The organism is Bacillus cereus group sp. BfR-BA-01380 (assembly GCF_022663535.1).
Lineage (GTDB): Bacteria > Bacillota > Bacilli > Bacillales > Bacillaceae_G > Bacillus_A > Bacillus_A cereus_BB.
Genome location: NZ_JAKUFS010000008.1, coordinates 57,672 through 115,342, shown reverse-complemented (window position 1 = coordinate 115,342; position 57,671 = coordinate 57,672). Strand labels below are relative to the sequence as shown.

Here is a 57,671-nt window from a genome sequence, read left to right as displayed (position 1 = left end):
GGTGATTTTGGATAAGAAATACTAAGTTTAATTGTATATTCTTAAAATGAAATGATATTTGAAAGGGGAGATTCTCATTGGAAACTACTATGATTCAGAAAGTCGGACAAATTGGGGTACCAGTTAAAGATTTAGATACGGCAATTCATTTTTATAAAGAAAAACTTGGGTTATCGCTTCTATTTCATACTGACAATATGGCATTCTTTGAATGCAACGGGTTGCGTCTCTTTTTAAGCCTTCCAGAAAAAGAGGGATTTGCTCAATCTAGTTCAGTCATTTATTTTCAAGTTGAAAAAATGAAAGAGACTTATGAAAACTTATTAAGCAAAGAAATTATTTTTATCGATGAACCACATATTGTAGCAAAAATGGGACAATTAGAAACATGGATGGCATTCTTTAAAGACACGGAAGGTAATACCCATGCTTTAATGAGCGAAGTACAAGCTCAATGAAAAACTGTATTTAGTAACAGCTGCTTATCAAACAAATGATATAAGAGAAAGTATATAGATAAGTCTGAGTCTATTGATATTCAGTTTGTTAGCCTTGATAAATTACCCTAAGGTTTAACAGAAGGATACCGAAGTTATATAAATCCTTATATTAAGGAACTGAATAAATAATTTCTTCATATATAGATGCAGAATAAAAATGGAGGAAATAAACCATGGCAATGTTCGGGTTTTAAGTGGATATCTTCCGATTAGTATAGACCTATTACATGATGAGATTTTTGAATCCCGATTTGAAGGGGGGCAAAATTAATGCTATGACTGCTCATAAAAAACGATGCAAAGAAGATTTTGACATTTTCCAGATGAGAACTTATATCGTAATAAATTAATTAGAAAGGAAATTAATAATATGGGAGTATGTGTAGACTTATTTAAAGAATATGAAAATAAAGAGGAGGTTGTTTATCGTTTTTTTTCTTGTGAAGATGAAGAAAAAGCAGGAAAAATTCAATTTAATAAACTAGAAAAAAAGTCCATAGAGTTAGAAGCAGCTAAAGGTGAAGGTGCAAATTACTATTTTCTTAAAGCTGTTGGTGCTGTGCAAAAATATGTTAGAAACGCATCAAACTTAGATGAATTTCCTGAATTCCTATTTTCACAGTCATAAAATTTTTAATTAAGGAGTGTTTAGAACAATGGGAAGATACCCACTGATTGTAATAATCAAAGAGAATGAGGATAAAGAAAATGTAATTTACAGTTTTGGTCCAAATATTCATTCTTGTGAGAGATATCCACAGCTTTATAGGAGATGGAGTTTTAAAGTTTTAAAGAATGAAACTAACCCCGATAAAGCATTTGTTTTACCGAATGATATGCCTGAAAAACATATTTACTTATTATATAAATGTATTCATAAAGTATATGTTCACGTAAAAGAAAATGGTGGCATGGAAAATATGACTAATATAGAATTTCCAGAATACCTTGAGTTTATCGTGTAAACTTTATAAACATAAGCTACTCAAAGGACTGGCGATGAATGCAAGTAGTGAATACTTAGTAGAAATATTAAATGACCGTGGAATCGCAGATGTATGAAATAGTAATAGAGAGAATATCGGCAAGTAAGTATAGGAAATAGGAAAATCGACTTCTGATATTAAAGCTATAGCTAAAAATACTGGAATACATGAAAGACATATAAGGAGGCCTTTATATATGGCGGTATGTTTAATAATGAATAAAGAATTTGAAGATGAAGAGATAGTTGTTTATCAATACTATCCTTCTGAATTACCCGATAAAGTCGGAAAAATGTATTTTAATAAAAAGGAAAGAATGTTTTATGATTTAGAGCGAGCTCCAGTGAACTCAGAAACAATGAGACAACATTATTTTGATTGTGCATGTACTAGAATTGTACGATGTCTGAAAAGGAATGAAGACTTTCCTTATCGCATGGCATATGAAGCATAATAAAGTGAACAAATATAAAGGTTGGGTGCACCTGATAAATATTTTAAAATCTCTTTAGATAAAGCGTTTGATTAATTAAGGAGTGAATTGAATTGGGAAGATATCCAACGATTATAATAACGAAAGAATTAGACAATAGTGAATATGCAATTTATCCCGCATTAACGGGCAGTAATACTCCCGCCTCAAAATTCAGCGGAAGCATCGTCCAGCTCTAGCGGCTAGAATCTCCGGTCGTTTCGCCCCCTCGGACGAGGCAGAAAGCGCCTCTCTGTCGGGTGCTCCAACGTCCTGCGATTCTGAGCGAGCCGCTTCCGCCTTTCTTAAGAAGTTAGGTGGGAGATAAACTGCCCGTAAAAGCCCGATTGGTGAGGGCTGATAATCAGTGGGGGATGAAGAAAATCCCCACTGATTAAAGTTTCACTTTATAGTTTTGGTCCTAGTATGGATATATGTGATCAATTCCCAGAAATGTACGAAAGATGGCGTTTTAAGATTTTGAAAGATAAGTTAACTATTGAAGAAGGTTATGTTTTACTTGATGATATGCCTAAAAAACACTTCCCATTATTTTATAAGTGTATTTTCAAAGTATATAAGCAAGTTGAAGAATGTGGTGGAATGGAGAATTTAAAAAATATTAATCTACCAAATCAAATTGCATTTATTATTTAAAATTGATAAGGATAGATTGTATTAGAAGTTGTTTATCGTTTTTAAAGAAGCGCCATAGACTTCACTTTTTTTGTCCCAAATATTGATTCAAATCCATAAAGACCCTAAATACATATTGATAAATTATCAAGACCTAAAAGTTAAAAATCCTCAAAAAATAAAGGTAAGTACATATTAGTCATGTTTAATATGTACTTACCTCTTATTTCTTCTTAAACTGATGCTCCACATTAGCTTACATATTTCAATGTGCTTCTAATGGTATTTTCCCAATATGTGCACCTCCACATCGCCATCAAGTTAAGAAATTCATTGTTCCCCAAAACAAAAAAATAGACAACTGCGGAGGGATAAAATTTTTTATTTTAGAGGTACTTCAAAATATTAGCTTGATGGGCAGGGGGTATTTAATTACTTTACCTTGATGGAGATGTGTTTCCTACCCTAAAAAACACCTTTGTGTAGGAAGTAAAATTCAACTTAATCATAAGGAATGTTGCAAATAAAGAAGGTGTTTTTATCCGTATATTTCATGCATGTATATGCGATTTTTTTATCAGAAACAAAATGCAATAACCAATAGAAGCTCTGTAATTTTCAATATGAAACTATCAAAAATAAGTCCGTTTTTCTCACTCCTTTTGCCCAGATTCTTCTTCCTCAAATCGAACCAGCGCTGCTTTCGCACGGTCCCTGAGGGAGACTAAATCTTCTTCGACCTTTAAGAGGTTTTTCTTTCTTTGTTCGATCAAGTCCAGCTGCTCTTCGATAGTATGTACTACCTTTCTTAACTTTTCTGTTTGTTCACTTGTACCTTTTACTTGCCTGTAATCCGCTTTGCGAAGCTCTAACGTGTCGCTGAGCGCGATGAATTGCTGAAGCTCTTGAAGGGAAAAGCCCATTACTTCCTTGGCATTTGTGATTTTTTTCAGGAAGTCAATATGTTCCTGGGAATATAATCTTATGCCTCCTTCACTTCGCGGGGGAGCAGGCAGCAGTCCGATTTGTTCGTAATATCTGATGGTTCGTTTCGTTAAACCGCTTTGTTTCGCTACGTCATCTATTTTTATTCCGTCCATCATTTCGCTCCTATATTTCTTTATTTTTATTATTACACTAACAGGATGGAGCTTTTTAGCTCAAGAATATTATACTACAACCAAAGCTTTTGCAGAAAAAACAAGCGGTTTACGCTAACGATGAAGAGGGAGTTATGAATGAAATCATTTTTTTGTCTATTTAAATTAACGTTGACGTCAAGGTTATAAAGTTTTATACTACTATTTGTAACGAAATTGCAATCATAGCTTTTCCAATGTAAAGGGGATGTATAAGGGATATCAATCATGGAACTGTAAACAGTAGGTTGAACTCGCCCCAAAACCATATATAAAGGAGTTTGTAATGGATGAATTCAAATCAAGAATATTCACTTAGTGCCCAAAACGAATCGGCCAAACAGCCGCTTGTCGTTTGGGTTATCTTTTTTGCCGCAATTATTTCTTTCATGGGCTTAGGGCTTGTCGATCCTATTTTACCTGCGATTGCAGAAAAACTTCATGCCACTCCAAGCCAGGTTTCCTTACTATTTTCAAGTTATAACTTGATCACTGGGATTGCGATGCTAATCACCGGCGTTGTCTCCAGCAGGATTGGCATTAAATGGACTTTATTGACCGGTATTCTATTTATCATCGTCTTTTCGGCACTGGCGGGTTCTTCAAACGGAATATGGCAAATTGTCGCTTTCCGCGGTGGATGGGGACTTGGCAACTCATTATTTATTGCCACAGCGTTGTCTGCGATAGTAAGTTTATCTGTAGGCGGAACCACCAAAGCAATCATTTTGTATGAAGCAGCCATCGGGCTTGGTATTTCCGTAGGCCCGCTACTTGGCGGAGAATTAGGATCTATTTCTTGGCGCGGCCCATTCTACGGGGTGAGCGTGCTAATGATCATCGCTTTTTTTGCTCTTTTATTAAAAATGCCTCAGGTTGCAAAGCCGAAAGTAAAAAGCTCTATCCTTGATCCGATCAAAGCATTGAAATTCCCTGGATTATTAAGACTTGGGATTACAGCATTCCTTTATAACATCGGATTTTTCACGTTAATGGCATACGCTCCATTTGTCATGGGATTGGATGAGCATGGATTGGGATATGTGTTCCTTGGATGGGGAATTTGTCTCGCTATCACATCCGTCTTTGTTGCTCCGAAGCTTCAAGCCAGATTTGGAACGGTTAAATCAATGTGCGCGATGTTAACCTTGTTTGCATTAACTCTTTTGGCAATGGGAATTTGGACAGAATCAAGAACAGTTATTATTGTTTCCGTTATCGTCGCAGGCCTATTCTTGGGAACGAATAATACATTGATCACTACAGCGGTTATGCAGGTTGCGCCAGTAGAGCGCGCTACGGCCTCCGCGGCATATAGCTTCGTTCGTTTCATCGGCGGAGCGATTGGACCTTGGCTGGCAAATAAGCTTGCTGAAACGTATACTCCACATGTTCCTTTCGTAATTGGAGCTGTATTTGTATTCTTGGCTATGCTGGTCGTTGCTTTTGGACAGAAACACATTGCACATGTAGATCAAGTTAGCGGTCACTAAAAAAAGCACGTGCTCTCAAGCCATGCAGCCGCAGATCAGTGTACACAGGCAACTATATATGAGAGGATGATACGTATGTATAAAAAAATGTTAGTGGCGTTCGACGGCTCGGCACCTTCTGTCCGCGCCCTTCACCATGCAGCTGAGCTGGGGAAAACAATCGGATCTGAAAAGTTGACGATTCTGCATGTGAATAAAGACCTTCCGATGCAGGAGCCTATTCTGAACATCGATCTGGATCAACTATTAGACGAGGAGAATCAGGAGATATTAACCTCTGCAATCCAGTTTCTCTCAGAATCCAATGTGAATTATGAGACCCATACATTTGATGGTGACCCAGCCCACATCATTACTGTATATGCATCAGAGCACGATTACGATATCATTATAATGGGAAACACAGGAAAGGGACTAATCAAGGAAGCGTTGTTAGGAAGTGTAAGTCATAAAGTGGCACAGTCCGCGCATTGTCCAATACTTATTGTAAAATAAGCATAAAACACTTTTGGTAAATAATTAATCGTTTACCAGAAGTGTTTTTTATTATGGAATTTAGTCTGTTGAGCCTGAAGGATATTATGTGAGTACAGGCGGATTAAATGAAGCGACAATTAAAAAATATATTCAAGAACAAGAAAAACACGATATAGCATTAGATAAATTAAGTGTAAAAGAATACACAGAACCTTTTAAAGGGTAGTATAGGCTTATAGCCTTTGTGCAAACCACCATTTGGAAGGGTGGTTATGATTAACCAGATAATTAACTCTAGATATAAGGTTTAAGTTTGCTGAGAAATTCAAAAGCAAATGTTTCTTTTTCTTTGTACTTTTCAATGTTTTCTGGGAGGTAACAACGATGCTTATTTATAATATTATTTTCCATATATATTATAGTCTCTAATAAAGATTGCCCTCTTAGTGAGCCTGTGATTAATGACTTAACTATTAGGAATGTTTCTCCACCTTCAAGTAAATGAGCATCGTGAAGTATTTTTGCTTCCAAACTTAGTGGTTTACCATCCTTTTGCGAACCCTCAGCAACTTCTATAATTTTCATTATCTTTTCATCACTAAACCCAATTTTCTTTAGAAAGTCTTTAACTTCCGTTCTTATATTTTCTTTGTATATTACACCGTGAAGGTATGAACCAAATACAAGTAAATCCTTGTCTACTTTATCCTTATATTTTTTCGACATGTCTAGAGCTAGGTTTAAAATTCTTTTAATATGTTCAAAATTGTGCATTATATCTTTTTTAACATAATGGGGAAGTAGAAATTCTTCAATTAATTGAATAGTTTCCATATTCAACAGCTCCTCTTAATTAACTTTCTTTTAAATATTTTAGCATATATTTTCCATTTCCTTTTCAATAAATAAATCTTCCCTCAATGTTAAACGTGAAGGCTTGCGATTGTTAGCATAATCATGCTTTGCAGCTAAGTAAATTTCGTATCGTTAGGTATGATTACACTAGAAGCTTCCACCTCTAAGCAAAGCGTAGGTGAAGGGGCGTTCGCTATCACCAGCAAGACCTGATTTTTTCGTTGATATGTCTAGAAATTAGTAATGAAGGAGTTTCATGTTTAACTTCTTCTTACAATATACAAAAGCACCTATATTGATAAATTATCAAGACCTAAAAATTAAAAATCCTCAAAAATAAAGGTAAGTACATATTAGTCATGTTTAATATGTACTTACCTCTTATTTCTCCTTAAACTGATGCTCCACATTAGCTTACATATTTCAATGTGCTTCTAATGGTATTTTCCCAATATGTACTATTGGAGGTTATTGTATTATCTCTTCTTTAGATTGAGTAAAAAAGAAGATAAAAATAATTAAAGGAAGAGCTAGAAGAAAGACTCCATTTTTAGATGGATTAATAGAAGGAATATCGGTTAAAGCCATGTTATCATTCCTTTGTAAGTGTTTTTAATAAATTAGGATTAACATCAAAATGTTTGGACACAACCTTTTGAAAGAAAGTATAATCTCTTTTCAAGTAAGGAAGAGAAGGTTCAAGTTTAGGAACACCAAAAATGGGTCCACTAACATTAATGGTAAATCTGCCAGGTGCAATAAAACTACCCGTAACACCAATTTCATCATTGAGTAATAAAACGGCGAGGATAACGTCTATTACATCAATAATGACATTCGTAGTTTGTTTTTCAAATTTACCTTCGATTCGACTTTCCCCTGTTAATGGTCCTCCTAATGAAACGCGAAACCCTCCTGGTGTCACAAAAACTCCTATAATGGTGATTTGTCCAGTTAACAATAGTGCGACTGTCACAATATTGAGATCGCGTTGGATAGACCGTATGACTTGTATATTTTTTGTAATTTCAATATTTTTTTCCAATATTGTCACACCCTCTAGATACATAGTATTCTGAGCGATGTTAAATGTGAGTAAGGATAAGTATGAAATATAGGAATTTATCCCGCTATTCGTGGGCAGTAATACTCCCACCTCAAAATTCGGCGAAAACATTGTCCAGCTCTAGCGGCTAGAATCTCCGGTCGTTTCGCCCCCTCGGACGAGGCAGAAAGCGCCTCTCTGTCGGGTGCTCCAACGTCCTGCAATTCTGAACGAGCCGCTTCCGCTTTTCTTAAGAAGTTAGGTGGGAGATAAACTGCCCGTAAAAGCCCGATTGGTGAGGGCTGATAATCAGTGGGGGATGAAGAAAACCCCCACTGATGGAAGTTTCACTTTATGTAGTAGTGAACCGAATTATCTTCAATAGACACATTAATTATAAAAATACATCATATAACTTTATGAATAAATGTGAATTAGGCCTCTATTTTTTTCGTTTTGTAGGATAAAGAATTTCTTAAGTTGATGACAAGGGGATACCTCCAGCATTTTTGAAAAAACTTATATGTACTTATAAACGTAAAGCACGTGCTTATCTATCATAGAACAAGCACGTGCTTTTTTCGTATTTAAATTGACATGTGAATTTGTGGAATATATGGTAAGTATAGTGCTTAATTATAGCTATTTTAAACATGTAAGGGTAGAATAACCACAATTACAGTCTAAAACAAAGGGGAATAAAAGATGTTAACTAACACAAATGCAGACAAAGTATTCGACAAACTAATGGTAGAAGGTGAGACTTATGTTCATTACTTCTATGTTATGAAAATGGCATCTACCTCTCAATACTTATTTTTTGGTTTGGGGGCACTTGCCTTAAATAAACATTACCTTGTAGGGTTCACAAATAAGAGAATCATACTAATAGAGTTAAGTCCTGCAACTGGTAATCCTACTGAAAATATTGCTCACTTAGACTTATATGAAGTAGAGAAAGTAAGTGTAAAGAGAGGTATGATTAAATCCAATGTCACTATAAAGTTAAAAGAGGACAAAGGGGTACTTGAAATGAAAGCGAACAGTTTTACAGTAGGTTTATCAAACCACAAAAAAGGCTTAGTTGAGTTAGAAAAATTGTATGGTAACTAAAAAGTAATTGATGGCGATACTTGAGGTTTCAGTATAGTTTGTCTAATTAAACGAATAGGTATGAGAGAGGGATTACATTGTTACCAACAGTACTAGATTATGCAGCTAGAATTGTATTCTTTGTTCTTCAAACGTTCATTATATCATTAGTATTAAAATATCTAATTCAAAAGAAAGATGTAAACGATTCAGCGTTAATTTGGATTTCTACGATTGTGACAATGATTGGTGTAATGGTAATTATATCTTTAAACACATCTTTACATTTAACTCAAACAACTTTAGGATTTTTAGGTTGTAGTTCAATGTTAAACTACCTCCTTTTTCTATACTATATAGGATCATGGTCAGTAAAACGATTTAATAAAATATTTAATAAATTACTTAAATTTATAAACGTAGTGAATCTTGGACTAATAAGCATTGTTTATATTGTTATCTTATTGTTCTTTGTTTTAAGTTGGTTTGAGTCTAGTTTGAAGTAAGACTTATATGGTACAGAGTTAATTGCTAACTGGGGTGTAACTCGTGATGGTAAGTTTAACCCGTTATTTATCTTAAAAGGTGGAAGCCCTAAGACATTTGAGGTATATACCGCAGGTGATTATCCAAATAAGACAAACTACATCGAAGGTACATGGGAATATGATAAGTCTAATATGATGTTAAAACTACATATCTCAAAGCAACTGGCAAACGGAGTAGTAGCAGAAGTTGTTCATAAAGACATAGATTACAAAGTACAAAACTATGATACAAAGAATTTACAACTATACAATGAGAATTCAAAAGATACAACTAGATATGTAAAACAACAGTAAACCTAAAAGGGGTATTGTAAAATGATGAAACGAAACAAAGCATTAGCCATAGCAATCCCTATCATGCTATTAGCAGGGTGTGGTGGGGGAGATAAAGCATCAACAGATAATAAGTCAAAAGTTGAAGCAAAACAAGAAAATAAGAAAGTAAAACTTTCAAAAGAAGAGTACCCTAACAAAGTCTATGAACTTTGTTTAGATTTTAATAGGAAGACTACAGAACATGAACTGATACTAAACATATCTGCAGGAGAAAGTACTAAAGATAGTAGTTTAGAAACACTACAAGGTCAACTTGACGACTTAATATCGTTAACTGATAAGTTCTTAAATATCGAACCTCCTAGTGAGTATGAAGATGTACATAAAAACTTATCAGAATCAATGACTCACTATAAAAAATCATTTGAACTGAATAAGAAAATATATAGTGCTAAAGACAAAACTACATCATCACATTTAGCAATGGTAAAAGAGTCTGATGAAGAACTGAAAAAAGCAAAAGAGTGTTGGGGGAAGTTCGAGAACTCTCTTAACGATAAGAGATCAATCGGTACTAGGAAAACAGTAAGTGAAGGTGATGGTACGGTAACTGAACAAGATTTAAAAGATTTAGATAAAAAAGCCGGTATTGACATAGATGCTGTTAAGAAAAACACAACAAAAGAAGGTAAAGAGTTTGAAGGTAGTTGGGGTTTTGAAAAAGACGGTAAATTTATACCTACATTTATCTTTAAAGGTAACACATTTGAAACTTATGCAAGAGCCGAGTATCCTAGTAAAAAGAATTATGTAACAGGGACTTGGGTATACCGTAAAGAATCTTCTGAATTAATGTTAACTATTAAACAAGCGTATGCAGATGGAAAACCTATTGATTCAGAAAGACATATTATAGCATTAAAAGTCCAAAACTTTGGAGATAATAAAATGCAACTGTTTGATGGAGAGAATTTCCAAACATACCGCTTTGTAAAACAAAAATAAACTTCGGCTACTACAACTAATAAAAATCTTTAAATAAGAGAATAGAAGTCTCTTATAGTGTCCAAAACAAGAAAATAAAACAGTAAGAACAAATAGTGTTAGGGACTAGGTTGTAATGAACCTAGTCCTTTATTCATATGGAGGTATATTTTGGACTTTTAGCTTGGAATGGATTTGGTTTTTTAATTTTTATATTAATAAATATATATATAATGTTAATCTTGTTAAAAAATGTTATTATTCTATATGTAATATTGTTATTCATACAAGGGGTACAAAAAAATTGAAGGATGGGATTAAAATGATTAGTGATTTAAAAAGAGCGGCCTTATCTTCATTAAAAGGTAGATGGGGCCTAGGCGTAGGGGCATCGCTTCTGTATAACCTCATTTCCGGTATTGGTATGCTTATTGTAGGAATTCCAATTTTTCTACTGAGTATTGTATTGATGGCTGCAATAATAGGGTCTAGTGCTTCAATTACAGAAGAAGAAACGTTAAATGTGGTAATCTTTTTAATTTATGCATTTACTTTTGTTATTGCATTCTTTGCTTTTATGGCTGTAATAAGCATTATATATTATGGGTATTGTAATGTTACATTGCGTTTAGCGAAAAAAGAATCTACTACAATTGATGATTTATTTGAAGGATTCCGAAAAAAGAATGCATTTAGATCGATGAAGTTAGGGTTGTTAATGGGTGTATACATATTTTTATGGAGTTTATTGTTAGTTGTACCAGGTATTATAAAATGTTTCTCTTATTCTATGGCTTACTATATCATGTTAGATCATCCAGAATATACGGCGAGTGAAGCGCTTAAAAAGAGCCAAGAAATGATGAAAGGACATAAGTTAGATTTATTCATACTAGGGTTAAGTTTTATCGGATGGTTTATTTTGGGATATTTCACCCTTAGTATTGGGTATCTGTGGATTTTTCCATATTACATGATAACAATAACGCATTTCTACTTGAATTTAGCGAATAGAGATACAGTTATGGAGGAAAAAACAGTTATCTAGAAGACATATTGTTTGTTTCATATTTCTGATGACAGTGCAACTTATTCATACAAAAAAAGCTTTCTCCAAAAGATCGTTATTTGGCGACCTTTTGGGAAAGCTTTTTCTATTTCATTTTACGAAGCATCCGCACTCTCAAACTGACTATTATAAAGTGAAGCATAGAAACCATCAGCTTTCAGTAATTCTTCATGATTACCCTGTTCTACAATATCCCCGTCTTTCATGACAAGGATTAAATCTGCATCACGGATTGTTGATAATCTATGAGCAATGATAAAGCTTGTTCTGCCTTCCATGAGGTTTTCCATCGCTTTTTGAATCAGTACTTCTGTACGAGTGTCGATTGAGCTTGTTGCTTCGTCGAGTATGAGTATTTTCGGATCCGCTAGAAGGGCGCGGGCAATTGTTAGTAATTGCTTTTGTCCTTGGGATACGTTGCTTGCTTCTTCATTTAATTCCATGTTGTATCTATTTGGTAATGTTTTGACGAAGCTGTGCACGTGAGCTGCTTTCGCTGCTTCGATTACTTCTTCGTCGGTTGCACCCGGTCTGCCGTAACGGATATTTTCCATAATTGAACCGTTAAATAGCCATGTGTCTTGCAGTACCATGCCGAACATGCTGCGCAGGTCTTCTCGCGTAAAGTCTTTTATGTCGTGACCGTCTATACATATCGCGCCGCTGTTTACGTCATAGAAACGCATTAACAGTTTTACGATCGTTGTTTTCCCTGCTCCGGTTGGTCCGACGATTGCTACTTTTTGTCCAGGTTTAATGTGAGCAGAGAAATTATTGATGATGGTCTTATCTGGGTTGTATCCAAATTGAACATCTTTGAAGGTAACTTCTCCGTTTACTTTTTGCAACTTCACTGGATTTTCTGATTCCGGTACTTCTTCCTCTTCTTCTAAAAATTCGAAGACTCTTTCCGCAGCTGCAGCTGTAGATTGAAGTACGTTCGCGATTTGCGCTACTTGAGCGATTGGCTGCGTAAAGCTTCTTACGTACTGCACAAAGGCTAAAATGTCTCCAACTGCGATCGTTCTTTTTACCGCAAGCCATCCGCCTAAAATCGATACAGCGACGTAACCGATGTTACCGATAAACGTCATAATCGGCATCATCATTCCCGATAAAAATTGCGATTTCCATGCGGAGTGGTAAAGGATGTCATTTACCTCTTCGAATTTTTTCACTTCTTCTTCTTCTTTGTTAAAGGCTTTAACGATATTGTGACCACTATAAATTTCTTCAACTTGCCCGTTCACGTGTCCTAAATATTCTTGCTGGGATTTGAAGTATTTTTGTGATCGTTTTACGACTGCCATAATGAGTATCATGGATACTGGCAAGATTAAGAGCGCGACTAATGTCATTTGCCAGCTGATGGATAACATCATGATGAGTACACCGATGATTGTAATTACCGATGTGATGATTTGCGACATACTTTGATTTAACGTTTGGCTCACTGTATCTACGTCATTTGTAACTCTCGATAATACTTCTCCGTGCGTTGTTTTATCAAAATATTTCAGCGGCATCCGGTTAATTTTTTCATCGATTTCTTTTCTGAAGTTATAAGATACCTTTTGGGCCACTCCAGAAATGATATAGCCTTGGATAATGCCAAACGCAGTGCTCAGTATATATAATCCAAGGAGTAAAATGACAATGTTTCCGATATAGGTAAAATCAATTGCCGCACCTGGTGCTCCTGTTACTTTGCTTACGAGTCCTTCGAAAAGTTTTGTTGTGGCTTTTCCTAAAATTTTTGGACCGACGATTGTAAAGGCGGCACTACCGATTGCGAAAATGATGACGACTATGATTGATAATTTATAGGGTTTCAAGTATTGAAGGAGCTTATTCATCGTTCCTTTGAAGTTTTTTGCTTTCTCAATCTTTTGCATGCCGCCGCCCATATGACCACCGCCGCCAGGACCAGGGCCACCTTGTTTTCTATTTTCTATTTTTCTATCGCTCATGATGACAACTCCTCTCTTGAAAGTTGTGATAAAGCAATTTGCTTATAAACTTCACAGTTTTCCATAAGCTCTTCATGAGTACCTGTTCCGACGATTTTTCCTTCGTCAAGTACAATGATTTTATCTGCATTCATAATCGTACTGATTCTTTGGGCAACAAGTAAAAGAGTACTTCCTGCAATCTCATTGTTTAAAGCTCTGCGTAGTAGCGCGTCTGTCTTAAAGTCAAGAGCGGAGAAGCTATCATCAAATATGAAGATTTCCGATTTTTTCGTAAGAGCACGGGCGATCGAAAGTCTTTGTTTTTGACCACCAGAAACGTTCGTACCACCTTGTGATATTTCTGTACGGAAGCTTTCAGGTTTCGTGTTAATAAACTCCATCGCTTGCGCAATTTCTGACGCTTTTACTAATTCTTCTTCACTTGCTTCTTTCTTACCGTACTTCAAGTTACTTTCAATCGTACCGGAGAATAGAACTCCTTTTTGCGGTACATAACCGATTTTTTCTCTTAATTCCTTCTGAGATACTTCTCTAACATCAGTGCCATCTATTAAGATTTGGCCGTCTGTGACATCATAAAAGCGCGGAATTAAGTTGATTAGTGTGGATTTACCACTACCTGTACTTCCAATGAAAGCTGTCGTTTCACCAGGTTTTGCAGTAAAGGTGATATTGGAAAGCACATCTTCTTCTGCACCTGGATATCTAAAGCTAACATTTTTAAATTCAACGTAACCTTTCTTGTCTGAAGCGAATGTTTTGGGCTCCGCTGCATCATGAATGGAAAGGTCAGTATCTAAAACTTCTGCGATACGTTGTGCGGATACAGAAGCACGTGGAACCATAATCGATACAAAAGAGATCATTAAGAAGGCCATGATGATTTGCATTGTATATTGCATAAATGCCATCATATCACCAACTTGCATATGTCCCATATCTACTTGGTGTGCTCCAACCCAAATAATAAGTACAGTAACGGCATTCATGATAAACATCATCATTGGCATCATAAATGACATTAAACGGCTTACAAATAAATTTGTTTTTGTTAAATCTTGATTTCCTTTTTCAAATTTCTTTTCTTCATGTTTTTGATTGTTAAACGCACGAATGACAAGCATACCTGTCAACGATTCACGCGTGATTAAGTTAATTTTATCAACTAACTTTTGGATCATTTTAAACTTAGGAATGGCAACGCTAAATAAACCAATAACTAAGCTTAAAATTGCGATAACTGCAACTGCGATAATCCATCCCATGGAAAGGTCTGTAGTAAGTACCTTAATAATGCCGCCTATACCTAAAATCGGTGCGTAGAAGACGATTCGAAGCATCATTACCATCAATGTTTGCACTTGCTGGATATCATTTGTGCTTCTTGTGATTAAAGAGGCAGTGGAAAACTTATCAAACTCCGCATTTGAGAAGCTTGTGACCTTCCGAAATACTTTCTTTCGAAGATCTCTGCCGAGTCCTGCTGCTACTTTTGCAGCGAGTAAACTCACGATAACGGTCGCTGCCATACTCACTAATGATAAAAGGAGCATTTTCCCGCCAGAAGTAAGAATATAATTGGATTGAAGCTTATCCGTATTGATGCCAATCGTTTTATACTCATTCTCAATAAATGAAACGGATGCCTGTGTCACCATGCTGCCTGGCATATCTTTAAACTTCTCATCTGCCTTTTCTTTCATGGCATCGATTTGATCTTGAGGCAGTTTTGCAATGACTGTGAAAGGATCTGTATTTGGCGGAAGCTTCATCGTTGTTTTACTGTCAGTGCCGCCTTTTTCAATTCCTTGTGTAATTAACATTGGTTTCCCAAAGATATCATTCAGTTCACTGATTGTATTTTTATCCGTTGTATGTAGCTTATAAAGTGGTTCTTTATCAAGCTTTGGATAATCTTTTAAGTCATTTTTTAGCTCACTTTGAGAAAGATTGTTCTTATCTAACAGAACATAGTTGTCAGCTACTTTTTTCTTCTCTTTTTCATTCATAAAGAGCGTAAGTTTATCCATCTCACTTTTACGAATAACTTCAGGTACTGCGTTTTCGACACCTTTTTGTTGAATCCCTACATTGACAATGTTAGACATGTAGTCTGGCAGTGATAGGTCACATATTGCCTGCACAGTTAAAAGACATACAACCGCAATGATGGAAGCAACAAATGGTTTTAAATGTTTGATGATCTTTAACATTTAATGCATCTCTCCATTTTCCGTTTCTAATTTTTTTAGCTTTTACTTTATTCTTCATAGTAATTCATTTTACCCGCTTGTTACGTGCTTTTGACTACAAATTAATTATAATTCTATGACTATATTAAGAGGTAATGCAACTTTTAGGGCTTAGAGCATATATACAAATTAAAAACCTCTTTCTTTTTAGAGAGGCAAGAGGATCTGGCCATGTGTAGAAGCGGTCAGCGCCAGTTGTTGCTCCATTAAGTTAACAACTAAGTCAATAAAGCAAGTAATCCACCACCAAACGTTTTTTCATATTCATTTCCCTTTTTTTAATATGAAATGATGAACAAAGACCTATATTTGCATTGTAAGATGTTTAAAAGAGGGGGGGATGAAGAAAACCCCCACTGATTAAAGTTTCACTTTATCACATCTTTTGGATGGTTCATAAATTTAAACAATTTGTTTGTCCAGCTATGCGTAAACAGAAAAACCCCCGCCTAAAGTAAAGAAGTTAGGTGGGGGAGTCTATAAAAGTCCAATTTGTGAGGGCTGATAAAGGTTTCACTTTTATGAGAGAATGCGTTTTTCTCCTTGGATTTCTTGAATTGGATTGATATTTTGTGTGAATTCAAGGGTGCCCATGTATTCTCCATCTTCACTCCGTATAGCGAAATAGCGAATGTATACATATTTATCTTTGAACTTAATCCAGAAATCTTCACAATCTTTGTTTCCAGATTTAAAGTCTTCCAAGAGCTTTTCAACGACATGAACGCTTTTTGGAGGATGGCAGTTTTGAACGGTTCTGCCGATTATCGCTTTTGTACGAGCAAAGATTCGCTCTTTTCCATGAGAGAAGTAGCGTACAACATCATTCTGATCAATGTACGTAATATCCACAGGCAAGTGGTTCAACATCAGCTCTAGTTGTTTTAAAGATAGTATACCTGTTTCTAAACGAATGAATCCTTCAGACATAGCCTGCTCTTGCACTGCTTTTCTTTCAGGTTTCCATACACTCGCAGGACCTGTTAAGCAATAGCCAATTTCATCACTTTCATGAGCGATTTTAACCCATTCATCTTCCGTAAGAGTTTGAAGGGCCATTGGAAACAGAATATTTTCCTCTTTAAAAATCATTTCAGTTACCTCACGGATGACAAAGTAAACGCCGTCTAAGACCGTTTTTTTATCTCCGTTATAGTTTGTTAATGCTTGTTTCACATCTTTAATGGCGTTACGAATGACATCATCGATTCCCCACATTACTTGTGTCGGGCCGTAAATTCCGTATGTTTCTAAATAGGGGAAAAGCAGATTTTCTTTACGGCTGTAGTGCTTATCCACGTCCAGCAACAGATTTAAATCTTCGATTAGTTTATAAACGTTTTCTTCATTATCTTCTTTCTCGAAACGTTCGTAGTGAAGTTGAAGCTTGAAGTTAACAAGCTTATCAATTTTTTTGTTTTCAAGCTTAAATGTATGAACTGGATGCCCAGCTTGATCTTCGGGTTTATCGGATCGATGGATTTCTTCGATGGAACCCTTAAAAATAGCTGTATGCACCGAGCATAAACGTTGTACTTCTTCCACTGGAATTCCTTCTTCTTCCATGAGTGCCTGTTCAAGTTTTGAAATTTCCGCGACGGTAATATTCCCGACTGCTTCTTCAAATTGGGCCTTCACTTCTTCCACACTTTTTCCATTATGAAGATTTTTAATAATTTCCTTTAAGATAGCCTGTCTTTCAAATTGATTCATACTTTCTTGTTCACGGTTGTTAATCATTTCGCTCATAAGGATTCTCCTCTATTCTTTAATGTTAAATCCATTGTTTTCAAAAGTTTTTTTAACGGTATCGAAAGAAATTCCCTTCATCCGGCAGCCATTTGGAATAGTCATCACACGGCCGACCGTGTGCAGCATGCCAGGTTTCGTTATATCTTCAAAGCCTAGCTCTTTTAAGATAGGGATGATTTCAGGGTATTTGTTAGCTAAATCGCAAACGGTTTGACTAAAATCAATCATCTTTGTCATCACTCTCACCTCGGAAATAAGTGATATTAATTCTCAAAAACAATGTAACATAGAGAGAATGAATAAGAAGTGAGGAAAATCACACGTGATATATCTCACAACATGAATGCCTATATCACTTTACAATGAGGATATAAATTGATAGTAACTACTCAATCGCTTTATGAAAAAACGATAAAAAAGCATTTTTTTAAATGGGCGAGAGGGACTGGCGATGTTTAGGAGCGGTCAGGGCCTATTTCGGCCACGTGCAACGTTTGAAAACAAAGAAAGGTAGCGAGGTGCATGGCCATTTTTACCCCGCATTAACAGGCAGTAAAGGCGGGGGAGAGTAGAGTAGCGAAGATAACTGCCTGTAAAAGCCCGATTGGTTCAACTAACCTTTCATGGGAAAAGCGTCCATGAAAGGAAGTTTCACTTTATCTTCGTGGCAGCAATCTGTATTTTCGCCGGAATAGTACCCTTACCAAACTTCTAAATGAAATGTATGGCTGAGTAGTTACAACTGATAGGGAGGGTTTAATCTTGATTAATCGTGATTTTAACAAAAATCCATTTATTGTGATATGGGAGTTAACAAGAGCATGCCAATTAAAATGTCTTCATTGTCGTGCGGAAGCTCAGTATCATCGTCATCCTCTTGAGCTAACATTTGAAGAAGGTAAAAAACTAATTGATGATATATATGAAATGGATAATCCGATGCTTGTTTTTACCGGCGGTGATCCGTTAATGCGTCCGGATGTATATGATATTGCGGATTATGCGATAAAAAAAGGTGTTCGAGTATCTATGACACCAAGTGCTACTCCAAACGTTACGAAAGAAACAATTCAAAAAGCAAAAGAAGTCGGGCTTGCTAGATGGGCATTTAGTTTAGATGGGCCAACAGCTGACATACATGATCATTTTAGGGGGACAGAGGGGTCATTTGAATTAACAATGAATGCGATTCGTTATTTGCATGAATTGGAAATTCCTATTCAAATTAATACTGTTGTTTCTAATTATAATGTGAATGTACTTGAAGATATGGCGAAATTAGTAGAGGAATTAGAGTGTGTGCTTTGGAGTGTATTTTTCTTAGTTCCAACGGGGCGCGGCAAGGAAACAGATATGATTTCACCAGCCGGGCATGAAAGAGTATTCCAATGGCTATATCAATTAAGTAAAAAGGTTTCTTTTGATATTAAAACAACGGCTGCTCAGCACTACAGACGTGTTGTTATTCAACAAAAAATGAGAGAGAATAAAACAACAGATCAGGCTATTCAATATCAGCATGTATTGATGAATGGAATGACGGGGCAAATTGATGGACTTGGACGTGCTCCAAAAGGGGTAAATGATGGAAACGGTTTTGTATTTATCTCTCATATTGGAGATGTGTATCCAAGTGGGTTATTACCTATCAAAGCCGGGAATGTTCGAACAACACCACTAGCTGATATTTATCGAAACTCCCCCATCTTCCAAGACTTGCGTAATCCAGACAAGTATAAAGGAAAGTGTGGGGTTTGTGAGTTCCGATATGTTTGCGGAGGATCTCGTTCCAGAGCTTTTGCCATGACTGGAGATTACATGGAAAGTGAACCTTTCTGTGTATACATTCCAAAAGCATTACGAAAACAGAAACAAAACGTATAAAAAATGGGACATGAGTACTTTTTACTCACGTCCCATTTTTTTGAATAAGCAGCTACCTAAACAATGATGCGGACAGCCCGCAAAAAAACACAACTGTCCGAAGCCCTTCTCCGTCTACAACACTATCATAAATAATATTCATTACTCTCATCTATGTTTCACGCGATCCGCTTCTTCGCTACGTTTTGCACTGTTCCATTTCGACATATCACCGACAAGGTATCCGGTAATACGGCGGATTCTTTCAATATGATGTTCATCTTCATTCCCGCAGCTTGGGCATTCATTTTCAATCACTCCATTATAGCCACAGCATTTACAGCGATCTACCGGGTGATTAATAGAGCCGTATCCAACTCCATATTGCGCCATTGCCTGTACAATTTGCTTTAATGCTTTTGGATTATGAACAGCTGCTCCGTCCAATTCAATATATGTAATATGACCGCCGTTACAAAGTGCATGAAACGGTCCTTCTAAACGAACTTTATCAAGCGCTCGAATCGGGTAATAAACCGGGATGTGGAATGAGTTTGTGTAATAGTTATGATTTGTTACACCACTAATTGTCCCAAATTCAGCTCGATCTTTTTTTATAAACTTTCCTGATAATCCTTCTGCAGGGGTTGCGACTAATGAAAAGTTCAACTGATATTCTTCCGTTGCCTGATCCATCCTTCTTCTCATAAAGGCAACGATTTCATTCCCAAGATTCCACGAATTTTCATCTTCTCCATGATGTTTTCCTGTTAAAGCAACTAAGCATTCAGCAAGTCCGATAAAACCAATACTTAACGTACCTTGTTTCAAAATTTCAGCAACAGCATCTTCTGGTTGAAGTTTTTCACCGCCGCGCCATACTCCTTGAGAATATAAAAAATGAAAATCCCTTGCCTTTTTTGTAGATTGGTAAGCAAATCTTTCTAATAGCTGGAGAATGCCGAGATCTACATAATGATTCAATGATTCAAAAAATACTTCTTTTGAGTCACTTATTAATGCTAGTTTTACTAAGTTAATAGACGTAAACGATAAATTCCCTCTTCCAATGGCTGTTTCTTCTCCATGAATATTAGCCATAACACGGGTACGACAGCCCATATAGCACACTTCACTTTCAGGGCGACCATCATAATGAATCGCATTAAATGGTGCATCTAAAAATGAAAAATTAGGGAACAATCGTTTTGCTGTCGTTTCTAATGCTAATTCAAACAAATCATAATTCGGATCGTTTTCTTCAAAATTGACACCTTTTTTTAATTTAAAGATTTGAATTGGAAAGATTGGTGTTTCTCCTTTTCCTAATCCAGCTTGAGTTGCTCGTAATAATTGTCTAATTAGCAATCTTCCTTCTTTTGATGTATCCGTTCCGTAATTAATCGAAATAAATGGTACTTGTCCACCACCGCGGCTATGCATGCTGTTTGAATTATGAATAAAAGCTTCACACGCCTGATATGTATCGTTTTCTGTTTCTTTCCATGCAAACTCTTCTACCTGTTTTGCTGTTAATGGATATGCCGCCAAACGTTTTTTATTTCTTTCAAACGTTTTTTTCACATACGGTGCTAAATCTATATCAAACATTGCAAAGGATTGCCCACCGTGCTGCATATTTTGATTTGCCTGAAAAATAATGGAAGAAAGAGCCAACGCACTTTTAATATCTTGTGGCTGTCGCATATGTCCATGACCTGTATGAAACCCTTTTTCTAGTATTTGTGCTAGTGGAATTTGTGAGCACGTTGTTGTACCTGTTGCATAAAAATCTAAATCGTGTGGATATAAAATATTTTGATCAATTGCTTTTTTTACCTGTTCAGAAAGTAAATGTTCTATCGCATAATATTTTGCACTCTCAGATGCAAATGTTCCCATCATTCCCATTGGAGATCGGCCATCAACATTTGCATTTTCTTGCATTAAGTCTTGATCGTTATCCTGTGCAATCGTGTTAAATGTTGTCCATAAATGATCCCATGACTGTTTTGTTATTCTACTTGATGGATTCATTCCACCCACTCCTAACCTATATGTTGTACTTGTGATGATGAAATGATACTACATATAGATTTTTTTCGCAAGGACATCAAAAAAGTATAATATCTATAGAAATATAAAATTAATATATGCGGTAATTTAAAATAATTTTTGAGGATATAGCTTTAGAGTTTAATAAACAGTAATATTCCCGCCTCAAACTTCTTTGCATCTGCTGAATTTTGAGGCGGGAGTATTACTGCCCACAAATAGCGGGATAAAAGTGTCACTTTATAAAATAAAAGGTATAAAATCATAATGCAGTGATTTCACTCACAGTATCCTTCCTCAATATAGTTTATCTTTAATAAAAGGTTTACCCCTAATAATACCACCGTCTCAAAATTAAGCGAATAGGTGGAGGATGAAGAAAATCCCAACTGATAAAAGTGTGACTCTATTCTATATAGATATTGTTCGCAAGCTCTTTGTTTCATTCAGTAGCAAAGTATGTTAAAAAACTATTGGAAATAGCACTTTTACAAAATTTTATAGGGTTAGTAAGTATCAGTATATGACATTGTTGATAAAAAACTTTGGGTAAGGGTGTTGAAAGAATGAAGTTAATTATTCCAAAGCAGCACGGGGCATGGGGAATGTTGCTTATTCCATTCCTTTTGGGGGTTTTAATTGGTAAAGGGACATGGTATCATATACCGCTCTTTTTGGCATGGTTGTTTGTGTACTTAGCCACGTATCCTTTATTAATGTACGTAAAACAACCACGAAAGAAGTATTATTTACATTCTTTCTTTCTTTATTTTAGTGTAGCTTGTGTGTGTGCGATCCTTTCTCTTATATATGAATGGCGTATTGTGCTCTTTTCTATTATCATGCTCCCATGTTTTTTTATAAATATTTATTTTTCTCGCCAAAAAAACGAACGAGCTTTACTAAATGATACATGTGCCATTATTTTGTTTTGTATAGGAGGAATCATTAGTTATTATTTCACAATGAAAACAATTGATGAGAAGATATGGGTTGTTGCAACTCTATCATTTTTATATTTTATGGGAAGTACGTTTTATGTGAAGACGATGATTCGAGAAAAAAAGAATCCAACGTATCGCTTTGTTTCATGGGGGTACCATTCTTTACTTGTAATTGTAACTTTAATTGTATCACCGTGGTTTGCCATTGTCTTTATACCAAGTTTGATACGATCTATATTACTTTATGGTAGAAATATTTCGATTCTAAAAGTGGGTATTTTAGAGAGTATAAATTCTATTTACTTTTTTGTTTTAGTAGTATTATTAGCCAGAGCATTACTGTAATCATTATTACAGTGATTTTGTGGATGTTTAGTAATATTTTGATAAGGAAACTAACTCAAGTAGTTTCTTTACATTTCATATATATGATCCTGCTATTTGCGGGTAGTAATTGATTATGATTTGAATGTTAGATCCTGAAAGGACTGTATAAATAATGACTTTTTATCAAACGTTAACGCCATATTATGATGAAATTTTTCCTGCAAATGAGAAACAAATAAATTTTATAGTCTCTTATTTACAAAAAGGTAGCTCTATACTGGATGTGGGCGCAGGAACAGGTAATGTAGCCCAAGCACTAGTTGAAAAGGGGTTTGCTGTTACTGCGATGGAACCAGAGAAGACGATGGCTGCAAAAATTCGGGAGAAAGCTGCAGTTTACGAAGGGATATTTCGTGTAAATACATTTGGAATGCAACAAATTAAAAATGTGCCTGGAGTATTTGATGGTATTTATTGTATTGGAAATACACTTGTTCATTTGGATAATTCGAAAGAAATCTTTAATTTTATCTGTGGATCTTATGAAAAATTAAAAGCAAACGGAAAACTAATTATTCAAATTGTAAATTATGAAAAAGTATTAGATGGAAATAATTTCGAATTTCCGGTACTGGAGAAGAAACATTTCTCGTTTAAGCGTAATTATACGTTAGAAGGAGAAAAAGTATTATTTACTGCAACATTGAATGTGGATGATAAAGAACTATCAAATAGTATTCCATTATATCCCATTACGAAAAAACAACTACTGCCTATGTTAAAAGAATGTGGTTTTCGTACTGTAGAAACTTTCGGTAATTTTAAAAAAGAGGCGTATTTACCGAATGGGCCAGCTTTCGTTCTTGTAGCTACAAAATGAATATGTCAAAAAATACTTGAGTAAATTTTCATTTACTCAAGTATTTTTTTTATTTGTTTTTGCAAAATGTGATTCAAATCCTCTTTTTATTTTAGGAGAATTTTTATAATAAGGTTGTTGTTAAGAGACAACAATTAGGAGGAATTAAAAATTATGAATAGAGAAATTAAGTTAACTGAAGATATATATTGGGTAGGGAAAATTGATGATAGGGAGGTTCCGTTTCATCGTTTAATCTTAGCAAAAGGAACAACTTATAATGCGTATCTTTTAAAAACTGAAAAACCAACAGTGATTGATACAGTTGACATAGATTTTGGAAGAGAATTTGTAGAATATTTAAGTGAATTAATTGATCCACAAGACATTCAATATATCGTAGTGAATCATACAGAACCCGATCATTCAGGTGGATTGGCAGCATTAGCATCAAGAGCTACGAATGCTACAATCGTATGTACAGAAATTGCTGTACCTGAATTGCAAGAAATGTATAAATTGCACCACAGAAACTTTTTAGTTGTAAAAGATGGTGACACATTAGATATCGGCGGAAAAACATTGAAATTTAAAGAAACACCATATCTTCATACAGAAGAAACGATGATCACATATTGCGTAGAGGATAAAATTTTATTCCCATGTGATATTTTCAGTACACATGTATCGAATTATGAATTCTTTAATGATAAAGCGAATGAAGATATTACGGAAGATTTCATAGGCTACTATAATGCGATTATTCACCCGCATAGAAGATATGTCAGAACGTTAATGGAAGCATTGAAAGACTTGGATGTTCAAATGATCGCTCCGTCTCATGGATACATTTTACGTCAAGATGTCCAAAAATATATCGATTTATATGCAGAAATGAGTAAAGATACAACGCAAGGTAAAAAAGTAACAATCGTATATACAACCATTAAAAATAACACGAAAAGAATCGCGAATATCATTAAAGAAACATTTGAAGCAGAAAACATTGAAGTAACAGTATTTAATGCTGATAAATCGGATAAAGCTACAATTCTAGAAAGTATTCAAGAAGCAGATGCAGTCTTCATTGGATCGTCAACTAAATACGCAGATATGATTGGAAACTTAGAAGAAATTTTAATAGAAATGAAGGAAATGAACTTAGAAGGGAAAATTGCAGCTGCATTCGGATCATACGGTTGGAGTGGTGAAGCAATTGAGGTCGTACAAGATTACCTAAATGAAACAAACATGAATGTACAAAGTACATCAAATGTTATTAAGTCTACAGGTATGACTCATGTTGAATTTCCTATTCGTATAAGATTCTCTCCAAAGGATGAAGAGAAAATGAAACGAATTAAACATGCAACAACGTTTGTTACAGATTTATTATTAAGTTCTATTTAATAGAAAAACGTAGGTGAAAATATGGAAAAGAATTTTGTTATTATCGGAAGTGGAGTAGCCGCTGTAAATGCTGCAAAGACAATTAGAGATCATGACAAGGATTCAAAGATATTCATTTTTGGTGAAGAATCATCTTTACCTTATAACAGAATTAAACTATCAAAAGAGCTATATTCAGATTTACACAGTGAAAAAGTTTTAATCAAAAAAGAAAAATGGTACCAAAATAATAATATATCGGTTGTCACAAATACAAAGGTAGTAAAAATTGATACAGAGCAGCAAAATATTGTTACATCAAATCATGAAAAAATTTCTTATTATAAATTATTAATTTGCACGGGTGCAAATAATAGAAGACTACCAGTAGATGGAATCAATAAAAAAAATGTCTTTACGATTAGAGACATGCAGGAAGCGGATAACTTTAAAGCATGTTTAGAAGATAAAAAGCATGTTGTAAACATTGGGGGAGGCGTACAAGGATTAGAAACAGCTTGGTCTATGATGAAGGCTGGTAAAAAAGTATCCATTGTAGAAGTTGCCGCTACACTAATGGGAAGACAATTAGATGAAAAAATGTCTCTTTTATTAAAACAAAAAATTGAAAGTGCCGGAGTAAAAGTATATGTAAATACGACTATTGATTCTATTCTTGGAGAAGAAGTAGTAACTGGAATGAAAGTGAATGGTGAACAACGAATAGATTGTGATAGTATTGTGTATTCAATTGGGGTCACTCCTAACATTTCTTTAGTAAACAATACTCCTATTCATGTAAATAGAGGTATTATTGTCAATGAGAAGATGGAAACGAATGTGGAATCTGTATATGCTGCTGGGGATGTAGCGGAAGTAAACGGTGAAATTGGCGGACTATGGGGACGAGCAATGGATCAAGGGAAAATTGCAGGAAGTAATATGGTTTCTAATCCTGCAATTTATAAGGAAGCAATTCCAACTACTATCTTTCATGCATTCGATGTATCTTTATTCTCAATTGGATTTGTTGATGAAAAACAATGTGATACAACTATCGTTGAAGAAGATGGTAAAGAGAAGTATACAAGGTTATTTATTAAGGATAATAAAATAGTAGGTGTCATCTCATTAGAAGGAGTAGCTGCATCCCTTCCTTACAAGTCTGCTATTGAAAAGCAAGTATCATTAGAAGAGATTGATATGAAAAATACGAATGTAAGTGAAATAATGAGCAAGGTAAAAGAGAAACTAAAATCTTAACTACTCAATCAATCTGTTAAAAAAAGCAGAAAAGCATTTTTTAGATGGGCGAGAGGGACTGGCTATGTATAGTAGCGGTCAGTGCCCTTTCCTGCCACGCGCAAAGTTTTAAAACAAAGAAAGGTAGCAAGGTGCATTGCCATTTTTATCGTTATAGCAGCAATCTATATGCTGAAAAATGAGATGTATGGCTGAGTAGCTACAATCTAATAATAGAAAGAGGACATTATCATGAAAAAATATATTTGCTTACCATGCGGCTATATTTATGATCCAGAAGTTGGAGATCCGGATGAAGATATAGAACCAGGAACAAGTTTTGAAGATTTACCAGAAGATTGGGTGTGTCCAGTATGTGGAGAAGATACTGAACACTTTGCACCGGTAGAGGAATAGTAAACGAAAAAGTAACGAGAAGATTATATAATTTCTCGTTACTTTTATATATATATAAATCCAAATTAAAAACCTGATATAAACCCCTTTTCTTTTTAGATGGTCGAGAGCGCCATGCGTAGAAGCGGTCAGTTCCTTTTTCTTCCACGTGCGAAGTTCAAACAAAGAGAGAAAAAAGTAGCAGGTTATTTTTTGTTCAGCATGGCGGCGACTTGTGTGTTGGAAAGTCAAGTTGGATTTATATAAAAAGAATTTTTTGATGTGATTTGGGTCACTAGTGTGCCTCTTAGGAAAAAATATAATAATTTAGGAAGGATACTTTATCACGTATTACTTCTCATGAAAGCCCGATTAGTGAGGGCTAATAATCGGTGGAGGATGAAAAATACTGATTAAAATTTCACTTTATATAATATGTTTAAAGTTAGGTGAGATAATATGGAAGAACATTGTTATCATAAAAATGCAGCGGAGCCTTGTCCAAGAAAAGTTCTCATTTTTAAATCCCTATCTGATGAAGAAATCTTAAAAATAGCTGCAATGTCAAAACATAAGCGATTTAAAAAGGGAGAACCATTAATTCATGAAGGAGAGAAATTAGACACATTATTTATTATTAATAAGGGGCAAGTAAAGTTATCGAAATTAACCATTCAGGGAAAAGAGCAAATCTTGCATATTTTAACGAGTGGTGAGTGCTTTTGTGAATTAAACATATTTAATTGCGATGAGAAGAGTAATTTTAGTGCGTATGCTATGGAAGATACAAAAATTTGTATGTTAACGAAAGATAATATGGATCGTATAATGGAGCGAAATCCAGGTATTGCATTAAAACTGCTAAAAACCGTTACAAAACGGTTAGCGCATACAGAAAATTTAGCTAACAATCTTGCAACAAATAATCCAGAAGTTAGGATTGCTTATATAATTTTAGAATTTTGCGAGAAATATGGTGAAGATACTGATAAAGGAATACTTATAAACTTACCATTGACACGAGAAGAAATAGCAAACTATATAGGGGTGACAAGGGAAACAATTAGTCGTAAATTTAGCAAATTTGAAGACTTAGGATTTATGACATCAATTGGAAATAAACAGCTAATAGTTAAAAATGAGTTAGCCTTTAGAAAATATATAGAGTAGATGGATAAGTTATATAGGTTCAACACAAAAAGCCACGATACCCTACTTAATAGAGTAACATGGCTTTTTACGTTGTTTGATAGAATTGACGGTTTTCTAATCAAACACTTTAATCAAGTTATGACATTACAAATACAAAAGTTGGCCAAATAACTTTTGTAATATAAGGATATCACTTTATAGAGTATTTAAAATTAATATTTTTTCCTTTAATAACTGAAAAAAAAGAGCGTTTTCACTGCTCTATTTGTGGGTATAGTTTTACGGTGTGATAGATTCTCAATGGTGCACGAAAGCATACAAAAGGTTATCAAAACCACTAATAGAGATAATGAGAAACATGGAATGAAACTATAATCAGTGGGGGTTTTCTTCATCCCCCTCTTGTTCTGAGCGAGCCGCTTCCGCTTTTCTTTTTAAGTTGCTGCTCTGCAGAATACAACATGACCTGTACCCGCTTGCTTAAACCTCGCATGTGGCAGAAAAAGGCTATGCACAGCCACATGCTCTCTTCCCTAGGGTTATTATATCGTTTTTTTAATTTGTATATATATTAGAGTTCATTATAGTATTATGGTAAAATTATCAATAGTTTATAATAAATTCTAATATCTATCGTTAATTATATATACCCATTTAAATTTCTCGACATCTTTGTCTAGCTCTGCAGAATACAACATGACTTGCACTTGAAACCTTGCATGTGGCAGGAAAGGGCTATGCACGGCCAGATGCTCTCGCCCTCTCCTAAAAAGAAAGGGGTTATTATGTCGGTTTTTCAATTTGCATGTATATAGCTTTAAAGTTTTGATAGTTTTGAGGGAAGGTAACATATTCATGCGTAATTTTATTTATAGTTTAATAGATGATAAAGCAATAAAACGACAAATTTTTATACTGGAGGCTTTAAATAGTGAGCCAAAATTAGTATCTTCTCAAAAGCTTGCAGATCAACTACAGTGTTCGACACGAACAATCATGAATGATATTTCTCAATTAAGAAAACAATTGCCTGAAGATTGGAAAATTACCAGTGTGAAAACGAGAGGATACATTTTAATCAAACCGATGGAAGATTCTGTATTGCCTGTGATTCATTCTTATTTGACAGAAAGTGTACTTTATAAAGTTATGTTAGAAATATTTCATAATAAGTGTTACACATTAGAAAAATGGTCACAAATTTTATATATGAATAAGTTAACTTTGAGAAACCATTTAAAAGATTATAATGGAATTTTAAATAAAAGTAGGTTGAATATTAAATTCAGAGATCTTCAACTAGAAGGCGATGAAATGAATATAAGATATTACTATATTGCATTCTTCTACTTTACACAACAATTTTCAGATCAATCTTTATTACCTATTGAGTTAAGAAAAAAACTTCTATCTATTCTTTATCGTAACGAAGTTCCCATGGATATTTTATTGTTACGCAGTATTGTTTTTGTTTTTATAAATCGATTTTATAATAAAGATTGTGTATCGAAAGAAATAAAGTTCAAGCCTGTATATAGCCAGAAGCAAGCAAATTGTCTGAATGAAATGATTATAGAAATTGAAAATTATTATAAGATTGAATTTCCAAAATATGAAAAAGACGCACTGAATCTATTTTTATTTTTTGGATTCATAAGTACAAGTTCACAGGGTGAGGTAATGCTTGAATATGTAAGTAAATGTGATCAGCAGGTTTATAAAAAATTTATGAATCTGATTGATACCCTTTTAACATACAATAAATTACCGAGTGAACTGAAGGGAAAATTAAAAGCTGAAATAATTCCGTATTTTTATAAGGTGTGTATTTTAAGAGAGCTTCATTTCTCAATTAGTCATGTTATTGATTCAATACATTCTTCACATAGTGTATTATTGCGAAATTATAAGGAAAACGTATCTTTAATTTCTAATTGGAATGAAACATATAATGATAAAAAGTTTACTAAAGATGAAATAAAATATATCGCCTCTCATGCAACGGCAATTCTTAACTCAATCTGTAATGAAATAAACATTATACTTGTATTTTCTGGGACAACCGTTGAAAAAAATCTTATTTATAGAAAGTTAAAACAAAGCTTAGGGGAAAATGTAAATATAAATAGGATACCAAATTATAATATTGAATATGATTTTATTATTAGTAATTGCCAACTATCAGATACAAGGGCACCTGTCATTTATATTTCTCAAATGTTGACTGCAAATGAAATCGATTCTATAAAAAATCGTATTTTTAATTTAAATTAAAGATAGAAGTAGCGAGATGCAAGAATGGAAAAAGAAATGATCTAACGGACATATATGGAACTCCAATACGGTAGGGAAATATTCAACTGCGCTGGAGTTTTTTTAACTCATACACGCATTTAGTCCTGTAATACATGTGAATATTCAATAGTATAGGGGATTCGAATGTGTGCGCAGTAATACTCCCACCTCAAAATTCGGCGAAAGCATTGTCCAGTTCCAGTGGCTAGAATGTTCGGTGGATTCGCTTCTTCCTGCGAGGTAAAAAACACCTCTACGTCAGAAGCTCCATCCCCCTCACATTCTGGGTGAGCCACTTCCACATTTCTTTGTTGTCCAGCTCTAGGGGCTAGAATCTCCGGTCGTTTCGCCCCCTCGGACGAGGCAAAAAGCGCCTCTCTGTCAGGGGCGTGGGCATCCTACGATTCTGAACGAGCCGCTTCCGCTTTTCTTAAGAAGTTAGGTGGGAGATAAACTGCTGGCATGCGCCCGATTGGTGAGGGCTGATAATCAGTGGGGGATGAAGAAAACCCCCACTGATTAAAGTTTCACTTTATGATTTTGATTGTAACTAGTAATAATTTACATATTAATAAATGAATATATTGATTATTATTAGTAGTAAAAGTATAATAATGGTAGAGATGTAATGAAAGGGGAATTGAGATTCTGCATGTGGAAAATCTTGTAATGATTACGAAATAAAATAAATAGAGTGCTTTTCCTATAAATATCCAAGGGTGAAGTATGTCTATTTATTGAAACAATAATCATACAAGGGATGCATGGTGTGGAGTTATCATTCCATTGACTAAGCGGATACCTGTGTGTATCGGCTTTTCTTTATGAGAACAATACATCTCTACTTACATATCATCGTGTCCCTATTTATCCCGCACTAACGCGCAGTAAGACCCCCACCTCAAGATTCAGAGAAAGCGAAGAAGATAGGTGGGAGATAACTGCCCGTAAGAGCCCGATTGGTTCAACTAACCATCAGTGGGGGATGAAGACCCCCCCTGCTGATGGAAGTTTCACTTTATTAGGAGGAATAGGAAATGACGCATTTACAAAATAAGGCTGCACTTATAACAGGAGTAAGTGGTCCTAGAGAGATGGGTACTGCTATATGTCGTAAATTGGCTTCTCAAGGTATAGATATTTTCTTTACACATTGGAATTCTGAGGCTAGTTGGCCAGAGGATTTTCAAAAAGAGATTTTGGAATTAGGAGTCCGTTGTGACAGTCTAGAAATTGATTTATCAGATGCAAATGCTGCATTTAAAATAATGGATACTGTTTCAAAGCAGTTTGGTCCTCTTTCGATTTTAGTTAATAACGCAGCATATTCAACAGGAGATGGATATGCGAAGTTGGATGCTCATACACTTGATAACCATTATGCGGTTAATATGAGATCAACTTTTCTTCTTTGCACGGAATTTGCTCGTCGTTTTGAGAAATCGAATAGAGATGAAGGAAGAATTATTAATATGACATCCGGGCAAGAATTAGGGCCAATGCTCGGGGAGTTAGCATATGCTGCAACAAAAGGAGCAATTGTAGCGTTTACGAAGTCTTTATCAGCGGAACTTGCTCCTTTAGGCATTACGGTTAACGCTGTAAACCCAGGACCAACAGATTCAACGTGGATGAATGATGAAATTAGAAAACACCTGTTGCCTAAATTTTTAATGGGACGCATTGGCATGCCAGACGATGCGGCACGTATCGTGGCATTTCTCGCTAGTGACGATGCGAAGTGGGTCACGGGTCAAGTGATTAACTCAGAAGGTGGATTTTTGCGGAGTTAAATGAAGTAACATTGATAAGTGTATTTATGTTAATGCTAAATAAGAAAAGACATCCAAAAGGATGTCTTTTCTTATTTTCTAGATTTACATATTAATTGGGTTTGATAGATTTGGGTTTTTACTATAAAGATTGAAGAAAAAAGTGTGTTATAACTCTATGTCATTGTAACATTATTTTAGAAGGGGAATTTATGCGATTTTACATACATGGAATGTTTAATATGGTGATTCTTAACTAGAAAATTTAATTACTCGAAAATTATCTCCTTGTATATTTCTAATATCTAAAGCTTCTCTATCGTTAGTATGTCCTGTTAAATAAACAGTTGCTGCATCCTTTTTTACTACAAACATTGCATGATAGTAACTTCCGCCTGATTTTTTTTGAAGTTGTATAACATCTCCAACTTGAATATCTCTCATAATATTTAATTTATCTGGTGTAATTACTTTTTGAGTTTTACTCCAAAAAGTATAAAAATCTTCGACGTTTATCCATGTACTAGATACAGTAAAAATATTATCTCCCTGTTTTTTGCTGTACCAGTAATTTTTATTTGTATCAATTCCTGAAGGTTGTATAGTTGATGGAAGTGTTTCTTTTATTCCGCCAGCTTTTAGAATTTGAGAGACATAATTCATACAATCGTTTGGATCCCATTTTGCATACTCAGGATTCCTCTTATTCCACCAGTTATTTACATAATTTAATGCGTTTTGTATATTAACTTGTTGATTTCCGGTTAAATGATTAGTCGCTAATTCATCTTGGTTTTTTTGATAGTTATCTGTTGTTGATGCTAAAGCAGTTGTATTGTCTAGTGTATTTTGAGTGACCAAAATGCCAAAAAATAATGTTGTGCACATAATTTTTTTCTTAAATTTCATACAAACCTCTCCTTACTGTTGTTTTTTGAACTTAATTATATTGTTTTGGTGATATCGCGTACATTTTATATAATTAAGAGATTCCTTTGTTTTATTTTTTTAATAGGGTATTTATGTTAATCCGAAATAAATCTTATTAAACTCGGATTATTTTTATACACTATTAAAAACCTAATATCGTAAATTCTTCCACAAAATAACGAAGAAACCTTTTGAAAAAAATTGAGAAACATTTGTTATAAATAAGAAACCATTTCATGCTATTATGATTCCTCCTAAACATTATTTTGCGGTCTAGGGGTCTGTGGCGGTATCCCATACCCCTCAACTTAAGAGGTTTTAATACCCTTAAATACAAAAAACGTTATCCTTTCTAATAATTTAGCTTGTTTAGAAAGAATAACGTTTTTTTAATTCATCACCAATAAATGCTGCGTTATTGGTGACTGTTGCTGAGTCAAATCGTCTCGTTTATGAATATAGTATTGTTATGGTACAATATGGATATTAATGACGGAAAGGATGATGGGTGGACGATGATTAACTAATCTTATTTTTACATGTTGAAATTGGATATTTCAATTGATAAAAAATAGGATTAGTCTGCCCATTTCCATAAGAACGTATTGCTATTTCATACAATAGCTTATTTGGGTATACATCATATAACGACTAATCCTGCCAAATATAATTGGGAGGATTTTTTTGTTCTCCTTTTATAGAAAGGGATGGATAGTATGAAGGAACTTTTAAAACTAAAAGATGTTTATGTGGAAATTATGGAAAATACCTTGTTAGAACAAATGAAAGTTACAGTGAAACAAGGGGATATTATCGGAGTTATAGGGAGAAACGGTGCTGGAAAATCAACTTTTTTACAATTGATAAATGGAAAAATAGAACCAACAAAAGGGCAATTAGAATGGCAACAGACGAATGTAACGATGGCATATGTTGAACAAGAAAAAGAGGTATTTACATCTAAGGAAGTAACGACAGTAGAAGCGGAACTTCTTGCAAAGTGGGGCGTACCAACAAACGATTTTCATACGTTAAGCGGTGGAGAAAAACTTAAAATCCGACTTGCGAAAGGATTTGCGCAAAACCCAACCCTTCTCATGCTAGATGAACCGACCAATCATTTAGATGAAAATAGTACAGAATTTCTGATTGAACAGATAAAAAACATGAGTGGAACAGTTATCGTTGTATCACATGATCGTTATTTCTTAGATGCTGTTGCAACGAGAATTTGGTCGATAGAAGATAGAAAACTAATTGAGCATAAAGGGAATTACACGAGTTATATGAAAGCTCGAGAACAAAAAAGGCTCACTCAGCAGCGCGAATATGAAAAGCAACAAAAAAACATTGAACGGATAGAATCGCAAATAAAAGAATTAACATCATGGTCGCAAAAAGCACATGCACAGTCAACAAAAAAAGAGGGATTTAAAGAATACTATCGTGTTAAGGCAAAGCGAATGGATGCCCAAGTTAAGTCAAAACAAAAACGTCTAGAAAAAGAGCTTGAAAAAACGAAAGTAGAACGTGTTAAGCCAGACCCAACTGTAGAGTTTTCCATTCAAGTAAATAAAAGGGTAGGAAAGCGTTTTTTAGAAGTGAAACAATTGAAAAAATGTTTTAAGGGACGAACATTATTTGAGAAAGTTAATTTTACAATTCAACATGGTGAAAAAATTGCAATAGTTGGTCCTAATGGCTGCGGGAAAACGACATTATTGAAGATGATTATGGGACAGGAAACGGCCCGAGGAGAAGTATGGATTTCACCATCTGCAAATATTGGTTATTTAACACAAGAAGTATTTGATTTACCACTTGAAAAAACACCAGAACAATTATTTTATAAAGAAACTTTTGAAGAAAGAGGAAAAGTACAAAATTTAATGAAGCATTTAGGATTTACATCTTCTCAATGGAAAGAGCCAATCAAGCATATGAGTATGGGGGAGCGTGTAAAGTGTAAGCTCATGGCGTATATTTTAGATGAAAAAGATGTACTTATTTTAGATGAACCGACAAATCATCTTGACTTACCTTCACGTGAACAGCTTGAAACTACATTAGCACAATATAATGGTACATTGCTTATTGTCTCACATGATCGGTACTTCCTTGAAAAAACGACGAACAGTAGACTAGCGTTTTCAAACAATAGCATACAAAAGCAATTGAAAGAAACATCTCAAAAAAGTGATGATCTCGCTGAATTACGTTTAAAGCTTGAAACAGAAAGACAAGAGGTTTTAGGAAAACTTAGCTTTTTAACTCCTAAAGATGAAGCATACATGGAGCTTGATAAAAGATTCAACGAACTTACAAAGCAAATAAAGGAGCTTTAATTGAAAATACTTGTATAAGAATGTATGAGCTGCTCAGAAAAAAAGAAAAGCTGATCTCCCCTAGTTTAGAGGAAATCAGCTTTCTTTTTTTAATTTGCTTAGTGTACAAAATTTACGTTATCGCCATCAAGTTTAGACAAATTTGTATCGATAATAGAAGTTCTATCGAAACGCTATTAATAGAAAGAAAAGTAGGGGGAGCGGAGAGATATACGTATCTCGGCTGCCCCTACTCGTATGCTGTATAGAGTTTGTCCACTATTTAACAATCAGAACATGAGGAAAGTACTTGATAATTTATATAACTAGGATCATAGTAAATGAATTGGTTTCCTCCTAGGTTTAACCATCCATTTTGTTCGTAATATACTTTATAAGATTCATTGTGATGTAATGTACGAATCACATTACCGTTCAGAGAAGGTTGATCCCTTAAATTCACATTATCACCTGTAATTGTAGCAACACCTATATAGTTGCAATAACAAATATAACTAGGATCATAATAAACAAATTCATTTCCGCCTAAGTTTAACCATCCATTTTGTTCGTAAAATACTTTATAGGACTCATTACGATGCAATGTCCCAATGACATTGCCGCTCAGAGAAGGTTGATCTCGTAAATTTACATTATCACCTGCGATTGTAGCAACTCCTATAAATGAACTGCTAGGTCCGTTATTATTGTTGTTAATATCCAAATCTACATAGGATATATTCAAATCGACATTCCCGTTAATACCTTCTATACTTCCAGTATCTGTGTACTGCCAAATATCACAATCCATTCCTGGACCGCTTGTACTATATCGTGCAACCCACAATAAGGTATTTTGTAAACGTGAAATGTTTAGGTTATTCTGGAAGAAATATAGATTGCTATAAACGCCAGTACTAGTATAACCCGCATTTTTTAATTCTGTTAAAAATGCATTCACAGCATCTGTTAACGTATTCGGATCTAAATTTCCATCATTGACTTCTACATCGACAAATACAGGGGCAGTTAACGTGACGCTCTGTAAATTTTTAATAAAGAAAGCAGCCTCTTGTCTTGCATCATTAATAGAGATTGCTCGGAAAAAGTGGTAAGCTCCTGTCAGAATACCAACATTGTTCGCACTGTTTATATTGTATTGAAAAGTTGGATCTACAAAATTGGTACCTTGCTCAGAACCTTCTGTTACTTTTGCAATCATAAAGGTTACTTGATTCGGATCATTCTTTACTTGATTCCAATCAATTCTACCTTCATGGTGACTCACGTCAATTCCAAACGACATAATATAACACTCCAAAAAATTTATTTAATCTTTTGAGGGATTATACTATTTTATATTCCGAATATCTTAAAGTGTTAATGAATATGTAGGGAATTTTGTACAATTTCTATTATTTCTCATTTAAACGATGATAGGATTCGACTGAGATATATTTTAGTCGAATCCTATCATCATGAAGCTAATGTTGTAAAGTGTATCAAAAAAATGAAATCTCTATTTATATTTTTCAGAAAAATAGTTAAGAAGAGGCAACTATTGTGGTTTGTGAAAGAGGAGGGACTTTATTAAAAAAGTGCCCCAAAACGAAATTTTCGTCTTGGGGGATTATTTGTTTCTTTTATAAACATAACATTTACCAGACAGGTTTTAAGCTCGATGATAATTTACCTTCATTCGCTTCATAAACTAACTTTGTTAAATCTTCTTTGAGCATCTGCATCCGTTCAGCACCTATCTTTTCAATCCAGCGCTCCTCAATCTCAGTTAGTATCTCATCTTTTGTTTTCAACGCTAACCAACCTCGTTCGGTCAAAATAATAATTTTTCCTCTCTTATCAGTGGGATGAGTTTGACGCATTACATAACCACTTTTCTCAAGATGATCCACCATTTTACTCACAGCTTGCTTTGTAATTCCTAAGTATTCAGCTAGTTCTATACCTGTCGCTCCATCAGGGGTGATGCGTTTAAACATAAAACCATGTGCAGGTCTAATATCTCCAAACCCTAATTCACTCATTTTGTCATTTAGTTCATCAATCAACGTACTAAAGGATAATGATAAAAGTGATGTAAGATCCAATTTACTAAATACTTGATGATTCATACATAAAACCTCCTTAAATAAAGTCAATTAAGTTGACTTTATTTGAATTCCATTGTACTATGCGTAATATAGTCAATCAAGTTGACCGTATTTGATTATAAAAGAAATAGAATTCACCGAAATAAAACTGAATAAATTATGATGGGTTTCCTTGCTATGAATGTTATAAACAAACAGATTTTGGTTCATTTGAAGTTATATATACACATGATTTCAGAGAAACTGGTGACACGCCAGAAGCGTTAGCTAGAGAAATGGAATACAGCTTTAAAATGACGATATAGATATAAATATGAAGCAAAAGAGTATCGCTATGTAAACAAGAAGCAGCAAATGGTAAAGGAAAAGTAATTCATTATGCGAAAGAAATTGTGACCTGTTTTGCTGGGTGGTTCCATATTATGTCTTACCCAAAATAAAGAATTACAGAGGTGTTTCTTATGACTAATATCGTTAAAATTAGAGCAAGTGTATTTATTCCAATGTCTTGGACTGAACCTAAGAAGGATATTCATACAGGAAACGTCATCCAATTCGAAGGTGACTCACGTGAATTTACACCTTATGCTGTAAATGCTATGCGTTCCAGAATTGAACAAGAAGTAGTTGTAGATTTTTACAAAAAAGAAATTTTCACATATGCGAATACTGGCATAACAACAGAAAGAGTCACAACTCCAGATGGTTCTGTTCATAAAAGAACAGGAAAAGCTAGTATAGAAAGTATTTTGTGCACTGATATTGTATGGAGTTCTGATGACGTCAAGTTTCAAATGAGTGCAAGTGCTAGCAACCCATTAAATATATATGCACCTCCCGTTGACTATCTATTAACTGTACATGTCAAAGAAGATGGTATTGTCGATATTCAAGGTGCACATGATGGATTTCCTTGTTATGAATTTTATAAGCAAGTAAATTTTGGTCCGTTTAAAGAAATTCATACACATGATTTCAGGGAAACTAGTGATACACCTGAAGCACTAGCTGGAGAAATGGAGTATAGTTTTAAAAAAATATTGTAAAGACAATGTGCTGCCACATTGTCATCAAGCCAAGATAAATTTGTATTCATAATAATAACCATTACAATGGGATACCCTTTTTAGTGAGTAAATGAACAACGTAAGAGTGAGTAATAGGAGGAACAGAGAATGACAACAGTTTTATTTGTAAAAGCAAACAATCGTCCAGCAGACCAGGCAGTTAGTGTGAAATTATATGAGGCCTTTTTAGCGAGCTACAAAGAATCACATCCAAATGATACAGTGGTAGAGCTTGATTTATTCAATGAAGAATTGCCATATGTAGGAGTAGATATGATTAACGGTACATTTAAGGCGAGTAGAGGCCTTGATTTAACAGAAAAGGAAGCAAAAGCAGTAGCTGTTGCTGATAAATATTTAGATCAATTCCTTGCAGCTGATAAAGTTGTATTTGGTTTCCCATTATGGAATTTAACAATCCCAGCTGTACTGCACACATATATTGATTATTTAAACCGTGCGGGCAAAACATTTAAATATACGCCGGAAGGTCCAGTAGGTCTTATTGGAGATAAGAAAATTGCATTATTAAACGCAAGTGGCGGTGTATATTCTACAGGACCAAAAGCTGAAATGGAAATGGCTGTTAAATATGTAGCAAGTATGATGGGCTTCTTCGGTGCAAAAGATATCGAGAAAGTAGTGATTGAAGGTCACAACCAATTCCCTGATAAAGCAGAAGAAATTATTTCCGCAGGGCTTGAAAAGGCTGTTAAAGTAGCAAGTACGTTTTAATTAACAAAACACTTGTCACGCAATATGGCAGTACCAACACTTTTACAAGCGGTGGTACTGCTTTTTTATTCGCTTATCCCGCCACTTTTGGGCGGTAAGAATGTATGAAACAATAGAAAGCAGGATTACATTATAATGGAACGATTATGGACAAAGAACTATATAATGTTGACAATTACAGCATTATTACTATTTAGTGGTTTTTATTTACTCATGCCAACACTACCGATGTTTATTAAACAATTAGGTGGGAGTGAATCTCAAGTTGGATTTATTATTGGAGTGTTTACAATATCGGCAGTCATTTTACGCCCTATTGTAGGCGGATTAATGGATCGATACGGCAGGCGCGTATTTATAATAAGCGGACTATTATTTTTTGCAATGACAATGTATTTTTACGATTGGGTAACAGGAGTTATATTTTTAGTAGTATTACGTATCCTCCATGGAATGAGCTGGGCAATTGCTACAACTTCGATCGGAACGGCCGTGACTGATGTGATTCCACCATCTCGTCGCGGAGAAGGAATGGGATGGTATGGACTTGCAATGACTTTAGGCATGGCTTTAGGACCAATATTAGGTCTTTGGGTAGTGGGATCGTTTTCATTTCATTATCTATTTCTTCTATGTACAGCATTGGCAATTATTGCATTCATACTTGCATTTGGTACAAAAATTCCAATAGTTCAAAGTACAGAAAAAAAACCAATATCATTTTTTGAAAAAACAGTTTTACCAATCGCTGTTGTTACATTTTTCCTATCCCTGACTTTTGGGGGCATTACAACATTTTTACCATTGTTTGCGGCAAAAATTCAAGTTAATGTTGGTACGTTTTTCTTAGTGTATGCTGTCACACTTACAGTAATTAGACCACTTGCCGGGAAGATATCCGATAAACATGGAGAAGGAATTATTATTGTTCCTGCGCTTTGTACACTGATAGTCGCACTATTCGTCCTAACAATGACAAAAGGGCTTGTTGGACTCGTGATTACAGCTATTTTGTACGGAATTGGATTTGGAGCAGCGCAACCTGCTCTTCAAATCGTAACGTTACGATTAGCTCCACCAGAGAAAAGAGGAGTAGCGAACGCTACATTTTTTACTGCTTTTGATTTAGGAATTGGTTTAGGATCTATGCTTCTAGGATTTGTTTCACAAATCATGGGATATCAAATGTTATTTATTGTTTGTGCTGTATCTGGGTTTATTAGTCTGTTAATTTTTATTTTGTATGTAAAAAAGACATTAAAATAATTTTTGGTTTATGAAAAAAGCGCTATTCTTTTTGTAGAAATGTATAAAAAGGATGGCATTTTTTTTGAACTTTTCGATTCAAGATGAGTTTCGTTTGTTTGCTGAAGAACTTCTATTATCTTTCTAAGTTGTATATGAAAAAGCCCATTAAAAAATGGGCTTTTTTCTCAGGGGCTAGTAACTACTAACCACTAAGACGGTTTGATGGAATATTTATTGTAACATAATCACTTTTGTCTGAAAATATGAAAATCGTATGCAATATTGCATATTATACAAATATTACTTCATGCTATATTAATAGAGAACCTGTGGGGGGGAGAGAGTATGCAAAAACTTTTTATGGGGAGTTTAGTAGCATTAGCGATGCTAACGTGTATGTCTTTTGAACGTAACGAGGTCGCGAAGAATCCTAAAGAAGAAACTGAAGATGTGGATTTAATGTCTATCTTGCCATTTGAGTATTAATAAAAAAGAAACAATCGCTTATAACAAAAGAGATTGTTTCTTTTTTATTAATTTCCCTTCCTATATTTCGTATAAATATACTGTTTCGCATCTTCTTGTGATGGATTTCTTTCATTCTTCTTGTTGTAAATTTTGTGCAAGATCCTCAGAAATACTTTTTATATCTAATCTTCTTTTTCGAGCCCATTCATTTTTAGATTCATATAATAAACCAATCTAAATATCAACGGAAAAAACAAAGATCCTACTAAGGATGGAATAAATACGGTATTAAAAAGTGAACATACTCCAAAAAATATTACTGCAAAAAAGTAGAACACAATAGCATTCCAATAAACAAAACGCGCAAATTTAGTTTGGAACGTGTCGCCTTTTTTGCAAGGTTTACCAAATACAAATTGGACAAATTTAATCAATGTAATCACTTCTTTCTGTAATAATTAAAGTTTTTTATACCATTAGAAATGGCTTTTAACCAAATACTTTTCCTTTATATTATCTAGACAGCATTAAACTGAAATGTTATATTTTCAATTGCAATCCAAATATTTGATATTTTACTATAATTTATTAAAATAAGAACGGAGAGATCTTGCATGCAATGGTATTGAAAAGTACTTAAAAACTATGTAGGATTTCGAGGGAGAACTCGTCGTAAAGAATATTGGATGTTTCTCCTTATTCATGTAATCGTATTCTGTGTACTTGCATTCCTTGGAGAAGTAGTATCAAAAACATTTTTGTCAATTGGTGGATTTTATCCCGCATTAACGGGCAGTAAGACCCCCACCTCAAGATTCAGAGAGAAACGAGAAAGATAGGTGGGGGATAACTGCCCGTAAAAGCCCGATTGGTTCAACTAACCATCAGTGGGAGATGAAAAAACTCTCCACTGATGGAAGTTTCACTTTATATAATCGCAATGACATTGCCAACACTTGCTGTTAGGGCTCGCAGGCTACATGATACTGGAAAAACAGGATGGTTGCAACTGCTGAACTTTATTCCTATCATTGGCCTTATTGTTCTCCTTGTATTCTTTTTCCAGAATAGTCAAGAAGGCGATAACAAATACGGCCCGAGTCCCAAGTTTGATGGTAAGTGTTACTATTTTTTACTATATGTGGCGGTGCTGGATGCGCAGTATAGTAATGAAAAATCAATCGTTATCTAAATTTTTCAAATTAAATTACTCTTTTTAGAATAGGATGAAAAAATATTATTTGGAGGAGAAAATTGTGGAAAAAGTTATTCGAGAATCTTTGAAAGATATTTTTATAAAGATATTTTCAATCATAATATTTGCTATACATAGTATTGGAATTACATTGTCTTGTTTTTATGCAGTAATACTTGTATTATTTTGGGATGATCCAAGTCTTGATATGAGTAAGGACTATCTACCTATGGTGTGGAAAATGATGTATCCAATATTACTAGGTTTTCTATTCTTGGTAATCGCATTATATGTAAGTGGGACATATGAGAAAAAAACAGATGATTCCATTTCAAAAAAGAGAAAAAAACGAGGGATCTTTCTTTTATTTGCATTGATTATTCCAGTGATATTAGTTTGTTTAAGTTTTGTATAATCTTTATTGTAATGGTGTAGGATTATTAGTAGATGGTATAGGAATGGAAAAGTTATTATCATAGTTTAAATAACCTTGTGGAAAACAAGGTTATTCTTTATATGTAATTTGCATGATTTTGTTCTATTGTTACACGAATTTCTATATTTTTTAAACAATGTTATGTTGACGATATATATAAATCCAACTGGACTTTCCAACACACGAGTCGCCGCCATACTGAACAAAAAATAACCTGCTACTTTTTTCTCTCTTTGTTTGAACTTCGCACGTGGAAGAAAAAGGAACTGGCCGCTTCTACGCATGGCCAGACGCTCTCGACCATCTAAAAAGAAAAGGGGTTTATGTCAGGTTTTTAATTTGTATTTACATATATAGATTTTATATATGTAACTCTCTTATACTAATCAGTGGTTCTTAATTCGTTATAAGTATTAGAGAACAAGATAGTATTTGTATGTCTAAGTCTAATAGCTTTCTCGTTTCATATTTTCTTCTTGCCGAAAATATTATTTAAACCGCTAATTAAAAGTGCCAGCCCGGGGAAGAAATAAAATGCAGTTTGATTTATACAAATAAATAGACCTATTGCAGATAGTATCATTAAACATCCAGCTTCCTTAAATGTACTCTTAGCTTTTATGAATCCCAGAAATCCTACAATAGAAAAAAATACACCTATACAACCAATAGTAAGACATTTCTTAGCGCCTTCTGGTTGTTCCATTTCCCCTAGTAATAAAATGATTAACGAACACAATAATCCTAAAATTGCACCTGTAAGTCCTAATGCATCTTCAACTGTACGCTTCAATGTAGATCCCTACCTTTAAACTAGTTAATGAAAACAAAGAATCGTTAGAATTAAATGGTATAATACTAAAAAACGGATATACCAAATAAACCTATCGTTTTTGTGATTTTATGGAGGTTTCACTTTATTTTATTTTTCTAATGACTCTTTGTATACAATAATCTTGTTTTCAAGCATTTTCTCAGTGATTACTAGGTTTTCTATTTGATTTTGAATGAATGTTCTATGATCTTCTAAAAGCTTTAAACGTGTTTTCGTTGTGTGTTCTCCTTCTGTATATAATCGTGCATATTCTCGTATTTGTGCTATTGGCATCTGGGTTTGTTTTAACTTCATGACAAACCGTAACCATGTAATTTGTGAGTCATTAAATAATCTGTTTCCATTTGCATCGCGATTCGCAACTATTATCTTTTCTTTTTCATAATACCGTAATGTATGTGTACTCACTCCTAATAATTTACCTACCTCACTAATCGTATACATCATAACCTCCGCATCTAATTCAGTCATAAGTATTTCACTGTCTTATTAAGATTATCAAAAAATTTGACTTAGAGTATACTCTAACCAATACAATTTAACCATAGTGAATTTATAATAAAATCGTTTAAATTTAGGAGGAATTTACATGAAGTATACTGTTATCACAGGGGCTAGCTCAGGGATTGGTTATGAGACTGCCTTAGCTTTTGCGGCTCGTGGAAAAAACTTAATACTTGTAGCTCGAAGAAAAAAAGAATTAGAGAATCTAAAGTTAACAATCGCAAAAATGAACCCAGACTTAGATGTTGTAATACGAAAAACTGACTTATCAGTTACGAAAAACGTGTATGAGCTTTACGAAAGTCTTAAAGATTTTCAAATTGAAACATGGATTAACAATGCAGGATTTGGTAATTTCGATTCAGTTGCTGAACAAGACTTAAACAAGATAGAGACAATGTTACATTTAAATATTGAAGCATTAACAATACTGTCATCTCTTTTCGTTCGTGATTACTCGAACGTTGCGGATACACAGCTTATTAATGTTTCATCAGGTGGAGGATATACGATTATTGCAAATGCCATTACTTACTGTGCTTCTAAATTCTATGTGAGCGCATTTACAGAAGGGCTAGCTCATGAACTTAAAGCACAAGGGGCAAAATTACAAGCAAAAGTTTTGGCGCCTGGTGCGACTGAAACAGAATTTGCAAAACGTTCTTTTGATATTGAAGAATTTCAATATGAAGGTGTTGTACCTAAATTTCATACTGCAAAACAAATGGCAGAGTTTATGATGGAGCTTTATGATAGTGATAAGGTTGTCGGGATTGTAGATGGACTTACATATGAATATGAACTTAAAGATCCTATTTTTAATTTTGGAGTAAGAAAAAAATAGTTCAGATTCCTAAAAAGCTAGCTTTATGTTAGCTTTTTTTACTTTCAATAAAAATGCTTCATTTGAAGTTTTAAAGTAGGGGTATCGCCCATGCCCATTCTCTTAAAAATATGAACTACCCCCAGGTATAAAAAAACGTTATACTTTCTAATAATCCTGTAAAATCGATGCAGTGACCTCTTATAGAGAAAACTCCGGTTTATCAGCGTTATCAAGTGGAGTGTGATGAAAGATGAAAAAAATTCTTGCTATATCTGTCCTATCTGTCAGTTTACTTGTAGGTGGTGTCGTATTGTTTGATAGAAAAGAGACAGTGAATCAATCCTATATTTCCAAGAAAGAAAAGAAGCCTAAGGTTCAGGAAACAAACGATTCTATCATGTTAGAAGATAGCTTCCAATCTGGACTAGAAAAATGGAAAATAGCTATCAACGACTCGGAAAACCGTACCAACCTAGATACTGACACGATCACGCAGCGTGTACATGTAGTAGATGTACCCGAAATGACGGGAGATCACAAAGCAGTGCAGTTCGTTGTTCCGCATTCTCGAGGACAGTTCCGTTCGGAAATTGCACAACCATACGAAGAAGGGTTCCACGAACGTTGGTATACAGCACGGATTTATATCCCGCAGGATTGGGTGTTCGACAAGGGCAGCGGTGACGATATCGTCATGCAATGGCACGCCGTACTCGGCAGTGAGCGGGTGGATCGGGACTTTCCGGAACTGGCTATTGCAGTGAAAGGTGACAGATGGAGTATACAACGCGCATTTGGTCCTACTACGAATATAGAGCGCGATTCTAAGGCATTGGATGAACCGGTGCAAAAAGGAATCTGGTCTTCTTGGGTCATCCATGCAAAGTGGTCATCAGAGAACGATGGATTGCTACAAATATGGAAAGATGGAAAAGTTGTATGGGAAGTGCAAGGTCCTAATGCCTATGCCACGCGCGCACGTACGCCTTACCTCAAGACAGGGCTTTACCACCCGCAGTGGAAACCGAAGTACGGCGAACCGAAACCTGGTCCGGTAGAAGAACGGAAGATTTTTATCGCCAATGTCAAGATCGGAAACGAACGGGCGACCTACGAGGATATGGTGAATAGTACTAAAAATAAATAGCCCATGAAGAAAGTCTTCACGGGCTATTTATCTATTTATGTAGTAAGGGTAATATTAATAGCTTTTGTCAGCCTTAGGGTTTGAACCATATTTGTTATCGCCTTCTTGACTATCCTGGCAACAGAATACGATGAGAACGATACCACCGATGATAGGAATAAAGCATAGTAATTGCCACCATCCGCTTTTTCCAGTATCATGCAGTCTGCGGGCACCAACGGCTAATCCTGGTAATAAGATTGCTAGCATATAAAGTCCTACTAGAGCGTTAAGTATGTCTACTGTTTTTCCAAGCATTCCAAATACAAAGAAGATAATGTAGTTAATAAGGGTAAAAGTCCAGTATTCTTTACGACGAGCTCTTCCTCGAAATCCTACATAGTTTTTTAGTACGTTTACATACCATTGCATATAAGGGGCCTCCTTTTTAATATTGATAATAATTATAAAGTGGTAATATAACATTTCATCTTTATCCTGTCTAGACAATATAAGGAAAATGCTGATTCTATAGAAAAAAACCTTAATTGCTTAAGGTTTTTTTCTATAAGAGTGGAGCGGAAGGGTTATTTTTCTTTCTGCTCCTGCTGCTTCGCTAATAGTAAATTCCGCAACACATGTGCCCGGTAACTCTCTAATTTTTGCCCTTCATAATAATTAATTCCAAGCTTTTTCAACTCATACACGTACCAGCCCTTTGTTCCGTAATACATGACGAACCTTCTCCTTTTAGATTTTTAACAGTATATGCTTGATTAGGAAAAGGAAAGCTTGTTTGACCTATGGAAAATGTGGATTTTTCTGCATGTTATAATAGAATCAAATTCAAAATATTGGAGGACTTACGGTGCCAATCTACAACAAACTAGTACGCGATCGCATTCCAGAAATTATTGAAAAGACAGGAAAGACATGCACAACAAGAATTTTAGATGAAAAAGAATATATAGAAGAAATGTGTAAGAAAACAGGAGAAGAATTAGCGGAGTATGTAGAAGCGGAAACACTGGAGCATAAAGTAGAGGAACTAGCGGATTTACTGGAACTTGTTAACGCATTAGCACAGCATGAAGGGGTAACGCTCGAAGATGTGGAAAAAGTCCGTAAAGAAAAAGCTGAAAAGCGCGGTGGATTCAGGGAAAGAGTTTTCTTAATAGAGGTAAGTGATGATGAAGCAGGGGGATTACGTTAGGAAAAAAAAAAGGCATTACTCATATAAGTGATGCCAAATTATTTGTTAATTTCAAACAATAAACGAGTTCATCGTGATGACCTTTTTCGATCTCGCCAGTTGCCTCGAAACCAACTTTTTCATATATTCGTTTTGCGCGTTCGTTATCGTGGATTACCGATAAATAAATTTCTTTACATTTATATTGTGCGCTCATTTCGGCAATTACTGCTTGTAAAGCAGGAACACCATACCCTTTTCCTTGATATTGATGTCCTAACATCATACTGATTAATTCGTATCTTTCATGTTCTTTTCTATAGCCATAGGAAGCAAATCCGATTAAAGTGTGATTGTCATAAATAGCTTTTGGGATAAAATCATAAACTTGACAGGCCCCAAGGAAAAAAGCGTTAGAACCGACCCATCTTTCGAATATTTGAATGCGTTCTTCTTGGTCTTTATCCGATTTCAAACTAATAATATCCCAAAAGTTTTCTTCTGTTATTTCCAATAATTTTAGATTCATACGTTTCCTCTTTTCTCTATACTAAAAAGCTCCCCCATATAAGAAGGAGCCCTCCTACATTAAGCCGACTGCCTCTTCGCCTTCTCAAGTAAAGCAGCCAAAATATGTGTACGATATGACTCTAGTTTTCTACCTTCATAAGTACGGATACCTAATTTTTTTAGCTCATTTACGTACCAACCTTTGCTACCGAAATGCATATGATCGCTTCCTTTCTTGTTTGGAGTGATTCTGATTGTATTTTTGTGAAATGATGAATTTCCAGAGGAAAGTGGTTAACTTCTTTGTCAAAGACATATATACTAGAAGTAGTATATATTGAGGTGGACTGAACAGCGTGATTATTGAAAAGCACGAAATTCAAATTGATCAGATTACGAGTGGAAAGGTCAATATTTTTACGTTTTATCGTAATAAGAAGCAAATTGACCACCCGTTTTTACAATTGCAGGAGCCTTCTCTGACTGCGAATTATTTTTTTCCTTTTCATCTGGATGCGGAAAGTTTGCGTCTCTTGCATGAAGAGTTTCCAAGTATTTATCCGTACGATAAGAAAGAAAGTATTCAGCAGTGGACGGATAAAATAAAGGATGAGTTAAAGCGCCTGATTCAAACAGGTATGTGGAATAGGCGTGCTCGATTTGGTAATCGAATTGTAGAAGTTGTGTTTCTGTGGTGTGAAGAAGATATAGTGTGAAAAAGAAGCGGTGTGACGCTTCTTTTTTTAGCGTTGGAATAAGACAAGCTTTCCGCTTGAAGATGTGCAGCGGTGCGTGTGATCATACAATTGTTTGTCTCGTAAAAGGGTTTCACCTTTTGATTTTGCTTCTGTTTCCGTCGCAGCCTCAAATGATTCATCTAGTACTTTGGAACCGTCTTTTTCGAAAACTGTTAGTGTGTATAAGCCCATGAAAATTCCCTCCAAAAAATAATCAGAATGTTATAACTATTGTGTCATAAAATGGACGATTATGCAAAAGAAATATGTGACATGATTGTTAATAAGTAAGATAGCTTTTGTATTTATTTTTAAAGAGAGGGCGGAGAGGATTCCATCGTCATCTTACACCAACCAATGATTCTTGGTGAGTTGATGAGACATATGTGAAAGGTAACGGTCAATGGATGTACCTATATCGTGCCGTTAATCTAGAAGGAAATGCGATTGATTTTTATGTAAGTAAAACAAGAAATCATACGGTTACAAAGTGCTGTTCAAAAAAGTCACTAACATGACCCCGAGACAATATCGTCAAAAACATACTGTAATATAGATGCTCACACTTTGTGTTTTAGGGAGTACCCATCAATCCAACAAATAAAAATAGCCCAAAAGGAAAAAACGGTATTCTTTCTATTCAAGATGTAGAAGGATTATCGTTTTTTAACTCTCAAAAATAGTAATGGTTTTTTTAAAAAATGTAAAAAGTTTTTGACATTCAGAACGGAATTATATAAACTGAAAATGTAAAAAGTTTTTGACAAAACTAGAGGTGATGTTCATAAAAATGGAGAACATAATTCGTATTTTACGTAAAGAGAAAAAGCTTTCCCAAGAAGATTTAGCTAGATTATGCCGTGTTTCAAGACAAACGATTAATGCGATTGAGAATAACAAATATGATCCCACATTGGAACTTGCTTTTAATTTAGCTAAATCCCTCGGTGTAACTGTTGATCAATTATTTATTTGTAAAAATTAGGTAAGGAGAAGAGGCCAATGAAAAATGGAATGAATATCTTATTTATTTGTTTATACATTGTGATTATGGGGTTACTTGCTTTTGAATGGTACGAGAAGCAACAGTTTTCTATAACCTCGTTATTTGTAGCAACACTCATTTTGCAATCTTTATTTATGAAGCAAATTTTTAAAGGTAAAAAAGAGAGCGAGCATTTTATTGATGAAATGTTTTTACATATCAGACAGAAAAGTTTGTCAATTTGTTGTTTTGTGATGTACGTAGTAACTTTAGGTACTTTATTTTTATCAGAAGGAACATGGAATTTTAACCATATGCATAATAAACCATTAATTTTTTTGGTCTTTTTATACCCTATCGTTTACCAAATTAGTCATATGCTTATTTCAAGACGTAACTCTTAATTTAAGAATTTAGACCGTTTCAAAGTGAAAAAAAACGTTATTCTTTCTGTATATTTCTACAAAAAGAATAACGTTTTTACGTTTTATGGATATTACATAAAGCAAGTGAACACGAAAGCTGGTGGAAGATTCCAGTTTGTTTTTTTCATCTCAATATTTGTAAAGAAAGACCGGAAAAATTGTTGTTTAAGACGTGTATATTGGAAAGTAATAAATTTTCCATCCTGTCCTAACACTTCTTTTGTTACCTGTAATATCTTTTTAGAAGTATCCAGGGGTAAACTGGTAAAGGGTAATCCTGAAATAATATAATCTACTTTGGGAATTTTATATTGCTGAATATATTTTTCCGTATATTCGGCAGAGTCATGAATAATGTACACATTTTTCATGGCTGCATATTTATCTCGAAGTATTTGGTGAAATTGTTTATTATTCTCAATGATTAGCAATACTGTTTCATTCTGTTTATGTTGAATGAGCTGTTCCGTAAACACTCCGGTTCCTGGTCCATACTCAATAATGCATTTTGCTTGTTCAAAATTAATAGGAGATATCATTTGGTTTGCAAGTCGCTTAGAACTTGATAATATTGCTCCTACAGTTCGTGGGTGTTTTATATATTCTCTTAAAAAATGTAGTACATGCATCGTTCTCTTCCTCTTTCCTTGTAGGATACAAGGTATACTTTACTAAAAAAACATGTAAATACGATGAGAACAATATGAGATATTTTTAATCTCTCCCTAAATAGGAAAGAAACTCATCTGAAAAATGTGTTATGTTTTGATTCATCTCAATATGAAATCCATATATAGATGTAGCATCTTTAAATAAAGTGAAACTTTAATCAGTGGGGGTTTTCTTCATCCCCCACTGATTATCAGCCCTCACCAATCGGGCTTTTACGGGCAGTTTATCTCCCACCTAACTTCTTAAGAAAAGCGGAAGCGGCTCGCTCAGAATCGCAGGACGTTGGAACACCCGACAGAGAGGCGCTTTTTGCCTCGTCCGAGGGGGCGAAACGACCGGAGATTCTAGCCGCTAGAGCTGGACAACAAAGAAATGTGGAAGTGGCTCGTCCAGAATGTGAGGGGGATGGAGCTTCTGACGTAGAGGTGTTTTTTACCTCGCAGGAAGAAGCGAAGCCACTGAACATTCTAGCCACTGGAACTGGACAATGCTTTCGCCGAATTTTGAGGTGGGAGTATTACTGCCCACGAATAGCGGGATAAATTTCTATGGTCTCTCTTCAAATGAGATCCCCCCCACATAATGTTTTTTTCAAAATCCCACATCTACTTAAAAAGTCCTTTTTCAACTAACCTGCAACCGTTAGCTTCACAAGAAAAATCTTATATTTTCACTACATGACTTTGATTAAACTTTATTCGAAAGCTACAGAATTTTTTATCTTTTTTCGACGAAATATGACAAATCAAAAAAGCTTTATTTGTTATGATATTTTGGGATAATTAGAGAAATAGGGCATTATGAAAGTTGCATTCACTAAAAGGAATAAGAATTGGATCGCAACGGTATTCTCTTTTGATAGAGAACAAAAGAGAATGGTAGAAGTAGAGGGAAGTAAGGGCAGGGATGAGTCAGGTGATGGAAGATAATCTTAGAAGAATTCAGTATTTACTGAAGGTTGGCGACGTTGATCGGGCAATGAAAGAAGCGGAAATGCTTATAAAAGAAGACCCAGAAGCCGCTTCTGGGTACCTTTGTTTAAGTTATGTCCATTTTTATGGATTTAGCGATAATGATCATGCAAGTAAGTATTTAGAAGAGGCGCTTAAACTGGATCATGTAAACGAGCAAGTTCTCTCAGTAGGATTAGATATTTTCTGTGGTCAAAGTAATTATAAAAGAGTAAGAGAACTTGCAGAGATTGGAATGAAAAATTACCCTGAAAATGGAAAATATTATTTCTATATGGGCGAAGTTGTTAGATGTTTTGAACCCATTAAGAATTCACTGGTGTATTTTGAGAAAGCGATGGAGCTGGGCCCTGAAAATGAAATTTATGTAGGAAAGTATGCGTATATTCTTTTTGCCTCTTTCCCTAAACGGCAAGAGGAGGCATTACAGGCGGAACAGCGCGCTTTGGATCTAAACCCAGAAAATACGACCAATCTCGTTTTGTTTGCAGTTGCGGCAACGTATAAGGGGAATTTTAAAAAAGCAAGGATGTTAGCGGAAGTCGCGATGCGGCTAGACCCCAATAATAAAGACGCATATATGATTTATAAGAAGACGATTGGGACAAAAAATAAGTTTTGTGATTTTACCGCAAGGTTTGCACATGTTTTAGGTCTACCTATCTCAAAATTCTGTTCGTTATTTACGTTTGTATATTTCAAGAATAAAAACATATATTATCTTTTATACTTTTTAAGTTCATTTGTTTGGGCGATTCTGCCTATATACCTAATAGGTTGGTATGCAAGTAGCATTTATATTGTATTTCTTGGAATGTATTTCATCTCTTCTAACATCCAACAGAAGATCTACAAAGAAGTTGGTTTAGGAACATCGTTCGATGTGAAAGATAATCTACGTAGAAATCAAATTACAAAAGAGCAAGAAACTTCTAAAACGACACATACAGTTGAGAAAGTAGAACCTACGACAATTGTAACAAAGGAGTTGTCACAAGAAAAAATTGAGTCACAGTTAACAAGTAAAGAAGCTGTGTCTGAAAAACAACCAATTGAAGAAGTAGCTACGCAGCCGCAGTTATCATCGAAAGAACATAAGGAAATTCAATCGTATTCAAATATTGAATATCCACGATACAACAAGTGGTATATTTGTTTGTTAATTATACTGTCTCTTACTCTCGTTTTGCGTGTTGGGAATGTATATACCCCTTATCATAAAAAGGATAAAAATACGGAGTCGAATATTGGCGAAGAACAGAGGAAGAGTTATACCCCTTATCATAAAAAGGATAAAAATACGGAGTCGAATATTGGCGAAGAACAGAGGAAGAGTTATACCCCTTATCATAAAAAGAATAAAAATGCGGAGCCGAATATTAACGAAGAACAGAGGAAAAGTTTCATTATATCTAAGGATAAAATACCGAAAGAAGAAGAACTGGACCTAATTGGCAAGATTTCGTCAGCATTATGTTCATTAGAAACAAGTGACTTTAGTGAGAACTCGCTTCGGCAATTTGTAACGAATAATTATGTGCCTGTTATGATGGAAAAAGCCGGACAACCAAGTATACAGAAATTAAGATCTGAATATCTTGCTAGGGTATATAAAGAAGGAACAAAGGCATACTTATTAATGAAAAGTGATGATAGTACTTTTATCTTAGAAATGTCAGAGGGGAAAATTAATCGTATTTACGGCGAAAGTTGGGATAATAGTGAGCAAGAAATAAAAACATATAATGAATTACTTCATAAGTTTATAGTGCAAGGTATGCAGCAAAAGTAAAATAAGGCCGGACATGTTAATACGTGATAGTCATAAAGTTAACGAAAATAAGCCAGATGTTAAAAAGCATCTGGCTTATTTTGGCTTAGGTATGCGGTCCATTCTTTATTGAAAGAGCTTTTTTTAGCTTTTTTCGACGAAATACGACAAATCAGAAGAGCTTTATTTGTTATGATATTTTTGCATAATTAGAGAAATGTGGAATTATGAAAGCATGTGTTTACGAAAAAAGGGGAAAAGAGGGCGAATGAAGTGGAGAAATATCATGACAAAATTAAAGTAATCTCTTTTGATAGAGAGCAAAATAGAATGGTAGAAGTAGAAGAAAGTAAAACGAGTTTTGCAGATGTTGGCGGGATGGAAGATATTAAGAAGCAAATTAATATGGATTTCATCATGCCAATCAAGAATCCTGAATATTTTCAAGCGTTTGGTAAGAAAATGGGGGGAAGTTTACTGTTTTATGGTCCTCCTGGCTGTGGGAAGACGTTTTTAGCGCGTGCGGTAGCTGGGGAAATTAATGCGAATTTTATTCATTTGGAGCTGCAAACTATCCTTTCTATGTGGTCAGGTGAATCTGAGAAAAATTTACATGAGGTTTTTGAAGAAGCGCGGAAAACAAAGCCTTGTATTTTGTTTATAGATGAGTTAGATGCATTTGGCGGGAATAGACAGAAAATGGGTGCTCATCATCAACGTACGTTAGTCAATCAATTGTTAGTAGAACTGGATGGAATGAATTCTTTTAATGAAGGTGTTTATATTATTGGAGCGACGAATACACCGTGGTATATCGATCCGGCACTCCGCCGTCCGGGACGTTTTAATTCACTTGTTTTTGTGGCACCGCCGAGCTATGAAGAACGTCTGACAATACTAGACTTAAAGACAAAAGATAAGCCTCGAACAGATTTACAGCTTGATATTGTCGCAAAGTATGCGGAACATTTTTCAGGCGCTGATTTAACGTTTTTAGTTGAGGATGCGATTAATCAAGCGATTCAACGTTCATATGAAACAGGACAATTGCAGCCGCTTTCCAATGAAGATTTGTTAGAAGCGATGAAGAAACGTCAGCCAACAACTTTAGATTGGTTTTCAACAGCAAAAAATTATGCAACGTTTAGTGATGTAAATAAGGATTTTGATAAAGTGCTCGATTATATGGAAGAGCACAGACTGAAATAGAAAACAAGGGCAGGGATGAGTCAAGTGATGGAGGATAACTTTAGAAGAATTCAGCATTTGGTGAAGGTTGGCGATGCTGAACGTGCAATGGAAGAGGCTGAAATGCTTATAGAGGAAGATCCAGAAGATGCTTCTGGATACCTTTGTTTAAGCTATGTTTATTTTTATGGGTTTGGTGACAATGATAATGCAAATAAGTACTTGGAAGAGGCACTTAAACTAGACCATTTAAATGATTTCGTTCTTTGGCTGGGATTAGAAATTTTCAGTGAACAACAAAATTTGGAAAGATTAGAAGAACTAGCGGAAATCGGAATTAAAAATTATCCTGAAGATGGAAAGTATTACTTCTACATGGGCGAAGTTGTTAGGTGTCGTGAAGATATTAAGGATTCACTTGTTTATTTCGAGAAAGCGATGGAGCTGGATCCTGAAAATGAAGTTTATGTAGGAAGGTACGCATATGTTCTTTCTACATCTTTCCCTAAACGAAAAGAGGAGGCGTTAAAGGCAGAAAAGCGTGCCTTGGAGTTAAATCCAGAAAATACGTTCAATCTCGTCATGTTTGCAAATATAGCAAAACATAAGGGGAATTTTAAAAAAGCAAGGATGTTAGCGGAAGTCGCGATGCGGCTAGATCCAAATGATATAGGAGTATATAAGATTTATAAGAGTATGATTGGGACAAAAAATAAGTTTTGTGCGTTTACCACAGGCTTTTCACATGTTGTAGGTCAAGCTTTTGTGAGATTTTGTTCGTTATTTAAATTTTTACATCCCAAGTATCCAAAAATAGCTTATTCTTTATGCTTGTTAAGTTTGTTAGGTTGGCTCATTTTGCCTGTATATGCAACTGGTTGGTATGCAGGGAGTGTTTATATTGGAATTCTTGTTATGTATTTTATTTCTTCTAGAATTAAAAAGAAGATTTATAAAGAAGTTGGTTTAGGAACATCATTTGATGCGAAAGAAAATCTACGTGAAAATCAATTCACAAGAAAGCAAGAAATTTCTAAAATGGCACGTACACTTGAGAAAGTAGAACCTGCGGTAGTTTCAACGCCGAAATTATCACAAGAAGAAATGGAATCACAAATGGCAAGTTTTTGGAGCACTGGAGCTGTGTTTGAGAAACAGCCAATTGAAGAAGTAGCTGCAGCCACACAACCGCAGTTATCATCGAAAGAGCATAAGGAAATTCAATCGTATTCAAATATTGAATCTCCGCGGTATAACAGATGGCAAATTTATTTAATCGTTACGCTGTCTCTTACTCTCGTTTTCCGTGCTGGGAAAGTATATAACCTTTATCATAAAGAGGATAAAAATCCGATGCCAAATATAAGCCTAGAAGAGAAGAAGGCTATTACAAAGTCTGCAGATAACATACCCTTAAAAAAACTACCGGATATTAGTATGCCTATGGCTGAACTCACATTACATTCATTAAAAACAAGTGACTTTAGCGAGAATTCACTACGCCAAGATGTATCCGACCAGTATGTACCAATTGTCATGGGAAAGGCTGGGCAACCGAGTGTAGAAAAATTAAAAAATTCACATCCTGCTAAATTTTATAAAGAAGAGGAAAATAAGTACTTGTTAGTGAAAAGTGATGATAGCACTTTTATATTAGAAATTATAGGGAATAAAATTAATCATATTTACGGGGAAATTTGGGATAATAGTGAGCAAGAAATGCAAAGATATAATGAATTACTGAATAAGTTGGAAACAAAAGGTGTGGAAGCGAAAGGAAAAAAAGACTAAAGTATAAGCAGAACAACAAAGATAAGCTGGATGTTTTTTCATCTAGCTTATTTTTGTTGTTTTATATAAGGACGAGAGTATCTGGCCCATCCTCAATTTGAAAAAAGTGTTAATATAAAGTAAAACTTCGCCTACTCGTTTGTCGAAAATAGTCGAGGAGTCTTTATATTGTGTCGAATCGCCGATAAATGTTGTGATTTCGCCGATATATTAGAAAAAGCGCCGATAAATGATACATTTGCGCCGATATATTGTGAGTCGGCTGACCAGGCAAAGTATGACGGAGAAAGGACGTTACGCTGTGAAAAAAGTAAAGTTTATTCATGCGGCAGATTTGCATTTGGATAGTCCGTTTAAAGGGATGGAACTGAATGTGCCTTTCTTTATATGGGAAAGAATGAAGGAAAGTACGTTTCGTTCGTTTGCGCGCATTGTGGATAAAGCGATTCAAGAGCAAGTTGATTTTGTTTTGCTGGCGGGTGATTTGTATGATGCAGAGACGAGAAGTTTGCGGGCGCAGGTGTTTGTTCGTGAGCAAATGAAGCGTCTGGCACAGTATGATATTCCGGTATATGTGATTCACGGCAATCATGATCATTTAGGCGGAAGCTGGGCGGCAATTGAGTTTCCAAATCATGTACATATTTTTACAGAACCTTATATAGAAGAAAAATCATTTTATAAAAACGGGGAGCTGCTCGCCTCCATTTACGGATTTAGTTATCAGCAGCAAGCTGTGACGGATAATATGACAGAGCAATATAAAAAGATGACAGGTGCGCCGTTTCATATCGGTATGCTGCACGGAAGTGTGGAAGGAGATGCGGAGCATAATCGGTATGCGCCGTTTCAAATTCGTGAGCTGAAGGAGAAGGGGTTTGATTACTGGGCGCTTGGTCATATACATAAACGTGAAGTGTTAGCGGAGGAGCCGTACATTGTATATCCTGGCAATATTCAAGGACGGCACCGGAAGGAAATGGGAGAGAAAGGTGCGTATGTTGTTTCCTTATCTCAGCAAGGGACAGAACTGACATTTTTCAGTACGAATGATGTTGTTTGGGATGAGGTTTTGATTCCTATTGATGAGTTAGAAACGGTCGATGATCTTATTCATGCGTGTACAGAGGGCATGAACGATGTGCGAAGAGAAGAGGAAGGTTTGCTTGTGACGATGACGTTTACAGGACAAGGTCCGCTTGCTTCTTATTTGCGTGATGAGAAGCGTGTAGAAGAAATTCTTCATATTGTCTCATCTGGTGAGGAGTGCAGTAATTTTGTACATGTTGTGAAATGGAAGAATGAAACGATTTCGTTTGCAGAAATTGAGAAGTTGAAGAAGGAGAATCATTTTATCGGGAATGTGCTGCAGGAGCTTGAATCGTTCTCGAGTATGGATGAGGTGCTGCGAACGATTTGGACTTCGCCGGTTGCGAGGAAGGTGCTTCATTCGTTTTCTGAGGAAGAAAAGAAAGAGATTCAAAAGGGCGCCGAGAATATTATTGTAGAGCAATTGTTAGAGCAAGAAAGGAGTAAGGGATGAGAGTTGAGAAACTTCATATTTACGGATATGGAAAATTAGAAAATGTCGAACTGAACCTTTCTACGCTTACTGTACTGTACGGAGAAAATGAGGCGGGTAAGTCGACGATTCGTTCGTTTCTGAAGAGCATTTTATTTGGTTTCCCAACAAGGGGGCAGCGCCGCTATGAGCCGAAGGAAGGCGGGAAATACGGCGGTGCGATTACGATTTCTACTAGGGAGTACGGCCGATTAAAAAT

General features: G+C 35.0%; 58 protein-coding genes and 6 pseudogenes (2 of these 64 cut by a window edge). 43 read left to right on the top strand and 21 right to left on the bottom strand.

The window, feature by feature from the left end; translation table 11 throughout:
- From MR076_RS10020 to MR076_RS09995, 6 genes are all read left to right on the top strand, one after another.
- Positions 1-25, top strand: partial view of a helix-turn-helix domain-containing protein gene (locus MR076_RS10020; protein ID WP_242220231.1) — the final stretch only. The gene continues 839 nt to the left of window position 1, outside the view; only the last 25 of its 864 coding nucleotides appear in the window; the start codon falls outside the window, past its left edge; it ends in the stop codon at positions 23-25.
- 52 nt (positions 26-77) lie between these two features.
- Positions 78-458 carry a VOC family protein gene (locus MR076_RS10015; RefSeq protein WP_242220229.1) on the top strand — a complete coding sequence of 127 codons (381 nt, stop codon included), beginning with the start codon at positions 78-80 and terminating at the stop codon, positions 456-458.
- Between the two features lie 412 nt (positions 459-870).
- Complete coding sequence (locus MR076_RS10010) at positions 871-1,128, top strand: hypothetical protein (protein ID WP_242220227.1); 258 nt, start codon at positions 871-873, stop codon at positions 1,126-1,128.
- A 28-nt stretch (positions 1,129-1,156) separates the two neighbouring features.
- Positions 1,157-1,465 carry a hypothetical protein gene (locus tag MR076_RS10005; protein ID WP_242220224.1) on the top strand — a complete coding sequence of 103 codons (309 nt, stop codon included), beginning with the start codon at positions 1,157-1,159 and terminating at the stop codon, positions 1,463-1,465.
- A 217-nt stretch (positions 1,466-1,682) separates the two neighbouring features.
- Positions 1,683-1,940, top strand: a complete 258-nt coding sequence (locus MR076_RS10000; protein WP_242220221.1) for a hypothetical protein — start codon at positions 1,683-1,685, stop codon at positions 1,938-1,940.
- A gap of 498 nt (positions 1,941-2,438) precedes the next feature.
- Positions 2,439-2,615, top strand: coding sequence for a hypothetical protein (locus MR076_RS09995; RefSeq protein WP_242220219.1), 177 nt, complete (start codon positions 2,439-2,441; stop codon positions 2,613-2,615).
- A gap of 632 nt (positions 2,616-3,247) precedes the next feature.
- Here MR076_RS09995 and MR076_RS09990 read toward each other — a convergent pair.
- Entirely contained in the window at positions 3,248-3,694 is a 447-nt protein-coding gene (locus tag MR076_RS09990; RefSeq protein ID WP_242220216.1) for a MerR family transcriptional regulator, read from the bottom strand.
- A gap of 329 nt (positions 3,695-4,023) precedes the next feature.
- On the opposite strand from MR076_RS09990, the gene MR076_RS09985 reads away from it, so the two are divergent.
- The 3 genes and pseudogenes from MR076_RS09985 to MR076_RS09975 form a co-directional block, all read left to right on the top strand.
- Positions 4,024-5,226 (top strand): MFS transporter, encoded by a 1,203-nt coding sequence (locus MR076_RS09985; protein WP_242220214.1) that lies wholly within the window; start codon positions 4,024-4,026, stop codon positions 5,224-5,226.
- 75 nt (positions 5,227-5,301) lie between these two features.
- On the top strand, positions 5,302-5,721 hold the full coding sequence (locus MR076_RS09980) for a universal stress protein (RefSeq protein ID WP_242220212.1): 420 nt from the start codon (positions 5,302-5,304) through the stop codon (positions 5,719-5,721).
- Positions 5,722-5,797: 76 nt separating this feature from the next.
- A pseudogene (locus MR076_RS09975) lies at positions 5,798-5,929 on the top strand (IS200/IS605 family transposase); the annotation flags it as partial.
- 68 nt (positions 5,930-5,997) lie between these two features.
- Here MR076_RS09975 and MR076_RS09970 read toward each other — a convergent pair.
- Together MR076_RS09970 and MR076_RS09965 are read right to left on the bottom strand one after the other, a co-directional pair.
- Positions 5,998-6,537, bottom strand: coding sequence for a hypothetical protein (locus tag MR076_RS09970; RefSeq protein ID WP_242220210.1), 540 nt, complete (start codon positions 6,535-6,537; stop codon positions 5,998-6,000).
- 613 nt (positions 6,538-7,150) lie between these two features.
- On the bottom strand, positions 7,151-7,603 hold the full coding sequence (locus MR076_RS09965) for a hypothetical protein (protein ID WP_277928436.1): 453 nt from the start codon (positions 7,601-7,603) through the stop codon (positions 7,151-7,153).
- A gap of 705 nt (positions 7,604-8,308) precedes the next feature.
- Here MR076_RS09965 and MR076_RS09960 point away from each other — a divergent pair.
- The 4 genes from MR076_RS09960 to MR076_RS09940 all read left to right on the top strand — a co-directional run bounded on the left by MR076_RS09960 (position 8,309) and on the right by MR076_RS09940 (position 11,551).
- Positions 8,309-8,716 carry a PH domain-containing protein gene (locus tag MR076_RS09960; protein ID WP_242220205.1) on the top strand — a complete coding sequence of 136 codons (408 nt, stop codon included), beginning with the start codon at positions 8,309-8,311 and terminating at the stop codon, positions 8,714-8,716.
- Positions 8,717-9,222: 506 nt separating this feature from the next.
- Complete coding sequence (locus MR076_RS26785; protein WP_396021689.1) at positions 9,223-9,537, top strand: DUF3994 domain-containing protein; 315 nt, start codon at positions 9,223-9,225, stop codon at positions 9,535-9,537.
- Positions 9,538-9,558: 21 nt separating this feature from the next.
- Positions 9,559-10,524, top strand: a complete 966-nt coding sequence (locus MR076_RS09945; RefSeq protein WP_242220201.1) for a DUF3994 domain-containing protein — start codon at positions 9,559-9,561, stop codon at positions 10,522-10,524.
- Between the two features lie 301 nt (positions 10,525-10,825).
- Positions 10,826-11,551: a DUF975 family protein gene (locus tag MR076_RS09940; RefSeq protein ID WP_242220200.1), complete on the top strand. Its 726-nt coding sequence runs from the start codon at positions 10,826-10,828 to the stop codon at positions 11,549-11,551.
- A gap of 116 nt (positions 11,552-11,667) precedes the next feature.
- On the opposite strand, the gene MR076_RS09935 is transcribed toward MR076_RS09940, so the two are convergent.
- The 4 genes from MR076_RS09935 to MR076_RS09920 form a co-directional block, all read right to left on the bottom strand.
- Complete coding sequence (locus MR076_RS09935) at positions 11,668-13,542, bottom strand: ABC transporter ATP-binding protein (protein ID WP_242220198.1); 1,875 nt, start codon at positions 13,540-13,542, stop codon at positions 11,668-11,670.
- The gene (locus tag MR076_RS09930) at positions 13,539-15,758 is read right to left on the bottom strand and encodes an ABC transporter ATP-binding protein (RefSeq protein WP_242220195.1); all 2,220 of its coding nucleotides are present in this window, start codon (positions 15,756-15,758) and stop codon (positions 13,539-13,541) included. Before MR076_RS09930 ends, MR076_RS09935 begins: the two co-directional genes overlap by 4 nt.
- Positions 15,759-16,316: 558 nt before the next feature.
- Positions 16,317-17,546, bottom strand: a complete 1,230-nt coding sequence (locus MR076_RS09925; RefSeq protein WP_242220193.1) for a DUF438 domain-containing protein — start codon at positions 17,544-17,546, stop codon at positions 16,317-16,319.
- Positions 17,547-17,558: 12 nt separating this feature from the next.
- Positions 17,559-17,786 (bottom strand): DUF1858 domain-containing protein, encoded by a 228-nt coding sequence (locus MR076_RS09920; protein ID WP_242220191.1) that lies wholly within the window; start codon positions 17,784-17,786, stop codon positions 17,559-17,561.
- 525 nt (positions 17,787-18,311) lie between these two features.
- Here MR076_RS09920 and MR076_RS09915 point away from each other — a divergent pair.
- Positions 18,312-19,433 (top strand): TIGR04053 family radical SAM/SPASM domain-containing protein, encoded by a 1,122-nt coding sequence (locus MR076_RS09915; RefSeq protein WP_242220190.1) that lies wholly within the window; start codon positions 18,312-18,314, stop codon positions 19,431-19,433.
- Positions 19,434-19,487: 54 nt separating this feature from the next.
- On the opposite strand, the pseudogene MR076_RS09910 reads toward MR076_RS09915, so the two are convergent.
- Positions 19,488-19,584, bottom strand: a pseudogene (locus tag MR076_RS09910) (4Fe-4S cluster-binding domain-containing protein); the annotation flags it as partial.
- Positions 19,581-21,449: an anaerobic ribonucleoside triphosphate reductase gene (locus tag MR076_RS09905; protein WP_242220188.1), complete on the bottom strand. Its 1,869-nt coding sequence runs from the start codon at positions 21,447-21,449 to the stop codon at positions 19,581-19,583. The gene MR076_RS09905 and the pseudogene MR076_RS09910, both read right to left, overlap by 4 nt.
- Before the next feature lie 584 nt (positions 21,450-22,033).
- On the opposite strand from MR076_RS09905, the gene MR076_RS09900 reads away from it, so the two are divergent.
- From MR076_RS09900 to MR076_RS09865, 8 genes are all read left to right on the top strand, one after another.
- Positions 22,034-22,756 (top strand): YwiC-like family protein, encoded by a 723-nt coding sequence (locus MR076_RS09900; protein ID WP_242220186.1) that lies wholly within the window; start codon positions 22,034-22,036, stop codon positions 22,754-22,756.
- Between the two features lie 154 nt (positions 22,757-22,910).
- Positions 22,911-23,618, top strand: a complete 708-nt coding sequence (locus tag MR076_RS09895) for a class I SAM-dependent methyltransferase (RefSeq protein ID WP_242220184.1) — start codon at positions 22,911-22,913, stop codon at positions 23,616-23,618.
- Between the two features lie 153 nt (positions 23,619-23,771).
- On the top strand, positions 23,772-25,007 hold the full coding sequence (locus tag MR076_RS09890) for an FprA family A-type flavoprotein (protein WP_242220180.1): 1,236 nt from the start codon (positions 23,772-23,774) through the stop codon (positions 25,005-25,007).
- Between the two features lie 21 nt (positions 25,008-25,028).
- Positions 25,029-26,249, top strand: coding sequence for an NAD(P)/FAD-dependent oxidoreductase (locus MR076_RS09885; protein ID WP_242220179.1), 1,221 nt, complete (start codon positions 25,029-25,031; stop codon positions 26,247-26,249).
- A 231-nt stretch (positions 26,250-26,480) separates the two neighbouring features.
- Positions 26,481-26,645, top strand: a complete 165-nt coding sequence (gene rd / locus MR076_RS09880) for a rubredoxin (RefSeq protein WP_242220177.1) — start codon at positions 26,481-26,483, stop codon at positions 26,643-26,645.
- Positions 26,646-27,083: 438 nt separating this feature from the next.
- Positions 27,084-27,794, top strand: a complete 711-nt coding sequence (locus tag MR076_RS09875; RefSeq protein WP_242220175.1) for a Crp/Fnr family transcriptional regulator — start codon at positions 27,084-27,086, stop codon at positions 27,792-27,794.
- 837 nt (positions 27,795-28,631) lie between these two features.
- Complete coding sequence (locus MR076_RS09870; RefSeq protein WP_242220173.1) at positions 28,632-30,050, top strand: AcpB/EbpR/MafR family transcriptional regulator; 1,419 nt, start codon at positions 28,632-28,634, stop codon at positions 30,048-30,050.
- Positions 30,051-31,108: 1,058 nt separating this feature from the next.
- A complete protein-coding gene (locus tag MR076_RS09865) occupies positions 31,109-31,864 on the top strand; it encodes an SDR family oxidoreductase (protein WP_242220168.1) in 756 nt (251 codons plus the stop codon).
- Between the two features lie 231 nt (positions 31,865-32,095).
- Here the strand turns inward: MR076_RS09865 and MR076_RS09860 are convergent, their stop codons facing one another.
- Complete coding sequence (locus MR076_RS09860) at positions 32,096-32,752, bottom strand: amidase domain-containing protein (protein ID WP_242220165.1); 657 nt, start codon at positions 32,750-32,752, stop codon at positions 32,096-32,098.
- 737 nt (positions 32,753-33,489) lie between these two features.
- On the opposite strand from MR076_RS09860, the gene abc-f reads away from it, so the two are divergent.
- On the top strand, positions 33,490-35,118 hold the full coding sequence (abc-f, locus tag MR076_RS09855; RefSeq protein ID WP_242220161.1) for a ribosomal protection-like ABC-F family protein: 1,629 nt from the start codon (positions 33,490-33,492) through the stop codon (positions 35,116-35,118).
- 262 nt (positions 35,119-35,380) lie between these two features.
- Here abc-f and MR076_RS09850 read toward each other — a convergent pair whose 3' ends face one another.
- A complete protein-coding gene (locus MR076_RS09850; protein ID WP_242220156.1) occupies positions 35,381-36,403 on the bottom strand; it encodes a GH25 family lysozyme in 1,023 nt (340 codons plus the stop codon).
- Positions 36,404-36,755: 352 nt separating this feature from the next.
- Positions 36,756-37,229, bottom strand: a complete 474-nt coding sequence (locus tag MR076_RS09845) for a MarR family winged helix-turn-helix transcriptional regulator (protein ID WP_242220154.1) — start codon at positions 37,227-37,229, stop codon at positions 36,756-36,758.
- A 137-nt stretch (positions 37,230-37,366) separates the two neighbouring features.
- Between MR076_RS09845 and MR076_RS09840 the strand changes: the two are divergent.
- The 5 genes and pseudogenes from MR076_RS09840 to MR076_RS09820 all read left to right on the top strand — a co-directional run.
- Positions 37,367-37,513: pseudogene (locus tag MR076_RS09840) on the top strand (DUF3238 domain-containing protein); the annotation flags it as partial.
- 156 nt (positions 37,514-37,669) lie between these two features.
- Positions 37,670-38,254 carry a DUF3238 domain-containing protein gene (locus MR076_RS09835; protein WP_242220153.1) on the top strand — a complete coding sequence of 195 codons (585 nt, stop codon included), beginning with the start codon at positions 37,670-37,672 and terminating at the stop codon, positions 38,252-38,254.
- A 129-nt stretch (positions 38,255-38,383) separates the two neighbouring features.
- Positions 38,384-39,010 carry an FMN-dependent NADH-azoreductase gene (locus MR076_RS09830; RefSeq protein ID WP_242220151.1) on the top strand — a complete coding sequence of 209 codons (627 nt, stop codon included), beginning with the start codon at positions 38,384-38,386 and terminating at the stop codon, positions 39,008-39,010.
- 135 nt (positions 39,011-39,145) lie between these two features.
- Positions 39,146-40,276, top strand: coding sequence for an MFS transporter (locus MR076_RS09825; protein ID WP_242220149.1), 1,131 nt, complete (start codon positions 39,146-39,148; stop codon positions 40,274-40,276).
- Between the two features lie 327 nt (positions 40,277-40,603).
- Positions 40,604-40,744 carry a hypothetical protein gene (locus MR076_RS09820; RefSeq protein WP_242220147.1) on the top strand — a complete coding sequence of 47 codons (141 nt, stop codon included), beginning with the start codon at positions 40,604-40,606 and terminating at the stop codon, positions 40,742-40,744.
- Between the two features lie 164 nt (positions 40,745-40,908).
- Here the strand turns inward: MR076_RS09820 and MR076_RS09815 are convergent, their stop codons facing one another.
- On the bottom strand, positions 40,909-41,160 hold the full coding sequence (locus MR076_RS09815) for a hypothetical protein (protein ID WP_242220145.1): 252 nt from the start codon (positions 41,158-41,160) through the stop codon (positions 40,909-40,911).
- A gap of 222 nt (positions 41,161-41,382) precedes the next feature.
- On the opposite strand from MR076_RS09815, the pseudogene MR076_RS26780 reads away from it, so the two are divergent.
- From MR076_RS26780 to MR076_RS09800, 3 genes and pseudogenes are all read left to right on the top strand, one after another.
- Positions 41,383-41,565 (top strand): annotated as a pseudogene (locus MR076_RS26780) (DUF805 domain-containing protein); the annotation flags it as partial.
- A 74-nt stretch (positions 41,566-41,639) separates the two neighbouring features.
- A pseudogene (locus tag MR076_RS09805) lies at positions 41,640-41,831 on the top strand (DUF805 domain-containing protein); the annotation flags it as partial.
- Positions 41,832-41,982: 151 nt separating this feature from the next.
- Complete coding sequence (locus MR076_RS09800; protein WP_242220143.1) at positions 41,983-42,336, top strand: hypothetical protein; 354 nt, start codon at positions 41,983-41,985, stop codon at positions 42,334-42,336.
- Between the two features lie 484 nt (positions 42,337-42,820).
- Here MR076_RS09800 and MR076_RS09795 read toward each other — a convergent pair whose 3' ends face one another.
- Entirely contained in the window at positions 42,821-43,150 is a 330-nt protein-coding gene (locus MR076_RS09795) for a hypothetical protein (protein WP_242220141.1), read from the bottom strand.
- 129 nt (positions 43,151-43,279) lie between these two features.
- Positions 43,280-43,636, bottom strand: a complete 357-nt coding sequence (locus tag MR076_RS09790) for a MerR family transcriptional regulator (protein WP_242220398.1) — start codon at positions 43,634-43,636, stop codon at positions 43,280-43,282.
- A 145-nt stretch (positions 43,637-43,781) separates the two neighbouring features.
- Between MR076_RS09790 and MR076_RS09785 the strand changes: the two genes are divergently transcribed.
- Together MR076_RS09785 and MR076_RS09780 are read left to right on the top strand one after the other, a co-directional pair.
- The gene (locus tag MR076_RS09785; protein ID WP_242220138.1) at positions 43,782-44,540 is read left to right on the top strand and encodes an SDR family NAD(P)-dependent oxidoreductase; all 759 of its coding nucleotides are present in this window, start codon (positions 43,782-43,784) and stop codon (positions 44,538-44,540) included.
- A gap of 232 nt (positions 44,541-44,772) precedes the next feature.
- On the top strand, positions 44,773-45,669 hold the full coding sequence (locus MR076_RS09780; RefSeq protein ID WP_242220136.1) for a polysaccharide lyase family 20 protein: 897 nt from the start codon (positions 44,773-44,775) through the stop codon (positions 45,667-45,669).
- 54 nt (positions 45,670-45,723) lie between these two features.
- On the opposite strand, the gene MR076_RS09775 is transcribed toward MR076_RS09780, so the two are convergent.
- Together MR076_RS09775 and MR076_RS09770 are read right to left on the bottom strand one after the other, a co-directional pair.
- Positions 45,724-46,080: a DUF805 domain-containing protein gene (locus MR076_RS09775; RefSeq protein ID WP_242220134.1), complete on the bottom strand. Its 357-nt coding sequence runs from the start codon at positions 46,078-46,080 to the stop codon at positions 45,724-45,726.
- A gap of 155 nt (positions 46,081-46,235) precedes the next feature.
- Positions 46,236-46,382 (bottom strand): DUF2639 domain-containing protein, encoded by a 147-nt coding sequence (locus MR076_RS09770; RefSeq protein ID WP_242220132.1) that lies wholly within the window; start codon positions 46,380-46,382, stop codon positions 46,236-46,238.
- Positions 46,383-46,516: 134 nt separating this feature from the next.
- Here MR076_RS09770 and MR076_RS09765 point away from each other — a divergent pair, with 134 nt between their 5' ends.
- On the top strand, positions 46,517-46,861 hold the full coding sequence (locus tag MR076_RS09765) for a nucleoside triphosphate pyrophosphohydrolase (protein ID WP_242220130.1): 345 nt from the start codon (positions 46,517-46,519) through the stop codon (positions 46,859-46,861).
- Between the two features lie 19 nt (positions 46,862-46,880).
- Here MR076_RS09765 and MR076_RS09760 read toward each other — a convergent pair whose 3' ends face one another.
- Together MR076_RS09760 and MR076_RS09755 are read right to left on the bottom strand one after the other, a co-directional pair.
- The gene (locus tag MR076_RS09760; RefSeq protein WP_242220128.1) at positions 46,881-47,369 is read right to left on the bottom strand and encodes a GNAT family N-acetyltransferase; all 489 of its coding nucleotides are present in this window, start codon (positions 47,367-47,369) and stop codon (positions 46,881-46,883) included.
- A 59-nt stretch (positions 47,370-47,428) separates the two neighbouring features.
- On the bottom strand, positions 47,429-47,569 hold the full coding sequence (locus tag MR076_RS09755) for a YflJ family protein (protein WP_242220126.1): 141 nt from the start codon (positions 47,567-47,569) through the stop codon (positions 47,429-47,431).
- A 137-nt stretch (positions 47,570-47,706) separates the two neighbouring features.
- Between MR076_RS09755 and MR076_RS09750 the strand changes: the two genes are divergently transcribed.
- Positions 47,707-48,066 (top strand): hypothetical protein, encoded by a 360-nt coding sequence (locus MR076_RS09750; protein WP_242220124.1) that lies wholly within the window; start codon positions 47,707-47,709, stop codon positions 48,064-48,066.
- Between the two features lie 27 nt (positions 48,067-48,093).
- Here the strand turns inward: MR076_RS09750 and MR076_RS09745 are convergent, their stop codons facing one another.
- The gene (locus tag MR076_RS09745) at positions 48,094-48,279 is read right to left on the bottom strand and encodes a YhzD family protein (RefSeq protein ID WP_242220122.1); all 186 of its coding nucleotides are present in this window, start codon (positions 48,277-48,279) and stop codon (positions 48,094-48,096) included.
- A 149-nt stretch (positions 48,280-48,428) separates the two neighbouring features.
- On the opposite strand from MR076_RS09745, the pseudogene MR076_RS09740 reads away from it, so the two are divergent.
- The 3 genes and pseudogenes from MR076_RS09740 to MR076_RS09730 form a co-directional block, all read left to right on the top strand.
- A pseudogene (locus MR076_RS09740) lies at positions 48,429-48,599 on the top strand (DDE-type integrase/transposase/recombinase); the annotation flags it as partial.
- A 278-nt stretch (positions 48,600-48,877) separates the two neighbouring features.
- The gene (locus MR076_RS09735; RefSeq protein ID WP_242220120.1) at positions 48,878-49,072 is read left to right on the top strand and encodes a helix-turn-helix transcriptional regulator; all 195 of its coding nucleotides are present in this window, start codon (positions 48,878-48,880) and stop codon (positions 49,070-49,072) included.
- Between the two features lie 17 nt (positions 49,073-49,089).
- Positions 49,090-49,476, top strand: a complete 387-nt coding sequence (locus MR076_RS09730) for a hypothetical protein (protein ID WP_242220118.1) — start codon at positions 49,090-49,092, stop codon at positions 49,474-49,476.
- A gap of 92 nt (positions 49,477-49,568) precedes the next feature.
- Here the strand turns inward: MR076_RS09730 and MR076_RS09725 are convergent, their stop codons facing one another.
- Positions 49,569-50,126, bottom strand: coding sequence for a class I SAM-dependent methyltransferase (locus tag MR076_RS09725; RefSeq protein WP_242220115.1), 558 nt, complete (start codon positions 50,124-50,126; stop codon positions 49,569-49,571).
- Positions 50,127-51,075: 949 nt separating this feature from the next.
- On the opposite strand from MR076_RS09725, the gene MR076_RS09720 reads away from it, so the two are divergent.
- The 5 genes from MR076_RS09720 to MR076_RS09700 all read left to right on the top strand — a co-directional run.
- Positions 51,076-52,932 (top strand): tetratricopeptide repeat protein, encoded by a 1,857-nt coding sequence (locus tag MR076_RS09720; protein ID WP_472927083.1) that lies wholly within the window; start codon positions 51,076-51,078, stop codon positions 52,930-52,932.
- Positions 52,933-53,184: 252 nt separating this feature from the next.
- Positions 53,185-54,120, top strand: coding sequence for an ATP-binding protein (locus MR076_RS09715; protein ID WP_242220110.1), 936 nt, complete (start codon positions 53,185-53,187; stop codon positions 54,118-54,120).
- A gap of 27 nt (positions 54,121-54,147) precedes the next feature.
- Entirely contained in the window at positions 54,148-55,890 is a 1,743-nt protein-coding gene (locus MR076_RS09710; RefSeq protein ID WP_242220108.1) for a tetratricopeptide repeat protein, read from the top strand.
- A 301-nt stretch (positions 55,891-56,191) separates the two neighbouring features.
- Positions 56,192-57,433 carry a metallophosphoesterase family protein gene (locus tag MR076_RS09705; RefSeq protein ID WP_242220106.1) on the top strand — a complete coding sequence of 414 codons (1,242 nt, stop codon included), beginning with the start codon at positions 56,192-56,194 and terminating at the stop codon, positions 57,431-57,433.
- Positions 57,430-57,671, top strand: partial view of an ATP-binding protein gene (locus MR076_RS09700; RefSeq protein ID WP_242220102.1) — the 5' portion only. 2,587 nt of this gene lie beyond the right edge of the window; only the first 242 of its 2,829 coding nucleotides appear in the window; its start codon is at positions 57,430-57,432; its stop codon lies beyond the right edge, outside the window. The genes MR076_RS09705 and MR076_RS09700 overlap by 4 nt, the downstream gene beginning before the upstream one ends.

Coding starts and splice junctions, on each gene's coding strand:
- MR076_RS10010 (WP_242220227.1), top strand. CDS start 871: ATGGGAGTATGTGTAGACTTATTTAAAGAATATGAAAATAAAGAGGAG.
- MR076_RS10005 (WP_242220224.1), top strand. CDS start 1,157: ATGGGAAGATACCCACTGATTGTAATAATCAAAGAGAATGAGGATAAA.
- MR076_RS10000 (WP_242220221.1), top strand. CDS start 1,683: ATGGCGGTATGTTTAATAATGAATAAAGAATTTGAAGATGAAGAGATA.
- MR076_RS09990 (WP_242220216.1), bottom strand. CDS start 3,694: ATGGACGGAATAAAAATAGATGACGTAGCGAAACAAAGCGGTTTAACG.
- MR076_RS09985 (WP_242220214.1), top strand. CDS start 4,024: ATGAATTCAAATCAAGAATATTCACTTAGTGCCCAAAACGAATCGGCC.
- MR076_RS09980 (WP_242220212.1), top strand. CDS start 5,302: ATGTATAAAAAAATGTTAGTGGCGTTCGACGGCTCGGCACCTTCTGTC.
- MR076_RS09970 (WP_242220210.1), bottom strand. CDS start 6,537: ATGGAAACTATTCAATTAATTGAAGAATTTCTACTTCCCCATTATGTT.
- MR076_RS09960 (WP_242220205.1), top strand. CDS start 8,309: ATGTTAACTAACACAAATGCAGACAAAGTATTCGACAAACTAATGGTA.
- MR076_RS09945 (WP_242220201.1), top strand. CDS start 9,559: ATGATGAAACGAAACAAAGCATTAGCCATAGCAATCCCTATCATGCTA.
- MR076_RS09940 (WP_242220200.1), top strand. CDS start 10,826: ATGATTAGTGATTTAAAAAGAGCGGCCTTATCTTCATTAAAAGGTAGA.
- MR076_RS09935 (WP_242220198.1), bottom strand. CDS start 13,542: ATGAGCGATAGAAAAATAGAAAATAGAAAACAAGGTGGCCCTGGTCCT.
- MR076_RS09930 (WP_242220195.1), bottom strand. CDS start 15,758: ATGTTAAAGATCATCAAACATTTAAAACCATTTGTTGCTTCCATCATT.
- MR076_RS09925 (WP_242220193.1), bottom strand. CDS start 17,546: ATGAGCGAAATGATTAACAACCGTGAACAAGAAAGTATGAATCAATTT.
- MR076_RS09920 (WP_242220191.1), bottom strand. CDS start 17,786: ATGACAAAGATGATTGATTTTAGTCAAACCGTTTGCGATTTAGCTAAC.
- MR076_RS09905 (WP_242220188.1), bottom strand. CDS start 21,449: ATGAATCCATCAAGTAGAATAACAAAACAGTCATGGGATCATTTATGG.
- MR076_RS09900 (WP_242220186.1), top strand. CDS start 22,034: ATGAAGTTAATTATTCCAAAGCAGCACGGGGCATGGGGAATGTTGCTT.
- MR076_RS09895 (WP_242220184.1), top strand. CDS start 22,911: ATGACTTTTTATCAAACGTTAACGCCATATTATGATGAAATTTTTCCT.
- MR076_RS09890 (WP_242220180.1), top strand. CDS start 23,772: ATGAATAGAGAAATTAAGTTAACTGAAGATATATATTGGGTAGGGAAA.
- MR076_RS09885 (WP_242220179.1), top strand. CDS start 25,029: ATGGAAAAGAATTTTGTTATTATCGGAAGTGGAGTAGCCGCTGTAAAT.
- rd (WP_242220177.1), top strand. CDS start 26,481: ATGAAAAAATATATTTGCTTACCATGCGGCTATATTTATGATCCAGAA.
- MR076_RS09875 (WP_242220175.1), top strand. CDS start 27,084: ATGGAAGAACATTGTTATCATAAAAATGCAGCGGAGCCTTGTCCAAGA.
- MR076_RS09870 (WP_242220173.1), top strand. CDS start 28,632: ATGCGTAATTTTATTTATAGTTTAATAGATGATAAAGCAATAAAACGA.
- MR076_RS09865 (WP_242220168.1), top strand. CDS start 31,109: ATGACGCATTTACAAAATAAGGCTGCACTTATAACAGGAGTAAGTGGT.
- MR076_RS09860 (WP_242220165.1), bottom strand. CDS start 32,752: ATGAAATTTAAGAAAAAAATTATGTGCACAACATTATTTTTTGGCATT.
- abc-f (WP_242220161.1), top strand. CDS start 33,490: ATGAAGGAACTTTTAAAACTAAAAGATGTTTATGTGGAAATTATGGAA.
- MR076_RS09850 (WP_242220156.1), bottom strand. CDS start 36,403: ATGTCGTTTGGAATTGACGTGAGTCACCATGAAGGTAGAATTGATTGG.
- MR076_RS09845 (WP_242220154.1), bottom strand. CDS start 37,229: ATGAATCATCAAGTATTTAGTAAATTGGATCTTACATCACTTTTATCA.
- MR076_RS09835 (WP_242220153.1), top strand. CDS start 37,670: ATGACTAATATCGTTAAAATTAGAGCAAGTGTATTTATTCCAATGTCT.
- MR076_RS09830 (WP_242220151.1), top strand. CDS start 38,384: ATGACAACAGTTTTATTTGTAAAAGCAAACAATCGTCCAGCAGACCAG.
- MR076_RS09825 (WP_242220149.1), top strand. CDS start 39,146: ATGGAACGATTATGGACAAAGAACTATATAATGTTGACAATTACAGCA.
- MR076_RS09820 (WP_242220147.1), top strand. CDS start 40,604: ATGCAAAAACTTTTTATGGGGAGTTTAGTAGCATTAGCGATGCTAACG.
- MR076_RS09790 (WP_242220398.1), bottom strand. CDS start 43,636: ATGTATACGATTAGTGAGGTAGGTAAATTATTAGGAGTGAGTACACAT.
- MR076_RS09785 (WP_242220138.1), top strand. CDS start 43,782: ATGAAGTATACTGTTATCACAGGGGCTAGCTCAGGGATTGGTTATGAG.
- MR076_RS09780 (WP_242220136.1), top strand. CDS start 44,773: ATGAAAAAAATTCTTGCTATATCTGTCCTATCTGTCAGTTTACTTGTA.
- MR076_RS09775 (WP_242220134.1), bottom strand. CDS start 46,080: ATGCAATGGTATGTAAACGTACTAAAAAACTATGTAGGATTTCGAGGA.
- MR076_RS09770 (WP_242220132.1), bottom strand. CDS start 46,382: ATGTATTACGGAACAAAGGGCTGGTACGTGTATGAGTTGAAAAAGCTT.
- MR076_RS09760 (WP_242220128.1), bottom strand. CDS start 47,369: ATGAATCTAAAATTATTGGAAATAACAGAAGAAAACTTTTGGGATATT.
- MR076_RS09755 (WP_242220126.1), bottom strand. CDS start 47,569: ATGCATTTCGGTAGCAAAGGTTGGTACGTAAATGAGCTAAAAAAATTA.
- MR076_RS09745 (WP_242220122.1), bottom strand. CDS start 48,279: ATGGGCTTATACACACTAACAGTTTTCGAAAAAGACGGTTCCAAAGTA.
- MR076_RS09735 (WP_242220120.1), top strand. CDS start 48,878: ATGGAGAACATAATTCGTATTTTACGTAAAGAGAAAAAGCTTTCCCAA.
- MR076_RS09730 (WP_242220118.1), top strand. CDS start 49,090: ATGAAAAATGGAATGAATATCTTATTTATTTGTTTATACATTGTGATT.
- MR076_RS09725 (WP_242220115.1), bottom strand. CDS start 50,126: ATGCATGTACTACATTTTTTAAGAGAATATATAAAACACCCACGAACT.
- MR076_RS09720 (WP_472927083.1), top strand. CDS start 51,076: ATGAGTCAGGTGATGGAAGATAATCTTAGAAGAATTCAGTATTTACTG.
- MR076_RS09710 (WP_242220108.1), top strand. CDS start 54,148: ATGGAGGATAACTTTAGAAGAATTCAGCATTTGGTGAAGGTTGGCGAT.